Raw genomic sequence first — 57,671 nt, forward strand, 5'->3', positions numbered from 1 at the left:
CCCCGGCGCCAGGGCGGGCGTCGGGGCTCTTGCAAGGAGGATATGCTGCGTAACGGGATTGAGGCGGTCCCGTGCAGAAGGGGTGGCGAGATTCTACGGCGCGATGGCCATGGCCAGGCCGATGCCGATGAGGAGGAGGCCCGGTCCGGGAAGGATGAGCAGCGGCACGCCGATGGCGGCGACGACGAGCCCGGCCAGCCTGCGGCCGATATGAAGTTTCGGCGCAGGTGCCGCGTTCACCGCAGAGCCCGCATATTGACGTGTGCCCTCCGCGCCTTCGGTCCGCACGTATGCGAATCCCGGGAAGGGCGTGCCCACCTCGAAGCCGCGCGGCGCGGAAGCGGATGATGACGGCGCGTCGGCATAGGAGACCGTGGTCTCCGTCGTGGTGCCGTCAGGATTTATGACGTAGGCCTCATAGCCTGTGCTCTGCGATGTCTGAGCCATGTCGTCCGCCTTTCTTGTGCGAGACACACTATCGCACGTCTCAACCGTTATTATTTTCTGGCGCGCAATGCGAAAGCCTCGCGTTTGCGCGATGTAAACGGGATGTCAGAATCTTCATGCGAAGGGGGGCTCGGGACGCGCATGGTCATTCTGGGAGCGCTGGTCAACGGTATTGCGACCGTCGCCGGAGGAACGATAGGGCTTGCGTTCAAGAGCCGCGTGTCGACACGGCTCGGCGATTTCCTCATGCAGGGCATGGGGCTCGTCGTGCTCTTGGTCGCCATCTCGGGGATGGCGAAGGGCGGCGATATCATCGTCGTCGTGCTCTCGATGATCGCAGGGGGCATTCTCGGCTATCTCGTCGGAATCGACGGCTGGATTCGCCGCCTGGGCGATTGGGCTCAGGATCGGCTGACGCGCGCCGCATCCGGAACCTCGTCGCTCGGGAGCTTTTCCGAGGGCTTCGTCACGTCCTCGCTGTTCATCTGCGTGGGCGCGATGGCGATCGTCGGATCCCTGCAAAGCGGCCTGCAGCTCGATCACACGACGCTGTTCGCGAAGGCTCTGATCGATGCCGTAGTCGTGATGGTCATGGCCACCACGCTCGGTATCGGCGTGCCGTTTTCGGGACTATCGGTCTTCGTCTATGAGGCGCTGCTGAGCCTCGGCGCCAGCTTCATCGCCCCTTTGCTGTCCGACGCCGTCATCGCGCAGATGGTGTGCGTCGGGTCGTTGCTTCTGCTCGCCGTCGGGTTCAACATGCTCAAGATCACCGAGATCAACGCCGCGAACTTCCTTCCTGCCGCCTTCGTGCCCATCGCTCTCGTCCCGGCCGTCTCTTTCGCGGCTGCATTGTTCGGGTAGCCCATGGGTCCGTTCGACATCATCCTTCTCGGCATCGCCCTTTCGATGGATGCCTTCGCCGTGGGCGTGAGCCTGCGCGCCGTCGGCGCCGACATCCTGTCGTCGTCTCTCATCATCGCCGCCGCCACGTTTCTCGTCTGCCTCGCGGCATTGCGCATCGGGCGGCGCTTCGGCATCGTGCTCGGCGACCGTGCCCAGATGGCGGGCGGTCTCGTTCTCGTAGCCATCGGCGTGAAGGCGCTGCTGTCCTAGCTGCATGGTACAATCCGCATACATATGTATGGCCATGATGGATGCGTGGCGACACGCGGGCGCGCGCAGGCGCGCTTGGGGAAATCGGGGTGGGATTCCCCGGCTATGCCAGTAACCGTGAATCCGACGGGAATGAGTCGATGCGTGCGCTGATCGGGCGCGCGCCGTTTCCGGATGACGACAAGTCGGAATGCCTGTCCATCGATATTCAGAGCCCTGGAAGAAAGGTGCCTCCCATGTCCGGAGCCTTCTCTCGTCGCGTTCGCCTCTCGGCGGCAGACGGCACCCCCGAGGTGATGCTTGCGAGCATTCCCGATCGCGTGATCGCGGTGCTCGCGTCCGTGGTTCTCGCCGTCTCCCTCTGCCCGATGCCGTCTTGGGCGGACGAGGTCGAAAAAGCCGCTGCCGAGCAGGACGGGCCGTCCTCCGCCATCGAAGATTCCGCTGAAGGGCCGTCATCCGCTGCGGCGCCCGAGCCTGCGGGAAGCGCATCGGATGCCGAGAGCCATGCGGCTGCGGTGGAACCTGAGGCAGAGGCGGACGCTTCGGCCGTCGACGAACCGTCTGCGAACCCCGTTTCCGACCCAGATCCCGAAGCGGCGCCTTCCGCGGACGCTCCGGACGCTTCCGAGCCTTCGGCTGTCGCCAAACCTGCAGGCTGGGGCGACGACGATGGCGATTGGGGAGGCGACGACGACGAACCCGGCGCCTCGACGGATGTCGATATTTCGAGCGTCGCGGTATACGACGCAGCCGGCGAGGGCGTCGCTCCCAAGGCCGAATTCGGCGCCACGCTCAAGGCGTATGCGTACGATTCCTCGAAGAAGCTCCTGACCGAAGGCGTCACCTTCCAATGGCAGTACTCCTCGCACGACACGTGGGGGTACAAGGACATTCCCGGCGCCACGGGCGCTACGTTCGCGATACCCGAGGCGGGGACGGCGGGCGGCATCGATCTTTCGGGCATGTACGTGCGCGTGCATGCTTCGGACGAATCGGCATGGGAAACCCAGGATGCATCGGGCGTCGGTCCGCTGGCGCCCCAGGGCGCGGCGTTCCTGAGCCGCGTCGAGATGCATCGCGGCGCGACCAAGATAAGCGGCGACGTCGACGCGATCATCAATCCGGGCGACACGATCGGTGCGGTCGCCTTCACGGGGGGCTCGAGCGCCGCGACGGCGTCGAACGGGACCGCGGTCGATGCCTCCAAGGCGACCTATGCGTGGATGCTCGTCGATTCGCCGACGGCGACGACGGGCGCATCGCTCGGGACGTCGCCATCCGTCGCCATCCCGGACGACGGCTCGGCGAACGGCAAGTTCCTGCGCATCGTCGCGTCGGCGGGCGCGAACGAGGTCTCGTTCACCATGGGCCCCATCATGCCCAAGGGCTCGCTGCGTCTCGCGCGGCTCGATATCGAGAAGCCGAACGGCAAGAGCGTCGTCGCCACGGGCGACACGCTGACGGCCCAGGCCCGTCTCTCGGGAGGCGCGCTGCCTGACGAAACGGCCATGAGCTACCGGTGGTACGTGAAACGCGCAGACTCGTCCGAATTCGAGGAGATCGCAGGGCAGACGGGAAAGACGCTCGTCGTCCGATCCGACTGGGAGGGCGCGACCCTCAAAGTCACGGCCACGGCGGGCGGCTATAACGAGAAGTCCGCATCGGCGGGGCCGGTCATCGCGGCCGATTCCGCGAAGGCCGCCGTCGCGGCGCTACGCGATGCGGGATACGTTCCCGCGCCCGTCTTCGGCACCGACGCGAACATGAACGCCATGGTCGTGTCGAAGCTCGCCGAACTCGGCTTCCCTGATGCAACGGTGCGCGTTGCGACCTGCGGTTCCGCCAAGGGAGGCGCATCCGTCTCGGCGGATGCCGGCGACTCGAACGGGGCCATCTCCTATTACTACGAGGATCCGTCCCGCACGCCTGCGGGATTCGGATCGCCGCGCGTCACGTTCGAGGTCTCCTCGGGCGCGACGACCGAGACCTGGACGTGCAGCCCGAAGATCCGTTGGGATATGGACAAGGTCGCGGCCGATCTCGAAGCCCTGGCCGCCAAGAAGCTCGTCGCGTCGAACCTGGTCGGGTATGAAGGCGGCGAAGCCGATGACGAGACGTCTTCCATCGATGCCCGCGGCGACCTCTTCCTGCGCCTGTCTCTTCCCTCATGGACGTCCGTGACATGGGAATCCACCGATGAGAGCGTCGTCGCATCCGACGGCGCGGTCACGCGCCTGGCCGACGAGGACCGCAGCGCGGACATCACCGCGCATCTGGCGTTCAAGCTCGCCGATGCATCGGAGTCGGCGCCGACCGTCGATCGAACCTTCCATGTGACCGCGAAGGCCACCGCATCCGATCCGACGGACCTCGACAAGGTCCGCGCGGCGCTCGGCCGCGTCAAGCTGACGTATTCGCAGAGCGGCGAGATCGTCGATCCGACCGCGGTCACGGCCGATATCCAGCTGCCGCGCAAGCGCGACCTGAAGGCCACGGGCTCGGGTTATTCCGTTTCCACGACGGTGAAGAAGGTGGATGCGAACGGCGCGCCTCTTGCCGACGAGGCGACCGACGCATCCGGCTCCGCTACGGTGAACGGCTACCGTCTCAAGGTCGTTCGACCCATACCGGGGGCCGGCGATGCGCACTACGTCCTGACGGTCGCCGTCGCGCTCAACGGCACGTCCGATTCGCTCGATATCCCCCTGACCGTCAAGGAGACCGATCCGGCCGAGCTCGACGCCGAGGTCGCGCTCATGATGCAGGTGCAGGGCGAATACGCTGCGCATCTGGCCGGAGGCGCGGATGCCGTCGATCATGTGACGGGCGATCTGAACGCCTTCAAGGAGGCGTCTCGTTGCGGCGCGACCGGGCTGTCCTGGTCGCGTTCCGACACGTCGGCCTCGGGCATCGTCGTCACCGACATCGATTCGACGCATCCCTCCGAGCAGTGGAACCTTTTCCGTTCCAGCAGGCCGGGCGTGATCGCGCACGAAACGCTGCGTCTCGTGCACACGCCCGAATACAATGCCAAGGTCACGGTGACCAGCTGCTTGACCAGCGAGAAGTTCGGCGGATACTACGAGCGCTACAAGGATGCGGGCATCGACGCCACGACGCTCGCGAAGTACCGGATGCTGTACCGCCAGCCCGTGAGCGCGACGTTCACGGTCGCGGGAACGACGGGTCAGGACGATCCGAGCGCCGGACATGCGGCCGACATTGCGGTCACGGTCACGGGGCCGTCCCGCGCGGGCGCCGACGGTTCGTTCGTCATGGAGCCGTGGGCGACGCCCACGCAGGTCTCCCTTTCGACCGACGGCGACAAGACCGCATGGGATGCGTTCAAGCCGGTGCTCGACGAGGCGGGCCTCACATACGACTACGCCGGCGGATTCCTCAACTCCATCACTTCGGCGGACGGCACGCGCACGCTCGGCACGAAACAGGAGCAGGGCGGCGGCTGGAGCTACTGGCAGTTCCTCGTCAACGGCAAGATGGCGCAGACGTCCATCGGGAACTTCCTGATCGACTCCTCGACGACGTCTCTCGAGCTGCGTTACGTCGATGCGTCGGGCAAGGAGAAGGCCCCCGACGTTCCCATCCATCCGCGCGACGATCTGCCTTCCTACGATGCCGACTGGCCGGCGTTCGCGAGCGGCAAGGTCGGCGGCGCGACCACGGACGCATCGACGCCGTCGCGCGCGGCGAAGCTCGCCTGGAGCTATGCTTGGCGTTCGGGCGCCGACTTCAGCGGCGCCTCCGATCCGCTGCTCGTCAACGGGAACGCGTACATCGCGACGAAGCATACGCTGCGCATCGTGAGCGGCGCCGACGGCACGGTGCTCAAGGAAGCTCCCATGACGGCTTCCGTCGGATATTTCTCCCGCCCGGTCTACGCGGGCGGCCGCATCATCGTGCCTGCCGACGGCGGTGCCCTGTCCGCCTATGCGGCCGATGATCTGACCTGCGTCTGGTCGCTTACGGGCCTCGCGCCCGACGCGCAGGCGCTTTCCTCGGTCTCGGTCATCGGCGATTACGTCGTGGCGGGGTATACGTCGCTCGACGCGAAATGGAACAGCGCGGCGGGCACGCTCGTCTGCGTGAACGCCCGTACGGGAGCCGTGGTCTGGAAGAAGGTCGATAAGGCGGATGAAACGCCCGAAGGCTACTACTGGGCCGGCGCCGCGGCCTCCGCTTCCGACGTCGTCGTCGGCGGCGAATCCGGCTCGGTGAAGCTGCTCGACGGCGCGACCGGCAAGGAGCTGTCCTCGGTTTCGGTGGGCGGTGCCGTGCGTGCCGGCATCACGAAGGTGCCCGCGGCCGATGCCGCAGGCCAGGATGCCTATCTTGCCGTGAGCCGCAACGACGGGACGCTCCATCGGATCGTGCGCGTCGGCGATTCCCTCGAAGAGAGCGGATCCGTGAGATTCGCCGCGACGTCGACCTCGACGCCCACGGTGTCGGGCGGCAAAGCCTTCGTCTGCGGCATGGATGCGACGGGCGCGGGCACGCTTTCGGTCATCGACCTTGCAACGATGCAGGTGGAACGCACCGTTGCCATCGGTGCGGGAGCAGCCCAGGCCACGCCTCTGGTTTCTTCCCGCGGCGGCGAGACCTACGTCTACTTCACCGTGAACTGCAATCCCGGCGGCGTGTATCGCTACCGCGTCGGCGACGATCGCGCGTATGCGCTCTACGTGCCCGATGCCGGCAAGCGGAATTACACGACGGCGTCGGTCGTCGCCGATGCGCAGGGATCTCTGTACTACACGAACGACTCGGGGCATCTGTTCAAGCTCGTGCCTGCCGATGGCTTCGCCGTCACGTTCGACTCGACCGGCGGCAGCGCCATCGAATCCCCGATCGTCGAAGCGGGAGGCACGGTCGAAAGGCCTGCGGACCCGACGCGCGAAGGATACGCCTTCGAAGGCTGGTTCTCCGATAAGGCATGCACGACGGCCTGGGATTTCTCTCAGCCGGTAGCCTCCGATACGCGTCTTTTCGCGAAATGGTCGAAGACCGCGGGCCCCGACGCGCCTACGCCCCGGATTCCCGATCCGGAGGGCGCCGGGACATCGGATGCGCCGCGATCTCAGGGCGAGACGCGGGCATCGTCTGATTCCGACGCCCTGCATGCGCGCGGCGGCAGGGTCGCGCCGTCCCATGCGCCTGTCTCCGGCGCGCTCGTCAAGAACAAGGCGAAAGGTTCCGAGAAAAAGGGCGACGGGTCGACCGACGGCGAGGCGCTCGACGCTTCCTCCGCACCGTCCGGCACCGCGGGGGCCAGGGGCATGGATGAGGGCGGAGCCGTCCTCAAGAGCGTCGCCGAGCCATCCGGTTCGTCGGCTTCCCCGCTTCCGCTCGTCGGGCTTGTCGTGGGCATGTGCGGACTCATCGGTTCGTTCTGGTGGTTCTTGGTCGCGCGTCGTCGCAGCGATGCGGCCGAGGGCTAGGAGAGGTCCATGGTCGATAAAGACGAACGCATAGCCCCCCTCGGCTCCGCCGGAGGCGCATTCGATCCTACGGAGAAACGACGTGCGTCCGAAAGGGGCCGCGCGTCGTACCGTGCGCCCTATCCTCTGATCGCCCTTCTCGCCCTCGCGTCGGCCGCCCTGATCGCGACGTCGTCGTGGGCGCTCGTCCACTCCGGCATCCCGGCCGACGACGGGCTCTTCGCCACCGTCCTGGGCGAGGGTTCCCTGTCGCAGGCCGATGGGGCCGAGGCCTCCGCCCTGGATCGGGACGATGCCGGCGCCTCGGCGTCCGATGAATCCGGCGCCGCCGCCGCAGATGCCTCATCGGGTTCTGCGGCCCCATCGGGCACGGATTCCGCATCCCGGGCGAAGGCATCGTCCGATGCGGGATCTTCGTCGAGCGCCGCCTCGCCGGACGAGGCGGGGGGATCGTCGTCCGCGGATGCGGGGTCGTCTCCGTCCGAACCGTCATCGTCCTCGTCGGAGGATGCGGCAGGGAAGCGCGACCGGACCATCACGGTGACGTGCAGCATCGATTCAAGCGCGGCGGACGGCAGCGTGGGCGGCTCGGCGACGCTCACCTTCGAGAAGGGCGCCACGGCCTATGATGCGCTTGTCGCCACGAACGGCAACGTCAATGCGGTGTCGACGTCCATGGGGCTGTACGTGAGCGCCATCGGGGGGCTTGCCGAGAAGGAATACGGCGCGACGAGCGGATGGACCTACTACGTCAACGGGTCGTTCCCCTCGTACAGCGCGGGGAACTACGTGCTTTCCGACGGGGATGCGGTCTCATGGGTGTACGTGACGGGGTAGGGGGCAATCCCTTCGACGCGTTTCATCCGTCGGTCACGTTCGCGTACCTGGCCTGCGCGATCGCATTGTGCATGGGGGCGTTTCATCCCGTGTGCGCAGGCATTTCGCTCGTCGGCGCGCTCGCGTGCTCGTTCGTGACCCGCGGCGCGCGGCCGACGGTGCGCTCGCTCGGCTGGTCCGTTCCCATGGCTTGCGTCATCGCGATCGCGAATCCGCTGTTCACTTCGTCCGGGTCGACGCTGCTCTTCCATATCGGCGCGCGCGCCGTCTATCTCGAGGCGCTCGCATACGGCGCGGTGGCAGGCTGCGTCTTCGCCGCCATGATCCTCTGGTTCTCGTGCTATGCGGCCTGCATGGACAGCGAGCGTTCGCTGTCGGTGGCAGGACGCGCGCTTCCCGTCGTGTCGCTCATGGTTTCGCAGGTCCTGCGGCTGGCTCCCCAGCTCGTGAAGCGCGGACGTTCGATCCTGTCCGTGCAGGAAGCCATGAGCGCCGGCGCTTCCTCGGGCATCCGCGCAGCGGGCAAGGCGCGCATGCGCGTCACGTCGGTGCTGATGGGATGGGCCATGGAAGACGGCCTCGTGCGCAGCGACGCGATGCGTGCCCGCGGCTTCGGCGCCACGGCGCGCCGCACGTCCTATCGGCGCTACCGCATGCGCGCGCGGGATGCGGCATTCCTTGCGATCGCGCTTGCGCTTGCAGCCGCATCGGCCGCGCTCGTCGCCGTCGCCTGCGCCCGATTCGCATTCTATCCCCGGCTCGACATGCCCGCCCTGTGGTGGGGGTATGCGCCGTACGCATCGTTCGTCCTGGCCCCTGCGGCCCTGTATGCAAGGGAGCGTCTGGCATGGCGATCGTAGATGTTCGCGGCCTTTCGTTCTCCTATGCCGGCTTTGCCGCCTGCGCCCTGCCGCCGACCACGCTTCGCGTCGAGGAAGGCGCGTTCTGCGTCGTCGTCGGATCGACGGGTTCGGGCAAGACGACGCTGCTGCGCTCGCTGAAACCCGAGCTCATGCCTCAGGGCGTCTACGGCGGGTCGGCGTCGGCGGACGGGATCGCCGTCGTGTGCGACGGAATGCCCGTCGAAGGCATCGACGTGCGTGAATCCGCCGCGCGCATCGGGTTCGTGGGGCAGGATCCCGATGCCCAGATCGTCTGCGACACCGTCTGGCACGAGCTCGCCTTCGCATTCGAGAATCTCGGGGAAGACCCTGACGCCATGCGCCGCCGCATCGCGGAGGTCGCGCATTTCTTCGGTATCGAATCCTGGATGAACGCGTCGACCGAGAGCCTTTCGGGCGGCAGCAAGCAGCTGGTAAACCTGGCGGCCGTGCTCGCGCTGCGCCCGCGCGTCATCCTGCTCGACGAGCCTATGGCCCAGCTCGATCCGAACGCCCGCCGGCGATTCGCGTCTTTGCTCGCGCGCGTGAACCGCGAGCTCGGCGTGACGGTCGTCATGACGACGCACGCTCCGGAGGAGATGGAGGGGATCGCCACGCAGACGGTCTCGCTCTCGCCGCTGGAACCTTGCGCGCCGCGCTCCGCGATAGCGGACCTGATGGCATCCCAGAAGCGCCGTTTCGAGGAACGCTTCGATGCTGCGCGGGCGCTTTCCTTCGACGATGTCTACACGCGTTACGACAGGCAGGACCCTTGGGTGCTGCGAGGCGCCGATCTCGAGGTCGCGCGCGGATCGGTGCATGCGGTCGTAGGCGGCAACGGTTCGGGCAAGACGACGCTCGTGCGCATCGCGGCCGGCGTGCCGCCTAAGGTCGCGCGCGGCCGCGTGCGCAACGCCTTCCGCGGGTCCCAGGCGCTGCTTCCTCAGGATCCTCGGGCCCTCTTCGTGTGCGACGACGTGTTCGAGGAGCTTATGGAATGGTCGGGGCGCTGCGCGTACGGCGAAGACGAGGTGCGCGCCGCCATCGAACGGTACGGGCTTGCGAGGTGCGAAGGCCGGCATCCGTACGACCTTTCGGGCGGGCAGCAGCAGATGCTCGCCTTGGCGAAGCTTCTGCTCTGCAAGCCCGATCTGCTGATGCTCGACGAACCGACCAAGGGGCTCGACCCTGCATTCTGCGCGCAGGTTCACGATGTTTTGCGGGCGGCCGCCGATAGGGGCGTCACGGTCGTGCTCGTGACGCACGACCTCGATTTCGCCTATGCGACGGCCGATGTGGTCTCGATGGTCTTCGACGGGCAGGTCGTCTGCACGGAGGCCGTGGCCGACTTCTTCGAGAACAACCTCATCTATCGGGCGAACGATTCCTCGCGCCTGTTCGGAGCCCTTTCATGACGGTCGCTTCCGCACTCGAGGCCGTCGCCGTCGCGATCGTCCCGCTGGGACTTGCCGTCTGCGCGGCTGCGGGCATAGACCAAGCGGGGCTGCTGAGCTTCGTCGTCGTGACGGTCTCCCTCGCGGCGTTCTTCGCCTCCTTCGAGCATCGCCGCCCGCGCCTGCGCGACACCATGCCCATTGTCGTGCTGGCAAGCCTGGCCGCTGCCGGGCGCATCCTGTTCGCACCTATTCCCGACTTCAAGCCCGTATCGGCCATCGCCATCGTCGCCGGCGCCTCCTTCGGCCGCCAAGCGGGGTTTCTCGTCGGCGCGCTTGCGGCTTTGGTCTCGAACTTCTTCTTCGGGCAAGGCGCATGGACCCCGTGGCAGATGTATGCGTGGGGCATGGTCGGTTACGGTGCGGCGTTCGTGGCGAAGGCGTGCGGGGACGGGGCCGGCGGCGAAGCGGACGGAGGCGGGCGGACGTGGCCTCTGTACGCGTACGGATTCGTATCGGGATTCGGCTACGGGTTCGTCCTTAATCTCTGGAGCGTCGTCGGGTTCTTCCATCCGCATACGTTCGCCGAGCTCATCGCCGTATATGCCGCCGCCGTTCCATTCGATGCCGTCCATGCGGCGTCCACGGCGTTCTTTCTGGTGGTTCTCTATGCGCCGTGGCGTCGCAAGATCGCACGCGTGAAGCGGCGGTACGGTATCGGCGACGGGTGTGCCCGATCATGACGATAGGCAATGGATTCTTCGAGGTCAGGAGCGTTTCCATGGATATGGGGGAAGCGGTTGCGCAGGCCGCGCGCGCGGCGCGGGAAGGCAAGGCCGTGGTCTTTCCGACGGATACCGTCTACGGCATCGGCGTCTCGGTGGCGCATGCGCGGACCCCGGATCTCATCTACGGCATCAAGCGACGCGATGCGGGCAAGGCGATTCCGTGGCTGGTCGGGTCGATGGATGATCTGATGCGATACGGGCGCGACGTCCCGTCGTACGCGTCGGCGCTCGCGCACGCGTTCTGGCCGGGCGCGCTGACCCTCATCGTGCGCGCCTCCGCGGCGGTGCCTCCGGCTTTCGTCGGAACGGGCGGGACGATCGCCCTGCGCATGCCCGATGACGAATGGGCGCTCGCGGTCATCCGCGCGGTCGGTTGCCCCATGGCGACCTCGAGCGCGAACATCCAAGCCCATACGCCTCCCCATCTGCGCTCCGAAGTCAGCGCCGAGGTTCGATCGGGCGTCGCTGCATGCATCGGGGATGAACGCGCGCGCAGCGGGCGATCGTCGACGATCGCCGATTGCACGGGTGCGGCATTCCGGATCCTGCGCGCAGGCGGCGTTTCGGAAGAGGCGATGCGCGATGCCGTCCGCGCCGCCGGCATCGATGCATAAGAGCTGCGTGCCGCCTTGGCCGGATGCAGGACGGAATCGTGCCGGATTCCTGCTTCGATCCTGACGGGATAGGGAAGGTTTCGACGGATGCGGGCGGGATTCCGGTCGGAATCGGCCGGGGCGTTCGTAAGGCTCGGACCAGGATGCCGCCTTCTGCGGCCAAGGTCTGCGCAGGGCCTGCATGCGAGCCTGTCCGTATGGCAACCGTTCTGACATACGAATCGGCATGCATCGCGCTGGAGACGGCGGGATGCAGCATGCTTGCCTGCGCCCTTGTCCTCATTGTCTGGCATGACATGCGTTCAAGGGTCGTTCCGAACGCTCTCGTCGGCGCCATCGCCTGCGCCTGGATCCTTCATGCGGGCGCGTGCGCGCTGCGTTCGGGGTCGGATGCGGCCGGTATCGACGCGCGGTTCGCGGCCGGTCTGCTCGTCTTCGCGCTGACGGGCTTCCTGCTTCTGGGAGGCCTGCCTCTTCTCTGCGCGATTCTGCTGGAGCGCGTCTTCGACCGCACGGAGGTTCTCGGCGGGGGCGACGTCAAGCTCCTTGCGGCGCTCGGCCTTTGGCTCGGTCCCTCGTCGGGGCTGGTCATGCTTCTGTCGGCATGCATGCTCGCGTGCACGGTCCAGCTCGTCCGCCGCCTCGTGCGCGGATGCGCGCCGCCGTTTCCCTTCGCTCCGTACCTCGCATGCGCGTCGGCCCTGGTTCTCATAGGCGGTATAATCTAACACCTCTGCGAAAAAAGGAGGAATTCGTATGAGGACATCGACCGTCGGTTACATGAGCAGCGACGGCGTATCGCGCATCCATGCACGTACGTGGGAACCCGACTCGTCCGGCCCCGTGGTCGCCGGCATCGTGCAGATCGCCCACGGCATGGCCGAGCATATCGAACGCTATGCGCCCTTTGCCGAGCAGCTGGTATCCCAAGGGTATGTGGTCTGCGCGGAAGACCACATCGGACACGGCGGAAGCGTGTCGAGCACGTCCCAGCTGGGCCATATTCCCCACGCCGCCGGGGCGGACGCCCTCATCGAAGACATGCATGAGCTTCGGCGCATCGTCGCGGGCCGCTATTCGTCGGTCGTTCCGTACGTCATGTTCGGGCACTCCATGGGCAGCTACATGGTGCGCGCGTACCTGACGCGCCATGCCGACGGGCTCGCCGGGGCGATCATGTGCGGAACGGGCCAGGTGCCGGCGGCCCTTTCGACGGCGGGGCTCCTGGTCGCGCACGCCCTCAGGACGATCAAGGGCGAGGAGCACCGATCCCCGCTTCTGGACTCCATGGGCGTCGGGGCGTATGCGAAGGCGATACGCGATGCGCGCACGCCCCTCGACTGGCTTTCGCGCGACGAGAAGAACGTCGACGACTACATCGCCGACCCCCTGTGCGGCTTCATGTTCTCCGTCGGCGGCTACGAAGCGGTGCTGTCCCTCACGAAGGAGGCCGCGAACGCCGCGCAGGCATCCCGCATCCCTGCCGACCTGCCGATGCTCTTCATATCCGGCGCGGACGATCCCGTGGGCGCGCAGGGAAGGGGCGTGCGCGAAGCCGTCGAAGAATACCGACGCGCCGGAATGCGCGATGTCGATCTCGTTCTCTACGAGGGCCTGCGTCACGAGATCCTGAACGAAGCCGAAGCGGGCACGGTCGTCGCGGATGTGACCTCCTGGCTCGAGAAGCATCTGCGATAGGAAGGGCAGGGCAATGGCACGTACGTACATCATGGCGCTCGACCAGGGAACAACCTCGTCCCGAGCCATCCTCTTCGATCATAGCGGCGCGATCCAGGGAGTCGCCCAGCATTCGTTTCCGCAGATCTATCCTCAGCCGGGCTGGGTCGAGCACGATCCGAACGATATCCTGTCGAGCCAGCTGGGCGTTATGACCGAGGTCATGGTTTCGGCAGGCGTCGACCCTGCGGACATCGAAGCCATCGGCATCACGAACCAGCGCGAGACGACGATCGTCTGGAACCGTCGGACGGGCCTTCCGGTCGCGAACGCCATCGTATGGCAATGCCGTCGCACGGCTCCTATCATCGAAGAGCTCTGTTCCGATCCCGACGTCCGCGCGCGCATCACGGCCAAGACGGGGCTTGTGCCCGACGCCTATTTCTCGGCGAGCAAGATCAAATGGATCCTCGACCGCACGCCCGGCGCGCGGGAGGCCGCGGAGGCCGGCGATCTGGCGTTCGGCACGGTCGATTCCTGGCTCATCTGGAATCTGACCGGCGGTGCGGTCCACGCGACCGATCGAACGAACGCGTCCCGCACGATGCTCTACGACATTCACGAGGGACGGTGGGACGAATCGCTGCTCGAGCTGTTCGGCATTCCCGCGTCCATGCTGCCCGACGTCCGTCCGTCGGCCGGCGACTTCGGCCGCACCGCGTTCGGCAGCATCCCCTCGGGCATCCCTATCCGCGGCGTCGCGGGCGATCAGCAGGCGGCCCTCTTCGGGCAATGCTGCTTCACGCCGGGCAGCGCGAAGAACACGTACGGCACCGGCTGCTTCTTGCTCATGAACACCGGTTCGGACGCCGTATTCTCTCCTCATGGCCTGGTCACGACGATCGCCGCCAGCGCTCCAGACGTCCGCGGCATCGAATACGCGCTCGAGGGCAGCGTGTTCGTCGCCGGCGCGCTCGTGCAGTGGATGCGCGACGAGCTCGGCATCATCGCCACGGCATCGGAAAGCGAAGACCTCGCGCGGACGGTCGAAAGCTCGGACGGCGTCTACGTGGTGCCCGCCTTCACAGGCCTTGGCGCTCCGTACTGGGATTCCGATGCGCGCGGGGCGATCCTCGGCCTGACGCGCGGAACCTCGCGCGGGCACATCGCCCGCGCCGGCCTGGAATCCCTCGCGTTCCAGGTCGCCGACGTCGCTTCGACGATGGCGGCGGACGCCGGCATCCCCATCGCCGAGCTCCATGTCGACGGCGGGGCATCGGTCAACAACCTCATGCTCCAGTTCCAGGCCGATATCTTGGACGCGACGCTCCTGCGGCCCGCCGTGACCGAAAGCACGGCCTGGGGTGCGGCGATGCTCGCAGGCCTATCCACCGGTTTCTGGGAAAGCACCGACGAGCTTGCGCTGCTGTGCTCTTCGGGCGACCGTTTCGTCTCGAAGATGGGCGAACGCGAACGCGCGGCGCGGCTTGCGGGATGGCACGAGGCCGTCGGGCGCATCATGACGCGGTAGGATGCCGCAGGAGCGCAAGGGGTGCGGCGCGCTCGTGCCAAGCTCCCCTCGAGCGTCGGAGGCGCCGCGCGGCGGCGATCGTCCAAGGCCGGCAAGCGCTTCGGCGCCGTCGCCTCGCCCGTGCGCCCTTCACGGAGCCATGCGGGCATCTCGTCGTGCGCCGCGGCCTTGTTGCGCGGCCGGCATGCGGGCGACGGTATCATGGTCGAGTTTCGATTCAGCATGCGCGGACGGATGCTCCGTTCGGGCGAACGAAGGGGTGCGAGGATGAAGGTTTCGATCGCAAGCGACCATGCGGGGTTCGAGCAGAAGGAAGCCCTTGCGGCCTATCTGGTCGAACGTGGCTTCGACGTGGTCGACCGCGGTCCTGCCACCGATGATCGGGTCGATTATCCCGACTTCGCGCTTCCCGTCGCGCTCGATGTCGCGCGCGGGCTCTCCGAAAGGGGCGTCCTCGTGTGCGGCACCGGCATCGGCATGGCGCTCGCGGCCGACAAGGTCGCCGGCGTTCGAGCCGCGAACATCGTGTCCGTGAAGTTCGCGGAGCTCTGCCGCGAACACAACGATGCGAATGTCATCGCGCTGTCGGGACGTTTCGTTGACCTTGAGACGAACGAGCGCATCCTGGACGCGTTCTTCTCGACCGATTTCGCCGGCGGACGCCATGCCGGCCGCGTCGAGAAGATCATGAAGCTCGAGGGGACCGTCGTCGAAGAGGCCTGATGCCGCAGGTGCGGCATAGTCGCGCCGGATGACCAGAAAGGAAGGCGAGCAATGCCATTTTCGTATGTTTCTGCCGATCAGGAAGTAGCCGCAGCCATTTCCGCGGAACTGTCCCGTCAGCGCGATTCCGTCGAGCTCATCGCATCCGAGAATTTCACGAGCCCTGCGGTCATGGAGGCCATGGGGTCCGTCATGACGAACAAGTACGCCGAGGGCTATCCGGGCAAGCGCTACTACGGCGGCTGCGAGAAGGTCGATATCGTCGAGAATCTCGCACGCGACCGCGCCGAAGAGCTCTTCGGCGCCGGTTTCGCCAACGTGCAGCCCCATAGCGGCGCCAACGCGAACCTCGCCGCGTATTTCGCGCTCATCGAGCCCGGCGATACGGTGCTCGGCATGAGCCTCGACAACGGCGGGCATCTCACGCACGGCTCCCCGGTCAACTTCTCGGGCAAGCTGTACGACTTCCACGGCTACGGCCTGGGAGAAGACGAGACCATCGACTACGATGCGATCGACCGCATGGCCGACGAGCTCCATCCCAGCCTCATCGTCGGCGGCGCCTCGGCCTATCCGCGCGTGATCGACTTCGAGCGCATGGCCGACATCGCGCATCGTCACGGCGCGCGCTTCATGGTGGACATGGCCCACATCGCAGGCCTCGTCGCCACCGGCGCGCATCCGAGCCCCTTGCCCTTCGCCGACGTCGTCACCACCACGACGCACAAGACCCTGCGCGGCCCGCGCGGAGGCCTGATCCTCACCAACGACGAGGAGCTCGCGAAGAAGATCGACAAGGCGGTCTTCCCCGGCAGCCAGGGCGGTCCCCTCATGCATGTCATCGCCGGCAAGGCGGTCGCGTTCGGGGAAGCTTTGAAGCCTGAGTTCAAGACCTATATCGATGGCGTCGTCGCCAACTGCGCCGCGCTTGCGGACGGCCTGGTCGAGGGCGGCCTGCGCCTCGTATCCGGCGGCACCGACAATCATCTGTGCCTGGTCGACCTCACGCCCGCCGACGTGAGCGGCCGCGACGCCGAGCGCGCGCTCGATCGCGTGGGCATCACCGTCAATAAGAACACGATCCCCCATGAGCAGCGTTCCCCGTTCGTGACGAGCGGCATCCGCGTCGGGTCGGCCGCCGCCACGACGCGCGGCCTGACCGCGGACGACTTCCGTGCGGTGGGGCTCCTTATCGCCAAGACGGTCTTCTCGATCGAGGACGCGGCCGCCCTCGCCGAGGTTTCGGAAGAGGTCAAGCGCATCCTCGCCGCGCATCCCCTGTACCCCGAATACGATTTTTAGGGCATAATCTGAACGGCTTCGCGCGGGATCGACGCCGCGCGCGGCCGGTTCTTCAGAGCGAGGATGCGCCTCGCAGCATCGATAGGAGCTTTCAGCATGGATTACACCGAAACGGACAGGGTCGTGCTCGTCGACCATCCCCTCGTGAAGCACAAGATCGGCGTCCTGCGCGCCGAAGACACGCCTTCGTCGCTCTTCCGCCAGCTCGTACGCGAGCTTGCGCAGCTCGAGGCGTACGAGGCGACGCGCGACCTGCCCACGACCGCGACGGACGTCACGACGCCCATCGCGGTCGCGCGGTGCGAATCCGTACGCGGTCGCGACGTCGTCATCGTTCCGATCATCCGTGCCGGCCTCGGGATGACCGAGGGCATGCTCGATCTCATCCCGACCGCCCGCGTCGGCCACCTGGGCATGTATCGCGACCCCGAGACCCATCGTCCGCATGAGTATTACGCGAACGTCCCGGAGGACGCGGCCGAGGCCGAGGTCTTCGTCGTCGATCCGATGCTCGCGACCGGCGGAAGCGCCATCGCGGCCATCGAATACCTGCGCAAGGCGGGCGTGAAGAACCTCAAGCTTCTCGTGCTCGTCGCCGTGCCCGAGGGCATCGATGCCGTGCTCGCCGCCGATCCGGACGTGGCCGTCTATACGTGCGCGATCGACGACAGGCTCAATGAAAACGCCTACATCGTGCCCGGCCTGGGCGATGCGGGCGACCGTATCTTCGGCACCTGCTAGCCGTCGCACGAAGGCATCGTCGCCGCATGCGTCATCCCGGCACGTGTCCGGGGCGCGCATGCGGCTTCGCGTAGGGGGGCGTCGTGAAATCGCATATCGAACGTCCGAGCTGGGACGAATACTTCATGCACCTCGCATTCGAGGTGTCCGGGCGCGCCACCTGCCTGCGTCGCGCGGTGGGTGCGCTTCTCGTCAAGGACCGCCGCATCCTGGCGACCGGCTACAACGGCGTTCCTACGGGCCTGCGCCACTGCGAAGAGGTCGGATGCCTGCGTGAGCGCCTCGGCGTCCCCTCCGGTCAGCGCCATGAGATCTGCCGAGGCCTGCATGCGGAGCAGAATGCCATCATCCAGGCCGCCCGCCACGGGATCAACATCCAGGGTTCGTCGATCTACATCACCACGCAGCCCTGCTCGGTCTGCACGAAGATGATCATCAACGCGGGCATCGGGGAGATCGTCTATGCCGAAGGGTATCCCGACCGGCTTTCGCTCGACCTCCTCGCCGATACCGACATCGTCGTGCGCAAGGTCGAAAGAGATTGAGCCGCTTTTCGTGCCCGAGCGTTTCGCCTGCAGTCGTTTCCGCCGTTCGAAGGACGTTTCCCTCTTTTTGCGCTTTTAGTTGCGCGGTTCCTTTCGGCTTGCTGAATATCTGATAGCATTCCGCAATGCGGCTGTAACCGAATGGTTGAGAAAAGGGGGTTGAACGCACGTCATGCCTATCGTCCTCGGGGCATTGGCCGGAGCTTTCGGCTTCGCGCCCATCTTCCTGTCGATGAGGCTTTCGCGCCGCTCGGCATCTCAAGCTGCTCTCACCATCGGCCTCTATGGGCTCGTCGGCGTCTTCGCGTCCCTCGTCGTCCTGATCGCCGGCCTGCTGGCATGCGCGTTCAACGCACGAGGCGCGCTCGTCCCCTTCGTCGTCGCGGAGGGAATCGTGTTTCTAGGCGCGACCATAGCCTATGTCGTGTATAAGAACGTCCTCGCGAAGCGCAGAACCCGTCGCGGGGAATAGGGTCGTTTTCAAGGAAGGGTCAAAGCATGGGCGAAGCTCTTGATTTGTTCGTCTCCCAGGCACAGCACGTCTCGGAAGACTTCAATCCCACCACGGTGCTCAGCATCGGCGGATGGCACGTCACCCAGTACGTCGTCTGGCTCTTCATCGCCTTGGCCGTCACCTTCCTCGTGGTCCTTCTGGCCGCGAAGAAGATCAGGATCGTTCCGTCAAGCAAGTTCGTGAACATGGTCGAGTACGGCTACGAATTCGTGAATCGCAACATCGCCGAAGACGTCATCGGCGAAGGCTTCAAGAAGCACGTGCCGTTTCTGGCATCGCTGTTCTTCTTCATCCTGATCTGCAACATCTTGGGGCTCGTTCCGGGCTTCAAGACATCGACGGGCGCGATCTCCTGCACGTGGGCGCTGTCCATCATCTCGTTTCTGTATTTCAACATCTACGGCATCAAGACCTTCGGCCCCGTCCGCTATCTCGGCAATCTTTGCCCGAGCGGCGTTCCCGCCCCCATGGCGCCGATCATCTGGTTCCTCGAGCTTTTCTCCATGGTCATCCGCGTGCTCACGCTGGCCGTCCGACTCTACGGCAACATGCTCTCGGGCCATATGATCCTGGCCGTCTTCGGCATCGCCACCACGTCGTTCATCTACTGCGGCCTGCTCGATGCCTCCATGTCCATCGCGGCGGCGGGCACCTCGATCGTCTGGTTCGCGCTGCTCGTCCTCATGTATGCGCTCGAATGCCTGGTCGCGTTCCTTCAGGCGTTCGTGTTCGCGATCCTATCCTCGTCCTACATCGGCATGGCGATCCATCGCCACTAGGACGCGCGCCGGCAACGGCGCACCGCTTCGGTGACACGGCTGTCTTCCTTGCAGCTTGGCACATAGTTTAGGTAGAAGGTCCCAAGAAGGCTGGGACCCGTCGAAGGAGGAAATTGTGACAGAGATCACCCTTACGCTTGCCGCACTGAAGGTCGTCGGCTACGGCCTGGCCGCCATCGGCCCCGGCATCGGCATCGGCATCGCCACCTACGGCCTGTGCGTCGCCGCCGCCCGCCAGCCTGAGATGAAGGGTCAGCTCATGGGCTACTTCTTCATCGGCGCCGCCATGTCCGAGGCCCTGGCCCTGCTCGGCCTGGTTCTGTTCTTCATCGGCTAAGACGGATCTTCCGTATGGCATATACGAGAGAAGGACAGGAGGGAAGCGAATTGAAGGCATCTATCGCACAGGCGAAGGCGTTCATCGGCACCGCAGGCGCATCCGCCGCGGCCGTGGCCCTTTCGACCCCGGCGTATGCGTTCGCTGAGGAGAGCGGCGGCATCAGCGCCATCCTCCCCAAGATGAACGAGTTCATCCCGATGCTCGTCGCCTTCGTCATCCTCTGGGTCATCCTTGCCAAGTTCGGCTGGCCGGTGTTCGACCGCATGCTCGAAAAGCGCGCGACCACCATCCGCGAAGACCTGAAGAGCGCCGAAGCCGCCCGTCAGGAAAGCGAGAGGCTTCTTGCCGAATACAAGCAGCAGCTCGCCGACGCGAAGGCCGAGGCATCGAGCATCGTCGCCGAGGCGAAGAAGACCGGCGAGGCCGTGAAGGCCGATATCCAGAAGAAGGCGGCCGACGAAGCCGCCGGCATGATCGAGAAGGCCCAGGCGGCCATCGAGGCCGAGCGCAAGCAGGCCGTTTCCGACCTGCAGAAGTCCGTGGCGGACATCTCGGTGTCCGTGGCGTCCAAGCTCATCGGCACCGACCTTTCCGATGACGAGCATCGCGCGATCATCAAGCGCTACGTCGAAGAGGCAGGTAGCTTCAATGCCTCATAATCGACTGCTCGTCAAAGAAGAGATCGCGACGTATGCCGAGACGCTCTTCTCGGCCGCTTCGGCCGAGGGGCAGGAGCGCGTGCTGACCGTGCGCGACCAGCTCGAGCAGGTCGTGTTCCTGTATCGCGGGAACGCCGATCTGCGCGACGCCTTCGATGAGATCGCCTATACGGCAGAACAACGCCGCACCATTGCCCAGGGCGTGTTCGAAGGCTTCGATCCTCTGCTCGCAAGCGTCCTCTCGGTCATGGCCGAGCGTCAGGACTTTTCGGAACTTTCCCAGATCAACAATGCATTCGCTGCATTGATCGACGAAAGGCTGGGCCTCGCCGTCGTCGACGTGACGACCGTCGTCGAGCTCGACGACGAGCTGCGGACCCTCATTTCCGAAAAGGTCGCCGCCGACCTTGGCAAGAGCGTCGTGCTGCGCGAGCATGTCGATCCGTCCATCCTGGGCGGGATCATCATGAGCACTCAAGGTAAACGCATCGACGCGAGCGTCGTCTCCAAGCTGGAGCAGGCTCGCACCGTGCTTTCGGAATCTAACGATGGAGGTGAATGCTAGTGACAGAAATCACCGCAAAGTCTATCGACGAAGCATTGCGCAAGCAGCTTGAAGACCTCGAGACGAGCGTCGATGCACGTGAGGTGGGCATGGTCGTCCAGGTGGGCGACGGTATCGCCCGCATCGATGGATTGAAGGGTGCCATGGCGGGCGAACTCCTGGAGTTCATCGGCGCCGATGGCAAAACCGTCTACGGTCTTGCGCAGAACCTCGAAGAGGAAGAGGTCGGCGCCGTCCTGATGGGCGATGTCACCGCTATTCGAGAGAACGACCAGGTCCGTACGACCGGCCGCATCATGGAGGTGCCTTCGGGCAAGAGCCTCCTCGGGCGCGTCGTGAATCCGTTGGGCATGCCGATCGACGGCAAGGGCCCCATCAAGGCCGAGGGCATGCGCCCCGTCGAGTTCAAGGCTCCCGGCGTCATCCACCGCAAGCCCGTGCATGAGCCCATGCAGACGGGCATCGTCGCCGTCGACACGATGATCCCCATCGGCCGCGGCCAGCGCGAGCTCATCATCGGCGACCGCCAGACGGGCAAGACCGCCATCGCCATCGACGCGATCATCAACCAAAAGGGCAAGGACATGATCTGCATCTACGTCGCCGTGGGCCAGAAGGCCTCCACGGTGGCCAACGTGATGGAGACCCTCGAGAAGCACGGCGCCATGGAATACACGATCATCGTGTCCGCCACCGCGTCCGATTCCGCCCCGCTGCAGTACATCGCGCCTATGGCCGGCGCCGCGATGGGCGAGCACTTCGTCTACACCGGCGAGGACGGCAAGCCTGCGGGCCCCGAGAACCTGGGTCGCCACGTGCTCATCATCTACGACGACCTGTCCAAGCAGGCCGTCGCCTACCGCCAGATGTCCCTGACGCTGCACCGCCCGCCGGGACGCGAGGCGTATCCCGGCGACATCTTCTACCTGCACAGCCGCCTGCTCGAGCGCGCGGTGAAGATGAACGAGGCCAACGGCTGCGGCTCCATGACGGCTCTGCCGATCATCGAGACCCAGGCCGGCGACGTCTCCGCCTACATCCCGACCAACGTGATCTCCATCACCGACGGTCAGATCTTCCTGTCCACGGACCTGTTCTTCCAGGGCCAGCGTCCTGCCATCAACGTCGGCATCTCCGTGTCGCGCGTCGGCGGTTCCGCCCAGACGAAGGCCGTCAAGTCCCAGTCCGGCACGCTGCGCCTCGACCTCGCGTCCTATCGCGAGCTTCAGGCGTTCACGCAGTTCGGCTCCGACCTCGACAAGTCCACCCAGGACCAGCTGAACCGCGGCGCCCGCATGACCGAGCTTCTCAAGCAGGGTCGCTACATGCCGCTTGAGTTCGAGGAAGAGGCCTGCGCGGTCTACGCCGGCGGCCATGGCTACCTCGATGACGTGGCGGTCAAGGACGTCGTCCGTTTCCGCACCGAGCTTCTCGAGTACCTGCGCGCCAAGCACGCCGACGTGCTCGCCCAGATCCATGCGGATGCGAAGTTCACCGACACGACCGAAGGTGCTCTGAAAGAGGCGATCGCCTCTTTCAAGAAGCAGTTCGCGGCGTCGTAGGAAGGCGTGAGACATGCCTAACCTGCACGACATCGATAAGCGCATCAAGTCGGTTTCATCGACTAAGCAGATCACGCGCACCATGGAGATGGTGGCCGGCGCGAAGGTCAAGCATGCGACCGAACGCATCGCCGCCGCCGCGCCGTACTCCGATTCCATGGTCGAGATGCTGCAAGGTGTCGCGGAGCGCGTGCAGCCCAGCGAGAACCCGTTGCTGGAGAAGCATGAGAGCGTGAAACGCATCCTTGCGGTGGCCGTGGTTTCCGACCGCGGCCTCGCCGGGGGCTTCAACTCGAATGTTCTGCGCGCCGTCGAGAAGACCGTTCGCGCGAAGAAGTCCGAAGGAGTCGAGGTCGACATCATCGCATGCGGCAAGAAGGCCGGCGGGTTCTTCCGGTTCCGCAAGATGACGCCCGTCCTCGAGTTCAAGGACCAGTCTGCCGATCCTACGATCGAGCAGGCCGGCGAAATCGCCGACTACGCCATCAAGGCGTATGAGGAAGGCAGCATCGACGAGGTCGTCCTGATCTACAACCACAGTAAGAACGCTGCGACGCAGGTTCTCACCGAGCAGATCATCCTTCCCGTCGATACGACGGCCGCACCTCAGGCGCACGTCCGCACGGCATCCGCCGTCGAGGAACCCGCCGAAACCGAGACCGTCCCCGCGAGCATCGAGTTCGAGCCTGAACCCGCCGACGTGCTGGCACGTCTGCTGCCCGCGTACCTGCGCACGTCGATCTACCGCGCGCTGATCGACTCCGCGGCCGGGGAGCAGGCGGCTCGCCGCAGTGCCATGCACTCGGCGACCGATAACGCCACCGAGATGGTGGAGACGTTGTCGAGGTTGTATAACCGTGTACGTCAAGGTGCCATCACCACTGAGATCAACGAGATCGTTGGTGGCGCAGCAGCTTTGGAGGAATAAATGGCTGACGAAAGAATGCTTACCAGAGAGGAGCTTGACGCCAGCAAGGGCGCTACCGGTCGCATCGTGCGCATCGTGGGTCCTGTCGTCGACGTCGAGTTCCCGGCTGATCAGCTGCCGGCGATCTATAACGCGCTGACGGTTGACGCCATCACCCCCGCCGGCGAGATGCGCGTCGTCCTGGAAGTCGAATCGATGCTTCCCGGCAACCTCGTGCGTTCCGTCGCGATGAGCTCGACCGACGGCCTGGTGCGCGGCGCCGAGGCCGTCGACACGGGCCATCCCATCATGATGCCCGTGGGTCCCGAGACCCTCGGCCGCATCTGGAACGTCATGGGCCAGCCCGTGGATGAGAAGCCGATGCCCGAGGTGTCCGGCTACATGCCCATCCACCGTCCTGCCCCCGACTACGAGTCCCTGTCGACGACGACCGAGATCTTCGAGACCGGCATCAAGGCGATCGACCTGATCGAGCCGTTCATTCGCGGCGGCAAGACGGGCCTGTTCGGCGGCGCCGGCGTCGGCAAGACCGTCATCATCCAGGAGCTCATCAACAACCTCGCGCAGGAGCACAGCGGCACGTCCGTCTTCACGGGCGTCGGCGAGCGCACGCGCGAGGGCACCGACCTGTTCCTCGAGATGAGCGAATCGGGCGTCGTCGAGAAGACGTGCCTGGTCTACGGCCAGATGAACGAGCCGCCGGGAGCGCGTCTGCGCGTCGGTCTGGCCGGTCTGACCGAAGCGGAGTACTTCCGCGACCAAGGCCAGGACGTCCTGCTGTTCATCGACAACATCTTCCGCTTCACCCAGGCGGGTTCCGAAGTGTCCGCGCTGCTCGGCCGCATGCCTTCCGCAGTAGGCTACCAGCCTACGCTGGCGACCGAGATGGGCGACCTTCAGGAGCGCATCACGTCGACGACCACGGGTTCCATCACGTCCGTGCAGGCCGTCTACGTGCCCGCCGACGACCTGACCGACCCCGCGCCGGCCACGACCTTCACCCACCTGGACGCCAAGACGGTTCTGTCCCGTTCGATCGCCGAACTGGGCATCTACCCGGCCGTCGATCCCCTGGAGTCCACCTCCCGCGCGCTCGAGCCGGCCATCGTCGGCGAAGAACACTACCGCGTGGCGACGGGCATCCAGGAGCTGCTCCAGAACTACAAGGACCTTCAGGACATCATCGCCATCCTCGGCATGGACGAGCTGACCGAAGAGCAGAAGCTCACGGTCTCCCGCGCCCGTAAGGCCCAGCAGTTCTTCGGCCAGTGCTTCCACGTCGCGACGCAGTTCACCGGTCTGCCCGGCAAGTACGTCAAGATGGAGGACACCGTCCGTTCCTTCGCCGCCATCCTCGACGGCGAGTGCGACGAGATTCCCGAGCAGTGCTTCCGCCTGAAGGGCTCCATCGACGACGTGTACGCCGAGTACGAGGCCATGCAGAAGAGCGAGGACTAACATGCCGAAGCTAACCTGCGACATCGTGACCCCTGAAGCGAAGTGCTTCACCGACGAGGCCTTCATGGTCGTGGTACCGGGGACCGAAGGTCAGATGGGCTTCCTGTACGACCACGTGCCTCTGGTGTCGGCGCTCGCCGACGGCGTCGTCCGCGTCCAGCTCGATGAGGCCGGCTCCGTGAAGGAGTTCGACGTCGAAGGCGGCTACGTGCAGGTCACCGGCACGAAGGTCATCATCCTGGCCGACAAGGCCCAGGAGCGTACGGCCTGAGGTTTCGAAGAGGATTCCTCACGATTTCCGAAAGGGCGTCCCATCAGGGGCGCCCTTTCTCATGAACCGACCTATCAGGCGCTATGGAGCTTCCGGAACGAGAGGGCCGCTCCCGTTTCGGAAGCGTCGGGCTGGTATCATAGGCGCGTCGAAGAATCCAAGCATATGGCACGCGTCCAGGCCGGCGAGGACGGCGGGGAAGCGTGCGCGCACGCGCATGAAGGGACTGCCATGTCGTTCGTCCACCTGCATAATCACACCGAGTATTCGATGCTCGACGGCGCCACGCACGTGAAGGACATGGTGCGTCGCGCGGCCGACCTCGATATGCCCGCCGTCGCCATCACCGACCACGGCGTGATGTGCGGCGTGCCCGAGCTGTGCGACGCCTGCGCGGCAGTCGAGAGGGAAACGGGCAAGAAGGTCAAGCCCATCTACGGCTGCGAGATCTATTTCACCGAAGATCCCGAGGTAGGCACGAAGAAGCGCTCTCCGCTCTATCACATGATCATGCTCGCCAAGAACTCCGAGGGCTATCACAATCTGCTGCATCTCGTGTCCGAGTCGCATATGGACAATTACTATTACAAGCCCCGCACGACGCTCGATATGATCAAGAAGCATGCGAAGGGCATCGTCGCGACGAGCGCCTGCATCGCCGGCATCATACCCCGGCGTCTGCGCGAGCGCGATGTCGCGGGGGCACGGGAGTGGGCCCAGACGTTCAAGGACATCTTCGAGCCGGGGGATTTCTATATCGAGCTTCAGGATCAGGGCATCTCCACGGAAGAGGGCTTCTCCCAGCACGAGCTGAACGTGCAGCTTTCGAACCTTGCCCATGATCTGGGGCTCGAAACCATCGCCACGAACGACTTCCATTACCTGACGCGCGAAGACGCCAAGGCGCAGGACATCATGCTGTGCATCGGCACGGGGTCGAACTACGACGACGAGAACCGCATGAGGTTCGCGAACGACGAGTTCTACATGAAGACCGAGGAAGAGATGCGCGAGGCCCTGCGCGATTTCCCCGAGGCCTGCGACAACACGGTCAAGGTCGCCGAGAAATGCTCCGTGGAGCTCGAGCGCGATTCCATCCTTCCGCGTTTCCCGTTGCCCGAAGGCTACACCGAGGAGATGCTCTTCCGCGAGGAATGCGAGAAGGGGCTCATCCACCGCTACGGCAACAACGGTGAGATCACGACGATGGACGAGCTGCGCGCCGCGCGCCCCGACGTGGTCGAGCGATACGAATACGAAGCCGGCGTCATCATCCAGCAGGGATTTCCCGCCTACTTCCTCATCGTGCAGGAATACATCCGCTGGGCGAAGGACAACGGCATCGGCGTCGGTCCGGGGCGCGGGTCGGCCGCAGGTGCCATCTGCACGTACGCGATGGGCATCACTGACCTGGAACCTCTGGACAACGGGCTGCTGTTCGAACGCTTCCTGTCGCCCGAACGCGTGGAGATGCCCGATATCGACGTCGACTTCGACGATCAGCACCGCCAGGACGTCATCGACCACGTGCGCGATTTCTATGGGGCCGACCATATCGCGGGTGTCATCACGTTCGGCAAGCTGCAGGCGAAAAACGCCGTGCGCGACGCCGCGCGCGTGCTCGGGCATCCGTATGGCGTGGGCGATAAGATCTGCAAGACCATCGGCGACGAGCTCGGCATCACGCTCGACGACGCTCTGGAGAACAACGTCGACCTCAAGAAGATGTACGACGACGATGCCGACACGCGCGACATCATCGATGCGGCACGTTCCATCGAGGGCAACATCCGCGGCGAGGGCGTGCATGCCTGCGCGACGATCATCTGCCGCGACCCCTTGGTCGACCACGTGCCCGTGAAGCGCGACACCAAGGGCGGCGGCATGATCACCCAGTACGACGGCCACTACACGCCTGAACTGGGCCTGCTCAAAATGGACTTCCTGGGCCTGCGCACGCTGGGCGTGCTGTCGCGCGCCTGCAAGAACGTGAAGGCGCGCCACGGTCTCGAAATCCGTCCCGACGAGATACCCATCGAAGACGCCGAGGCGTTCCGTCTCATGCGCGGCGAGATGCGCTGGGGCATGGACGGCCTGTTCCAGGTCGAAGGCGCGCTCTATGTGAGCCTGTTCAGCAGGCTTCCGCCGCGTCGGTTCTCCGATATCGTCGCCTCCATCGCGCTCAACCGTCCGGGCCCGCTCGAATCGGGCATGGTCGACGACTACGTCAAGGTGGCGAACGGCACGACCGAGATCCATTACTACGACGATCGTCTGCGCCCCATCCTGGAAGAGACCTACGGCACGATGGTCTACCAGGAGCAGATCATGCAGATCTCGATGGCTATGAGCGGGTTCTCGGCCGGCAAGGCCGACCGCCTGCGCAAGGCCATGGGCAAGAAGAAGCTGGATATCATGCGCCAGCTTCAGGCCGATTGGAACGAAGGGGCCGTCGAGAACGGCTATTCGCTCGAAATCGCGAAGCAGATCTGGGAAGACGCCGAGAAGTTCGCGAAGTACGCGTTCAACAAGTCGCATTCCGCGGCCTACGCCTTGCTCGTCATGCGCACGGCGTATCTGAAGGCGCACTATCCGTATGAATTCATGGCGGCCGTGCTTTCCAGCTACATGGGCAACGCCGATCGTCTCATCAAGTACATCTCCAGCTGCACGCATTCGGGCATTCCCGTGCTGCCGCCCGACGTGAACACGTCGAATCTCGAATTCACGCCGCTTGAGGAGGGCATCCGCTTCGGACTTGCCGGCGTGCGCGGCATCGGCGAGGCGGTGGCGCAGTCCATCATCGACGAACGCGAGGCCAACGGCCCGTACTCGAGCCTGCACGACTTCGTGAACCGCCTGGATGCGAAATGCTATAACCGTAAAACGCTCGAAGCGCTGGTGAAGTCGGGTGCGTTCGACTCGACGGGGTACACGCGCAAGCAGCTCATGCACTTCATCGACGACACGCCGCTGCTCGAATCCGCCGCGAAGCGCCAGAAGGATCGCGATGCCGGCCAGGTGAGCATGTTCGACCTGTTCGCCGATGTGCCCGACAGCGGGTTCGACGACGACGTGCCGGCGCCGGACGGCATCGAGTGGGACAAGCGCATGCTGCTCGCCTATGAGAAGGAGATCCTCAAGATCTATGTCTCCGACCATCCCCTGCGTCCGTACGAACGGTCGCTCGAGTCGGTCACGAAGTACCACCTGGGCGACCTTGCGGAGCACAAGGGCGATATCAAGAACGCCGTGTTCGCGGGGCTCGTGGCAAGCGTCACCGTCAAGATGACGCGCAAGGGCACCAAGATGGCGAACTTCGATCTCGAAGACACGACGGGCCATATGGAGTGCGTCTGCTTCAAGTACAGCGACTTCGAAGAAGCCATCCAGGAAGACGCCATCGTCAAGATCAAGGGCCGGTTCGAGCATTCCGAGCGCGGAGACCAGATCCTCGCCTTCGAGGTGGAACGTCTGGATGTGGACAGCATGCGCGAGACGCCGAGCAACCTGCAGATCTCGCTCGCCGCTGCCGACTTCGACCAGTCCGTCGCCACACGGCTCTACGGCATACTCGGGGACTATCCGGGCAACGATCCCGTCGTCCTGTACGTGGAGCAGTCCGACGGGCGCAAGTTCCGCGCCGAGCTTCCGATCAAGGTCGATGCGGCCGATAACCTGCTTTATTCGGGCATCATGACGCTCTTCGGGCGCCCGGTGTGGAAGAGCCTGCAGGAGCAGAGGAGATAGGCGTCGTGGAGCAGGTGTCGGTCCATCGTGCGGACGAAGGGCATACGTATGGCGCACGCGACGGATTCGTCGCGTGCGCCGGCATCGCGCATGCCGTCGGTGCGACGGACGTCGCACGCGATGGTTGTGCCGCCGGTGCGGTGTTCTCTGCCGCAGAAGCCTTGGAAGCATCGCGGTCGTCGCGCTGCGTGGCGCTCGGCGTCGCCTATGACGGAGCGCCCTTCGCAGGGTTCGCGCGCCAGGCCGAAAGCCATGTGACGACGGTGCAGGGAGAACTCGAACGGGCGCTGTCCGTGCTCTACCGTCGCGCCGTCGACACGGTGTGCGCCGGACGCACCGATGCCGGCGTGCATGCGCTCGGTCAGGTCGTGAGCTTCGACCTGACCGAGGAGGAATTCGCGAGCCGTCCTTTGCGGACGCTCATGAAATCCATGAATGCGCTGGTGGACGAACGCATCACCGTCACATGCGCCGAAGAGCGTCCCGCAGGGTTCTCCGCGCGCTTCGACGCGACGTCGCGCGAGTACCGCTATTTCATCGCCACGGGCAACGCGCGTCCCGTGCTCATCGCGCGCAGCGTCTGGCATCTGCGCGGCGCTCCGCTCGATGTCGACGCCATGAACGCTGCGGCGCGGCTCCTGGTGGGCGAGCATGATTTCAAGAGCTTCTGCGTCGCTTCGTCCGCCTTGCATCTGGAAGGGGAGGGGCGGTCGACCTGCCGACGCGTCATCGAGGCGGACGTGCGCTCGACGCACGTGATGGGCACGCCCGTCGTCGAAGTCCGCATCGTCGGCAATGCCTTCCTGCATTCGATGATCCGCATCATCGTCGGAACGCTCGTCGCCGTGGGACAGGGAAGGCGTGATGCGTCCTGGGTCGCCGACGTGCTCGCGGCCCGCGACCGCACGGCCGCGGGCGAGACGGCCCCGGCATGCGGCCTGACGTTCTGGAGCGTCAGGTACTAGATGCCGAACGCCAGGGAATCGACGTGTCTCGATGGGACGCTCGAACCCCGGCGCATAGAGGGGCATTGGATGCCGAACGCTAGGGAATCGGCGCGTTTTCGAGATGCGCGGCATGGGTAACGGGTCTCGCCGGCATCTCGCATGCCGGCATTCCCTGCGTTCGCGCTAGGGATACGGCCGCACGCCTTTCATCGCGTCATTTCCACGAAGGCTTCTCGATTCATCGGGGCGAACAGCCGCTTGCCATCATTTTGTTACTTTTTTCGAAAGAAAAAACTCCCGATGGAATCTCCTCGCTAGAATAACGCGTCATAGTTTCGGAAGGCGTCGCATCCGACTTGTTCGGAGGACGCGTGTTTCGCGAAGCCGCCTGCAAGGGCGGCGAGCAAGGAGAGAAAATGGCGGATTCGACTCAGACCCGATCCACGTGGTCGGGCAAATGGATGTTCATCCTGGCGGCTGCGGCATCGGCGGTCGGCCTGGGCAATATGTGGCGCTTCCCGTATCTTGCGGCCAAGTACGGCGGAGGCATGTTCCTTCTCACCTATGTCGTGCTCGTCTTCACGTTCGGCGTATCGATGCTGATTCTCGAAATCTCGCTCGGTCGCCGCACGAAGCTGTCGGCGATCGGCGCCTTCTCCCATTTCGGGCGTAAGTACCTGCCCATCGGCATCCTGGCGTCCCTCGTGCCCTTCATCATCACGCCGTACTACAGCATCATCGGCGGCTGGGTGACCAAATACGCGTTCGCCTATATCGCCGAGCCGTCCGCCGTCACCGGCGACGGATATTTCGCAGGGTTCATCACGAGCCCCGTGTCGAGCTTCGTGTTCATGGCGATCTTCATGGCGGCTACCTTCATCGTCGTCGCGCTCGGCGTCAAAGGCGGCATCGAGAAGGCCAATCTCGTCATGATGCCTGCGCTCATCGTCATGGCTATAGCACTGTCCGTCTACACGCTGACCCTTCCCGGCGCGATCGACGGACTGCTGTACTATGTCACCCCCGACTTCTCCAAGTTCTCTCCCGAGCTGCTCATCGGCGCGCTCGGCCAGATGTTCTACAGCCTGTCGCTTGCCATGGGCATCATGATCACCTACGGCAGCTACCTTGAGAAGAAGGAGGACATCGTCCAGTCCTCCGCGCGCATCGCGGGCTTCGACCTGCTCGTATCCTTCCTTGCAGGCCTCATGATCGTCCCGACCTCGTTCGTTGCCCTCGGCGGCGGCGATGCGGTTGCGGAAAAGGCCGGTCCGAGCCTGATGTTCGGCACGCTGCCCCAGCTGTTCGACAGCCTGGGCGCCGCCGGCCAGGTGGTCGGGTTCGTGTTCTTCCTGCTCGTGCTCTTCGCGGCGCTGACGAGCGCCATCTCGCTCGTCGAGGCGTGCACCTCCATCGTGCATGACGCCACGCATTGGACCCGCACGAAGTCGATGGTCGTGACGATGGTCGCCATCTTCCTCGGAGGCATCTTCATCAACCTCGGCTACAACCACCTGTCCTTCATCCAGCCGCTCGGCGAAGGCTCGTCCATCCTCGATCTGGCCGACTTCCTTTCCAACTCGGTCATCATGCCGATCGTCGCGCTGTTCACATGCCTGCTGGTCGGTTGGTTCGTGAAGCCCCAGCAGTTCATCGAGGAGATCAAGGACGGCAGCGCGTTCAAGGCTGCCGGCGCTTGGACCGTCATGATCAAGTACATCGCGCCGGTGCTGGTGGCCATCATCCTCGTTGCGTACGTCGGTATGCAGTTCGGCCTCTTCAGCGTCTAGGCACCTGCGGGGTGCACTGCGCGCGATACGGGCGTTCGGACGATCTTCTTTCGGCGTCTAGACGTGTGTAGGGCTCATTGCGCGCGATGCTCGGATTGCTGCGCGCCGCCTCGAAGGGCTGTGTCGGATCGGTTCCGACGCAGCCCTTTTTGCATGAAGATCAGGATTCTCAGGAAGAACCCGTGGTACCCATCGCGCCGGATCGGTTCCGATGCAGCCCTTTTGCATGCGGGAGGAAGGGACCGACAAACGGCAACGGCAAGCTTGTACGACCTGCGTCTGAAGCGCGATGCGGTGAACGCTGCGAACATGGACGTGCCGCTGGCTTTCGGAACGGCAAGGGAATCGGTGTGCGGAATGCGGCGTTCAGGGCACCCCAAAGCCTTGGATCATCCAAAACTTCAGGTCATTCAATGTTTCGGACCGTCCAAGGCTTCGGGACGCCCAATGTTTCGGGTCGTTCAAGATTTTAGGTCGCCCAAGGCTTCTGACCACCCAAGGCTTCGGCCCACCCAAAGATCCAGGTCATTCAATGCTTCGGACCACCCAGAGCTTCAAGTCACCTAATGCTTCGGGACGCCCAAGGATTCGGGTCGCCCAATGTTTCGGGTCGCCTAAATCTCCGGACTCCGAGCTTCGTCCATGAAAAATAGAGAGAGAAAAAAAAGGGGGGTATAGCCCCTTTTCGACCATCGAATTCGATGCCGATGACAAAAAATCGCTGCTTAGAGAATCCCAAGCATTATTTCTGTTGTATTCACAACGAAACTGCCCTTAATTAAGCATTGATTCGTTGTGGTAACAACTTATGTGCTGAAAATATACCCCTATAGGGTATACTAAGCTTTAATATTTTGGCATTAAGGAAGGGTTTGACTTACGGCCTTCGGCGGCATTCGCTTGCATGTCCGGCCGACATGTCAGGCTCCTGGGCACGCGCCCGCGATTCCGAGTGTGCTCGCCCGTATGCGCGGACGGAGTTATATCTGATTGTCTTCTCGGTCGATTCGCGGGTTTTCCGGGAAGCCCGGGTGCGTCGAGGCCTCTGGCAGGACGGCGATGGTTTTCGCATGCGATAAGGACGGGAAACTCGGGTTCGTCGCGGCTCCAGAGCCGAATGTGATGAAATCTTAAATAAGAATCATTCTCACTTGAAGAATTCGAAGAATGCTCTATAAACAATATCAGTAACTGTTACTGATAAGGATTGATTGAATTGAGGTACAGCAGACAGAGAGAGGCCATTCGCGCATGCATCATGGACCGGTCGGACCACCCCACCGCCCAGGACGTATACCGGGAAGTGCTCGAAGCATTTCCCCGCATCAGCGTCGGCACGGTGTATCGCAACCTCATGCAGCTTGCGGATGCGGGAGAAATCAGGCTCGTGGACGTAGGGGACGGAACCTCGCGATTCGATTGCAATGCCGACGACCATCAGCACTTCAAATGCACGGAGTGCGGTCGGATCTTCGATGTCTCCTCGATCGAGCCGCAGGCTCTTGAGGATGCGCTCGGAGCTTCGGTTCCCGGCATGCCTTCGTCCTTCGCGCTCACGGTCTACGGGGTGTGCGACGAATGCCTCAAGGAAAGCCAGGATTAGATGCGGGGATGCCTGCGCATGAGATGCAGGGGAGCTCGCATATGAGACGCGGGGCATCGTCCCGCAGGAAAGGAATCATCATGTTGAACGAAAAGCTGAACGTCCTGCTCGCCGACTGGGCCGTCGCCCATCGTAAGCTTCAGAACCTTCACTGGTACGTCAAGGGCCACGCGTTCTTCCAGGCCCATGCCAAGCTCGAGGAATTCTACGACGAGGCCAACGAAGCGGTCGATTCCGTGGCCGAGCTCATCCTCATGAACGGCGGCAAGCCGCTCGCCTCGATGAAGGAATACCTCGATGCCTCCAACGTCGCGGAACGCGAATCCGACTTCATTTCCGTCAACGATGCCATGACGCAGGCCAAGGCAGATTACGAACTCATCCTTGCAGATGTCAAGGCCGTTAAGGACGCTGCTGACGAAGAGGGCAACGCGCTCGTCTCCGCCGCCATGGACGATCATATCGCCCAGCTTTCCAAGCATCTGTGGATGCTCGGCCAGTCCGAGCGATAGGAAGCCTCCTTTACGCTTCGCGCTTTCTGTCCGTAAACAGCATATAGCCAGGACAAGACATACATTGGCTTACGCAGGAGATCCGGGATGACCGTTCGTTCTGGATCTCCTGCTGTGCGACGAAAGAGCGAGACGTTCGCAAAGCGTTCGGGGCAGCCTTCGGCATTGCGACGATGTTGCCGTATCCGACGCCGCATCCGTCACCGACGACGGCGCTCCGATGGCGGCATGCGCGGTCCGGGGTCGTTCGTATATGGGCGGGGCCGTCGAGCTGCTGCATCCCGACAAGCACCCCGGTAAAGGGTCGTCCGCATATGGGGCGGAGCCGTCCCAAGGATGCATCCGACATGTCGCATCCGACATACCGCATCCGACGACGGCGGCATGCGCCCTATCGACTGCGCTTCGCGCCCGATGCGTCGAAGCCGGCATCGTGGCCGGCTTCGCAGACGAATGCGTCGGCATCGCGGCCGGTATCGCTGATGAACGCGCGATGCCGATCACGCCCACTTCAAAAATGCGCGATAGCCCTTGAGCGCCTCGTACAGGTCGGCCTTGTCGACCACTTCCCACGGCGCGTGCATGTTCAGCACGGGCACGCCGCAGTCGATGACTTCCATGCCGTACTGAGCCAGGATGTAGGCGATGGTCCCGCCGCCGCCCACATCGACCTTTCCCAGCTCGGCGGTTTGGAATGCCGCGCCGCCCTTCTCCATGACCGCACGGATGCGCGCCATGTACTCGGCGTTCGCGTCATTCGAGCCCGCCTTGCCGCGGCTGCCGGTGAATTTGTTGAAGACGACGCCGCGCCCAAGGAAGGCGGCGTTCTTCTCTTCGAAGGCCGAGGCGTACGTCGGGTCGAATCCGGCGGACACGTCGGAGGACAGCATGCTCGAGCGCGCAAGGCAGCGACGCAGCGCCAGATCGCCCGGTTCGCCTGCGAGCGCGAGGATCTCGGCCATCGTGTTCTCGAAGAACAGCGACGTCATGCCCGTGGCCCCTACGCTGCCGATCTCTTCCTTATCCACGAGCAGGCAGACGCCGGTGCGCTCCAGGTCTTCCGCCTCGAGCTGCGCGACGAGCGAAGGGAACGAACAGGAACGGTCATCGTGCCCGTAGCCGAGGATCATCGACCGGTCGAACCCGAGATCGCGCGCCGCGCCGGCAGGGACCACTTCAAGCTCGGAGGAGAGGAAGTCCTCCTCTTCCATGCTGTACTTCTGCGCGAGCAGATCGAGCAGGAACGCCTTCACCGGCTCTTTCTCGGCGAGCTTCGCGAGCGTCTCGTCTTCCTCGTCCTCGCCGGCTGCGTCGGCTTTCGATGCCGGCACATCTTCGATCTCGCCCTTCTTCGCCGGTCGTCCGCCGACGAGCACGTCGAGCGCCTCGCCGTCGATCACCTTCGCCGCGTTCTTCTGCAGCTGCTCCTGCGAGAGGTGGATGAGCAGGTCGGTTACGCAGAAGACGGGATCGCCCGCGTCCTCGCCCACGTCGACGCGCTCGACCGAGCCGTCCTTCTTCGCAATGACGCCATGGATGGCCAGCGGAATCGTGACCCACTGGTACTTCTTGATGCCGCCGTAGTAGTGCGTGTCGAGCAAGGCGAGCTCGCTCGCTTCGTACAGCGGGTTCTGCTTGACGTCGAGGCGCGGGCTGTCGATGTGCGCGCCCAGGATGTTGAGGCCTTCGGATAAGGGGCGCGCTCCGATGTGCGCGAGAAGGACGCTCTTGCCGTAATTGGCGGCGTACACCTTGTCGCCCGGCTTGAGGCTGCCGCGCTCAAGCGCCTCGTCGAGCGAGATGTATCCTGCGGCGCGCGCCATGTCGATCGCGGTCGCGGCGCATTCGCGCTCGGTCTTGTTCTCGCTGATGAACATACGGTACCGTTCGGCGAAATCGAATGCTTCGCCGCGCGCGGCCTCGTCGTATGCCAGCCATGCGTTCGTGCGTTTCATAGAACCTTCCTTCTTACGGCGTACGTGGCGAAATGCCGTTGATTGCTGACATTATGGCGCAACGGGGAACCCCTTGCGTATAATGGTCGGCCACATACCGTGAACCACCAGAAAAGGAGTTGCGACATGGCGTTCTACTTCGATGAGCCGGCTCGGACGTTCAACGAATACCTGCTCGTCCCTGGGTACTCTTCCTCGGAATGCATCCCTGAGAAGGTTTCCCTGAAGACTCCGCTCGTCAAGCACAAGAAGGGCGAAGAGCCCGCCATTTCGCTCAACATCCCCATGGTGTCCGCCATCATGCAGGCCGTTTCCGATGACAAGATGGCCATCGCGCTGGCGACCCAGGGCGGCCTCTCGTTCATCTACGGCTCTCAGACCGTCGAAGACGAGGCGGCCATGGTCGCGCGCGTCAAGTCGCACAAGGCCGGCTTCGTCGTCTCCGATGCCAACCTTTCTCCCGAAACGACGCTCGGCGAGGTGCTCGAGCTTCGCGAGGCGACCGGCCACTCCACGATGCCCGTCACCGAAGACGGCACCGCCGCCGGCAAGCTGCTCGGCATCGTCACCGAACGCGACTATCGCCTGAGCCGCATGGGCCTCGAAGAGAAGGTCGCCACGTTCATGACCCCGCGCGAGAAGCTCATCGTCGCGCCGGCCGACACGTCCCTGCGGGAAGCCAACGACATCATCTGGGATCACAAGCTCAACAGCCTGCCGCTCGTCAATGCCGACGATTCGCTGGCCTATCTGGTCTTCCGCAAGGACTACGATTCCCACAAGGAAAACCCGCTCGAAATGCTCGACGCCGAGAAGCGCTACATGGTCGGCGCGGGCATCAATACGCGCGACTACGCCGAACGCGTTCCCGCCCTGGTGGAAGCGGGTGCCGATGTCCTGTGCATCGACTCTTCCGAGGGTTATTCCGACTGGCAGCGCTTCACGCTCGAGTGGATCCGCGAGCATTACGGCAACACCGTCAAGGTGGGCGCCGGCAATGTCGTCGATCGCGAAGGCTTCCGCTTCCTCGCCAAGCATGGCGCCGATTTCATCAAGATCGGCATCGGCGGCGGGTCGATCTGCATCACGCGCGAGCAGAAGGGTATCGGCCGCGGCCAGGCCACAGCCGTCATCGATGTGGCGCGCGCCCGTGACGAATGGTTCGAAGAGACCGGCGAATACATCCCCATCGTCTCCGACGGCGGCATCGTGTACGACCACCACATCACGCTCGCTCTCGCCATGGGTTCCGACTACGTCATGCTGGGCCGCTACTTCGCCCGATTCGACGAGTCCCCGTCGAATCGCGTCACGGTGAACGGCTCCTATATGAAGGAGTATTGGGGCGAAGGATCCTCGCGCGCCCGCAACTGGCAGCGGTACGATCTGGGCGGCACGAAGAAGAAGATGGCCTTCGAGGAAGGCGTCGATTCCTACGTGCCCTATGCCGGCTCGCTCAAGGACAACGTCGACACCACGCTTTCGAAGGTGAAGTCCACGATGTGCAACTGCGGGGCGCTCTCCATTTCTGAACTGCAGGACAAGGCGAAGCTCACCGTCGTCTCCTCCACGTCCATCACCGAGGGCGGCGCGCATGACGTCATGCTCAAGGACAAGTCGCCCTATGTGGGCAACACGATCGGGTAAAGCCCGGTCGCTTCCCTGTTCCCGATAGAAAGAGAATATCTCATAGACGCTCATTCCAACATACGAAAGCCGATCCTGAAGGCGATCCTGGCCGTGGGGGTGGCGACGAGCATCGCGGTCGTCCCTGCGGCTCCTGCGTTCGCGACCAGCAGCGTCGCGGATGCTTGGACAAGCCTCGATCAGGCTGAATCACGTCTCGCCGATATCACGAAGGAATACGATGACCTGCAGGCCCAGGTCGACGATCTCCAAACCCAGATCGACGATGCGACCGCAGGCGTCCTCGACGCCCAGGACGCGGCCCAGAAGGGCCGCGAGAAGCTGGGCGAATCGGCCCAGTTCGCATATAAGACCGGCGGCATCTCGCTGCTCGATGTCGTGCTCGCTTCGCAAAGCCTCGATGAATTCATCGACAACGCCCAGTACGTCCTGGCCGTTCAGGACGCCCAGGCCGACATCATCTCCCGGCAGCGCTCTCTCGAGGCCGAATACCAGGCTGCGCTCGAGGATCTGGGCGCCAAGAAGGATCTGCAGATCAAGAAGCTGAACCAGGCGGCCGACAAGTCCGCCGAGGCCCAGCAGGTCGTGGATTCCGCGCAGGCCCAGCTCAAGGATGCCCAGGATGCCGAGGCCGAATCCGAGCGCCTCGCCAAGCTCCAGGAGGAGGCGAAGGCCCTCGCCGCCGCGCAGGCGGCCTCCGCGTCATCCAAGGATGCCGTCGTGACCTCGAATGATTCGACCGGCTCTTCGTCAAGCTCGTCCAGCTCGACCGCGTCGTCGACCTCGAGCAGCTCTTCGTCGAGCTCGCCTTCGACCTCGAGTTCGTCTTCGAACGCCGGCTCGTCGTCCTCGAATACGCCCTCGTCGTCGGACGGCTGGCATAGCGGCGAGGCGTCGGCGTACGGATCGACGAGCGACGGCACCTTGGGAGAGGCCACGGCGACCGGCGCTATCGTCACGCAGAGCTCCATGGGCGTGGCGGTTTCCATGTCCATGCCGAACTACCGTGATTACCTGGGACGTTCCGTCGAAATATCCTACGGCGGGCGCACGGTGGTCGCCACCGTCAACGACTGCGGCGGTTTCGGCGGCAGCCGCGTGCTCGACCTGCAGCCCGGCGTCTGGAGCGCGCTCGGAGCCAGCTCCTGCGAGGATTGGGGAGTGCGCACCGTCTCGTATCGTTTCCTCTAAGCGTTTTTGCAGGTATCGCATCTAGGCCGCATCCTCGTCGAGGGTGCGGCCTTATACTGGGCAGCATCCGTTTGCGGGTCCGCGCACGCGCGGCCCTTCGTACGTTCAGGAGACCGGTAGGCATGAAAGAGTACAATCCGCAGGATATCGAGCCTCGCTGGCAGGCTTCGTGGGAAGCATCCGGCGCCCATAAGGCGGCGGAGGGCGATGGACGCCCCAAGAAGTACGTGCTCGAGATGTTCCCGTATCCTTCGGGCGACATCCACATGGGTCACGTGCGCAATTACACGATCGGCGACGTCATCGCGCGCTACAGCCGCATGCAGGGCTTCGATGTGCTGCATCCGATGGGTTGGGATGCCTTCGGCCTGCCTGCCGAAAACGCCGCCATCAAGCGCCATAGCCATCCTGCGAAGTGGACCTATTCCAACATCGAGACCCAGAAGGCCAGCTTCAAGCGGATGGGTTTCTCGTACGACTGGAACCGCTCGGTCGTGGCCTGCGACCCTGAATACTACCGCTGGGGCCAGTGGATCTTCGAGCAGTTCTGGAAGCGCGGCTTGGTGGAACGTCGCAACTCTCCGGTGAACTGGTGTCCGAGCTGCGCCACCGTGCTCGCGAACGAGCAGGTCATCGACGGCCGTTGCTGGCGGTGCGATTCCGAAGTCGAGAAGCGCGACCTGACGCAGTGGTACTTCAAGATCACCGACTACGCCCAGGAACTGCTGGACGACCTCGATCAGCTGGAAGGCTGGCCCGAGCGCGTCAAGCAGCAGCAGTCCAATTGGATCGGCCGCTCCGAGGGCGCGCAGGTCGACTTCGTCCTGTGCGACGCCGACGGCACCGAACCCGCGAACCCGTCCGACGACGATATCATCACGGTCTTCACCACGCGCGCCGACACGCTTTTCGGCTGCAGCTTCTTCGTGCTCGCACCCGAATATGCGCGCCTGCCCGAACTCGTCGCCGGCAGCGCGTACGAGCAGGGCGTCCTCGATCTGATCGAAGCGTCCAAGAAGATCACCGCCGTCCAGCGCGCCCAGGGAACCCACGAAAAGCATGGGGCTTTCACCGGCCGCTATGTCGTGAATCCCATCAACGGCGAGAAGGTGCCTGTCTGGGTTGCCGACTACGTGGTGGCGGATTACGGCACGGGCGCCGTCATGGCCGTCCCGTGCGGCGACCAGCGCGACTTCGATTTCGCGCGTGCCTACGACCTGCCCATCATCCCCATCATCCTGGCCGAGGACGACCCTCTTTACGATCGTCTCAAGGACGAGCGCGGACGCGCGGTCACGAAGGTCGATTGGGAAGAGGCCTACGCCGCCGAGGGCGTGCTCGTCCAATCCGGCGCATACACCGGCATGGCGGGAGGCAAGCATTCCGAAGGCGAGGCCGCCGTGGTCTCCAAACTCGAGGAGATGGGCCGCGGCCGCCGTACGGTCGAATTCCGCCTGCGCGACTGGCTCATCAGCCGTCAGCGTTATTGGGGCAATCCGATTCCGGCCATCCACTGCCCGGAATGCGGCGTCGTGCCCGTTCCCGAAGAGGATCTGCCGGTCATGCTTCCCGAGGACATCGACCTTGCGGCAGGGGAGACGCTCGCGACGCACGAGGGTTTCGTGAACTGCGCCTGTCCCGTGTGCGGGCGCCCCGCCCGGCGCGAGACGGACACGATGGATACGTTCACGTGTTCGAGCTGGTACTACATGCGTTATACCGATCCTCATAACCAAAGCGCGCCCTTCGATCCCGCGACGGCGAACGCCTGGATGCCGGTCGATCAGTACATCGGCGGCATCGAGCACGCCATCCTGCATCTGCTCTACAGCCGCTTCTTCACGAAGGTCCTGCGCGACATGGGCATGCTCGATTTCGACGAGCCGTTCTCGAACCTGCTGTGCCAGGGCATGGTGCTCGACGAGCATGGCGACGTCATGTCGAAGTCCAAAGGCAACGTCATCGCGCCGGAAGACATGATCGCCTCATACGGCGCCGATGCGGTACGCGCCTACATCCTGTTCATGGCGCCGCCCGACAAGGAGCTGCTCTGGAACGAGGATGGCCTCGCCGGCCTGTCGAAGTTCCTGAACCGCGCTTGGCGCATCGTCTTCGACCTGAAGCGCGAGGGCGGGGACGATTCGCTGTTCCAGGCCGATTCCGGCAAGGGGGCGCCTCGACCCGATGCCGCCCGTGCGAAGCTTCTGCGCGAACGTCATCGCGTGGCCGCCAAGGTTGCGGACGACTTCGGCCGCAACGCCTTCAACACGGCCATCGCCGCCATCATGGAGCTCGTGAACGCCGCAAGCGACTATCTGCGCGTGACCGGCGCGGACGATCGCGTTTCCGACGAGGCCGCATCGTTCGATGCCGACATAGCCGAAACCATCGTCAAGCTGCTCGCGCCCATCGCGCCTCATTGGGCCGAGGAGCTGTGGACCACGGTTCTGGGCCATAAGGAAACGTCCGTCCATGCCCAGGCATGGCCCGCGTTCGACCTCGAGCTTGCCAAGGAAGACGAGATCGAGCTTGCCGTCCAGGTCAACGGCAAGGTGAAGGCGCGCATCACCGTTGCCGCCGATCTCGATCAGGATTCGATCGCCGCTGCAGGCTGCGATGCCGCTGCAGCTGCGCTTGCGGGGAAACGCGTCGTCAAGACGATCGTCATTCCCGGCCGCCTGGTCAATATCGTCGCCAAATAGCTCGTCCGTATGCATTCGGTTCCTGCGGGTGCGCATTGCCTGCGGGGACCGTTCTTTCGAAGGAGGCCTCTCGCGTGCTCCGCACGTTCGTCAAAGCGTTCATCAAGCTCGTGTTCACGCTTGCGCTCTTCGGTGCGCTCGTCGTCGCGGGCTTGAACGGCATCGTGCTCCTTCAGGCGCATGATCGGGTGAGCACGCTCGCGGAAGCCGAATCGGAAGGCCTCAAGGCGGACTGCATCGTGGTGCTCGGGGCGAGCGTGCTATCCGACGGGTCTCTGTCCCCGATTCTCGCTCATCGCGTGGACGCGGCGGTCGAACTCTACGAATCGGGCGCCGCTCCCGTCATCGTCATGTCCGGGGACGGCCGTGCGTCGAACTACGACGAGCCTCTGCATATGAAGGAATACGCCATGAGCAAGGGCGTTCCCGAGTCCGCCATCGTATGCGATGAGGGCGGGTACCACACGTTCGACAGCATGTGGCGCTGCGCGCATGTCTACGGGGCGTCGAGCGCGATCGCCGTGACCCAGGAATACCATCTTTCCCGCGCCGTCTTCGACGGGGTGGGCACGGGAATGGACACATACGGGGTCATAAGCGACTCGGGTTCGTATGACGACCAACTCTGGTACGATGTGCGGGAATGCGCGAGTCGCTGCTCCGACTTCATCAGCGTGGCGTCGGGCGACACGGCGGAGAACGCTGCATCCGCCATCGCCTGATTCCGATCGGCTCTGATTGCCGGTCGAAGCGGCGCCAGGCGCGCCAGGCGCATCGGGCGCCTCGTCCAGGCACTCGCGCGTGCATTCCAGGGGGAAAGGACATCGTTGTGGCACTCGCCGACGATCTGGCGATTTACGCCCTCGGCTATTACATGCACGAGAGCCATCCCGTGCGCCTCGACCATCTGTGCCTGAACACGGTGCAGCGGCGCAACCCCTGCGACATCTGCGGGACGGTCTGCCCCAAGGGGCTGCCTATCTACGAATCGAAGCCCGATTGGCATGGCTGCATCAATTGCAACCTCTGCGTCTCCGCCTGTCCGACCGAAGCGATCCACGAATCCTCGTCGAGCTTCGCGGCCCTTACCGCGGCGCTCGATTCGGCGACGGACGCCATCGTGTTCGGATGCCCGAAAGCCCAAGGCCATGTGGACGTGACGGTGCCGTGCCTGGCGGCTCTGCCGTGGGAGGTGTTGGCCACGGCGGCCCTCACGCGCACGGCGGTCGTCAAGACGCATCCCTGTAAGGAATGCGACGACCAGGTTTCCTTCGACGGGGTGAAGGATCTGCTGCGCACGCTTCGCCGCTTCTTCGGCAAGGAAGAGTTCGCGCGGCGCGTGCTTTCCGCAGAGCCCAAAGACTGTCGGGCAGCCCGCGGGGCTCTGCGCCGTCAGGCGTTCGGGTCCGCCGTCGGTGCCTTGGCCGCAGGTGCGGAGGCGGCCGTGAATCCTGGATCCGTGACCATGTCGCACTATCGCGCCATGCTCGTCGAGGCGCTCGAATCGTTGCCGGACGACGAACGGCCGCAGGTCACCTGGCCGACGCTCGAAGAGGACGGGAACTGCCAGGGATGCGAGATCTGCGTGCGCATCTGCCCTCATCATGCGATCGAGCTGCGCATTCCCGGGCAGGCGGAGTACCAGGAGCTGCGCGAGGCCGAGAAGCGTGCGAAGCGCGCGCCTCGCAGGCTTGCGGAAGGCGAGGCGCCGCCGATGAGCGTCGAGGAGGCTCGGGCCGCCTATGATGCGGCCGTCGGGCATGCGCGCGAAGAGGGGATCGGACAGGCGCTCATCCATGACGCGAGTCTCTGCACGCAGTGCGGGCTATGCTATATGACCTGCCCGAACGAAAACCTCGGCGGATGGGATGCGATCACGACCGCGAATGTCCCGGCGCTGGTCGAACATCCGGTCTCGCTGCGTCTGTGCGAGAAATGCGGTCGCGCCTTCAAGCCCGAAGGCGACGAAGTCGCATGCAAGGCCTGCTCCCGCGTCAACTTCTTCTAAGACGACCACCTCCACAAGGCCGTTTGATGCGCTTTCGAAACTACATCTCCTGCAGCATGGCGCCGAGTTCTTGACGGGAATGGATATCGAGCTTCGCGTAGATATGCCGGCTGTGGGTGCGCACGGTGTTTTCCGAGATGAAGAGTCTTTCAGCAATCGTCGCCATCGACAGGCCGCGCGCGATGGCCTCGCAGACCTCGGTTTCGCGCGTCGACAGCCCGTATTCCTGCTGGAGCACGAGGCATTGCTTCGAGATGCGGTCCGTGATCACGCGATCGCCCCAATCATCGTCGCGCCGCCATTTCTCGCTTGTTCCAGGCCTGCTATCCGCGACGCTCTCTTCCAGGGGTCCATCGCCCCTCGAAACCGCGCGAGGCATCCCGGATCCCGAAGCCTCGTCGGTCGTTTCCATCTTCCATTCCGTTCGCCGCGCCGCGCGCTTGAAGGAGTCGGTATTGATGAACTCCACCTGTCCGACCGGGCTCGGACGTCTGAGGCCCGTGGCGGCGAACAGCACCATGCCGAGCACGAACATGGCGAGAAGCGATAGGAATCCTACCTGTTTCATGCTGTGCACAGGCAGATCGCGTGCGAACCATCCGAGCAAGAATCCGACGCTTTGCACGCCGTAGGCGACGCTTCCGAAAAACCCGTAGATGAAGACCGGGTTGATGCCGCGGTCGCGGGAAATCTGCGCGCACTGCATCATCATCACCATGACGGCCAGCGTGAATGCGGTATGCGTAAGGCCGGCGAACAGCGTGAGCCCTGCATCGTTCTGCATGAAGGGGAAGACGAGCAGGCATGCGGCGATGAAGGGATAGGCCGTCACGTATGCCGAGTTGATGCTGAAGCGCAGCGATCTCAGGCGCCATGCCGCGACGAGCGCAAGCGCCGCGACGAGCGCTCCGATCATCGATGCGACGTTCACCGTGGATGCGAGGCTTCCCTCGAGCACGGCGATTCCCCGTGCAAGTCCTGCGGCGAACGCCAACGCGCCGATGGCGGCCGCGCTCGTCCATGAGTCCTTGAGCAGATGGGCATAGACCTGCGCGTGTTCGCGCGGCACATCTTCGAACATCGCCTGGTCGAATTCCATCTCCCGTACGCTGAGCGTCAACGCGAGCGAGCAGAGCGGCAGCATCACGATGGGAAGCAGAAACGCCGTGAGCGCGATGGGCACGGCATGCAAGGACAGATAGATGACCGACGCCGCCGCGGTGCCCAGCGCGAGACGCATGTTTCCCTCGTCCGCGGACATGGATGCGAAGCAGCGCTGCCAAAGCATGTACATACCCGCGCATCCGACGCCGAGGAAGACGGCTCCGGCGACGACGAGCTCGAGCGTGAGCGACGGCACGTACATGGCCGCGATGACGGACGAGGATCCTATGAAGACGAGCGCGGTCACCAGTCCGACGAGCATGCGCCGCGTCGCCTGGGGGATGAAGTACGCCCCTATGGCGCTTACGACGTAGGCCGCGAAGTATGCGAGAGACTGCGCAAGGTAGAAGAGGATCGTGACATCGTCGGTTTGGAAGCTCTGAGGCAGGAAGGGGAAGACGCCGCCCCATATCTGGGTCGCGTTGATGGCGACGAATATCGCGAATCCGATGCTTGAAACATGCGGGCGCATGGCGTTTGGCTGCACGGAAGACTCCTTTTTCGATATATCCATTTAACCAGACGTGCCTGCGTACGTCATGCGGCATTCCAGGGCCTTTCCCGGGATGTTCTGTTCCAGAATTAATCTGAACAGGCATTTCATAAAAATCACACCTCGTATGCGATGCGCCATGACGCCCTTCTTGGTACCTTTCTGTGCAGTGGAAGCGTTTCCGTCCATTGCACGCGCGGCATGCGCGTCGGGATTCGGAGACGCTTCAGGGGGACAATTGAGATATACGAGGGGGAAAGCATGGGCAAGAGTGCCGACACGCATGAGTTCACGCGCCGCAATTTCGTGAAAGGCTCCTTTGCGGGCGCGGTCGCGGCAGCGGGCGTCCTTGGATCCGCGTCGATGTACGGATGCTCGTCCGGATGCTCGTCGACGGCGGCGACCGATGCGTCCGAAGCTGCGGGAGAGGAAACCATCGCCTGGTCGCAATGCAACGTCAACTGCGGAGGCAACTGCATCTTCCAGTGGCATTCGATCGACGGCAAGGTCGCCTACATGGAGACCGATAACATCGGCGACGCCGAGTTCCAGTCGCGCGCCTGCCTGCGCGGCCGTTCCATGCGCCGCTGGCTCAACAGCCCCGAGCGCATCCTGTATCCGATGAAGCGCACGGGCAAGCGCGGCTCCGGCGAATTCGAGCAGATCTCCTGGGACGAGGCCATCCAGACCATCGCCGACAAGCTCAAGTACACGATCGACGCCTACGGCAACGACGCCATCCATGTGATCTATGCCACAGGCATGTATTCGGCGACAGGCAACCCGTCCGCCCGGCTGCTCAACAGCATCGGCGGCTTCCTCGCCCGCCACTACGATTACTCGACCAACCAGCTTTCCGCCGCCATGCCTTACATGTTCGGCACGCAGTTCTCTCCGTACGACAACGTGCACGCGTCTTCGTTCTCCGAAGCGGAGGCGAATTCCGATCTGGTCGTGCTCTGGGGCAATTCGCCCGCCGAAACGCGTATGGGCGGCGCGAACGCCTGCTGGGACTTCGCCCGCGTGCGCGAGGCCGTCGTCGGTCGCGGCGGCAAGATCGTCAATATCGACTACCGCCTCAACGAGACGAGCTCGGGCCATCCCGATGAGTGGCTGCCTATCTGCAACGGCACCGATGCCGCTCTGGCCAGCGCGCTTGCCCATGAGTTCATCAAGGACGGCGCGGTGGACGAGGACTTCCTGCACGCTTACTGCGTCGGCTACGACGAGGAGACCATGCCTGAATCCGCGCAGGGTCAGAACAGGTCCTACAAGGATTACATCATGGGCACCGGATACGACATGGTGGAGAAGACCCCTGAATGGGCCGCGCCCATCACGCAGATTCCCGCCGACACGATCCGCGCCCTCGCCGCCGATCTCGAAGCCGCCGAAGCGCCGTTCGTCGCCCAGGGCTGGGGCCCTCAGCGCCACTCTAACGGCGAGGACACCACACGCGCCATCTGCATGGTTCCGATCCTGCTCGGCAAGATCGGCCTTCCCGGCACAAACACCGGCCAGCGCGAGGCCGAGCCTCCTGTCTATCTGGTTAAAGGCTTTCCCGCCGCCGACGTGGACGCATCGGGCGCTCCCATCGAAGGCGGCGTCGCGCCCAATGCCGTGAAATGGACCATCCCGTGCTACGAATGGCTCAATGCGGTCGACCACGGCCATGAGATGTCCACCGTCAACGCCGGCGTCAAGGATCCGACCGGCGCCCTTCCCGACGGCATGCTCAAAAACGACGTCCATTTCATCTGGAACTACGCGGGCAACTGCATCACCAACCAGCATGGCGGCATCAATGCCGTGCACGAGACGCTCACCGACGAATCCAAGGATCTCTTCATCCTGACGTGGGACACGGTCATGACCGACTCCGCCAAATACGCCGATATCCTGCTTCCCGATGCGATGCGCTCCGAGCAGCTCAATATGCAGACGCAGGGGTATTCCGAGTACTATACCGGCGTCGTCGTGGGCGGGCCTGCGCAGCAGGCGCCCGGCGAATGCCGCAGCTCCTACGACGTCATGACCGACATCGCCGACAAGATGGGCACCAAGGACGTCTTCACCAAGGGCGGCATGACGCATGACGACTGGGTCAAAAGCCTGTATGAAGCCGGCCGCGAGGCGCATCCTGAGATGCCGACCTGGGACGAGATCCGCGAGCAGGGCGTCTACAAGGTGAAATGCGATCCTTCCATCGGCCTGAAGGCCTTCCGCGACGATCCGTCCGCCAATCCGCTCGGCACGCCGTCGGGCAAGATCGAGATCTATTCCGAACAGCTGGCGGACCTGAACGAGACCTGGGAGCTCAAGGAAGGCGAATCCATCAATCCGATCCCGGTCTTCTATCCCGGCTACGAGGGCTACGGCAGCGTGACCGACGAATACCCGCTGTACTGCACCGGCTTCCACCATAAGAGCCGCACCCATTCATCGTTCGGCTTCATCCGCGAGCTCGAGCAGGTCGCACGCCAGCAGCTGTGGATCAATCCGGCCGACGCCAAGGCCCGCGGCATCGCCCATGGAGACATGGTCCAGGTCAAATCGCCCTCGGGCGTCATCAGGATAGAAGCGAAGGTGACCAGCCGCATCATTCCCGGCACCATCGCCGTGCCGCAGGGTTCCTGGCATAAGGCGAATATGGAAGGGGACAAGGTCGACGAGGGCGGATGCGTGAACACGCTGACCGCGTACCGTCCGACGCCGCTTGCCCACGGCAACGGCCAGTCCGACTCCATCATCGCCGAAGTGACCAAGGTCAAGGCGTAGGCATCCGGAAACGAAAGGGGGATCAGCAATGACTCAGTACGGCTTCTACTTCGACAACGCCCGCTGCACCGGCTGCCGCACCTGCGAGATGGCATGCAAGGACTTCAAGGATCTGTCCGAGACTATGGCGTTCCGCCGCATCTTCGACTACGAGGGCGGCGATTGGAAGGACAACGGCGACGGCACTTTGAGCACGACGTCGTATGCCTATCACGTATCGGCGGCGTGCAACCACTGCGCCAATCCTGCGTGCATGGAAGCCTGCCCGGCCGGGGCCATCGAGAAGGACTCCGATACCCGTCTGGTCTTCGTGAACCAGGACGCATGCAAGGGCTTCGGAGCCTGCGTGGACGCCTGTCCCTACGGCGTCCCCATCCTGTCCAAGGAAGACAACAAGGCCTACAAGTGCGACGGCTGCATCGATCGCGTGAAGGAGGGGAAGAATCCGATCTGCGTGGACGCCTGCCCTTTGCGCGCGCTCGAGTTCGGCCCGATCGACGATCTGCGCGCCGCGCATCCCGATGCGCTCGACGGCATCGCGCCCTTGCCCGATCCATCTCAGACCACGCCGAGCCTTGCGATCAACGCGAGCGCCGCGGCCAAGCCGGTCGGCGACGCAACCGGCTCCGTGACGAACGAGCCGGAGGTCACCTACGTGGAGGCGCGCGAGATCACGATGGCGATGAAGTAGCGCCATCCTGCCAGGATGCGAAACGGCCGAGACGTTTTCTCCTCGGGTGCATTTCGGTCGGTGCAGGGGCCGTCGTCATGGCGGCCCCTGCACGCGCATGGGGCGAACTGGCGGTGACGTGGGCGCTCCTTCTCGCGTAGCTGGGCGGTCCGCACGTGCATAGGGCGGATCGATCGCTCGATCGCGTGCGAGGCATGCACATTCCTTCCCGATGTTGAGGCGTCCCGTGCGGGACGGGTACAATGGAAGGCGCCGTCGCGTCGCGGTTCCCGCAGACGATCGCACCGCGCGAGGCGGCGTTCGCGCATCGCGCGACAGAACGGGGGAGATGTGGGGCTTGGCTTCTATTTCGATAACGCGCGCTGCACCGGGTGCCGCACCTGCGTGATGGCCTGCATGGATTTCCATGCGCTTGAGGCCGGGCATCTGTATCGGCGCGTCATCGACTGCGAAGGCGGCGAAACCGCATGCGGCGCCGACGGCACGTGCACGACCGATGCGTTCGCCTACCACGTGTCGCTCGCCTGCAACCATTGCGACCAGCCGGCCTGCATGGAGGTGTGTCCGACGGGCGCCATGCATAAGGATGGGCTCGGCTTGGTCCAGGTCGACCATATGCGTTGCATCGGTTGCGGCTACTGCACGATCGCCTGCCCATACCATGCCCCTTCGATAGATCCCGCCTTGCATCAGAGTTCCAAGTGCGACGGATGCACGTCGCGCGTGGAGGCGGGGAAGAATCCGATCTGCGTGGATGCCTGTCCTTTGCGCGCGCTTGGATGGGGCGAACGCACGGATCTCGCCGCCGCGCATGCGGGCGAAGACCTGACCTATGCCGTCCTGCCTCTGCCGCCCTCCTCCTATACGTATCCCAATCTGACGATTCATGCATCGGCGGCGGCGCGCCGCGCCCAAGAAGGCGATCTTGCCATCGCGAATGTCGATGAACTGGGATTCTAAGACCTGCGCCCGCAATGCGGCGGTCTGCTGATAGAAGAAAGGAATCGGAATGCCGAAGAATTCCCATGGATGCATCGAAGACTATCGGTTCGAAGATCGGGACGCATCCGATGATTTGCTTTCCGATCGGGGATTTCTCGAAGCATTCGGTTCGGCGTGCACGCTTCTGGGGGTCTGCCTGTCGCAGCGCCCGATCGAGAAGGAGGCATCGCGTGCGCGGTCGGCCATCCGATCCGTGGACGTGGCGCGGGATTGGCCCTTGGGCGGTTCCGATGCCCTCGCGCTCGCCGCCGACCTCATCGCGTGCGGCGCCGAAGAAGACGAGCGGACGCTCGACCTGGAATTCCAAAGGCTCTTCCGCGGGACGGGCATGCGCGCCGCCGCGCCGTTCGGATCGGTTTACACCGATCGCGACCAGGTTATGTACGGCTGGACCTGGATGGAGCTTCGCGCATGGATGCGCATGCACGGCATCGAATGCGCCTCTCGTGAAAACGAGCCGGAAGACCAGATCGGGCGCATGCTGCTGCTGTGCGCCGCGCTTGCGTCCCGCGATTCCGCCCTCATCCCCGAATTTCTGGGGCGTCATCTCATGCCTTGGGCGCCGCGCTTCTTCGAGCTCTTTCTCGGTGACATGCGCACCTCGACGTTCAAGGGTTTGGGCGTGCTTGCCCAGGCCACGCTCGACGATGCATGCGCGCTTCTCGGCATCGTGCCGGCCCGCTTCCGGCTGTATCGATAGGACATCCAGGTGAACGGTGGTTTCAACGGACAGACGCTCGCCGTGTTCACGGCTCTCGCGCCCGCAGGCGCCGTCGCGTTCCTGTGCCTCGCGACGTTTCTGCTCGTGCGACGTCCTGCGCTCGACGGAGGGCAGTTCGATCGGCTGGGGAAGTGGCTTTTCGTGCCCATCGCCGTCGTGTGGGCGGGGTTCATAGCTTCCGCGACGCATCTCGGCATGCCGTCGAACGCCTTGTATGTCGTCTTCGGCATCGGGCGCTCGCCGCTTTCGAACGAGGTCGCGGCCGTTATCGCATTCCTTTTCTTCTCAGGCGTCTTCTGGCTGTACATGTACCGTATCGGGCATGCCCATGCGCTTTCGCTCGTCCTGCTTGCCGCCGCGATGGCATCTGCGGTGCTCATGCTTGCGTGCATGGCGCTTGCGTACGGCGTGGATACGGTCGTGTCGTGGCATACCTGGCATACGCCGGCGAACCTGCTGGCGACGGCCGCGTTCTCGGGACCCGCCCTTGCATCTGCGGTCCTGCTCGTCGCCGAGGTCGATTCGAGGATGTGGCCGCGTGTGCTGATCGCGATCTCGGCCGTCGCACTCGTCGCGGGGACGGCGTTGCTGCTTTCGTACCTGACGTTTCTTTCCGAAGCCCGCAACAACGTGATCGGCGCGCTTTCCCTTGTAGGCGACCTTCCCCTGATCATCGCCGTGCACGCCGTCGTCGGAGGGGTGGGGCTCTGCCTTCAGACGGCAGGGCTGAGCCTCAAGGTCTCGCGAGCGCGCGCCATCGTATTCTCTCTTGTCGGATGGCTGCTCGTCATCGCCGCATCGCTCATCGTCCGATTCCCCTTCTACGATGCGTACCTTTCGGTCGGATTCTGACGTGCGTGCGCGATGGGCGTCTTGCACTGCCGCGGACATATGGTATACTTGCCGCACTTTAGCACGCTAGAGCATTGAAGAAGGCAAGCTCACGCGTGGTGCAGGGACCACTATCGCATGGAGGATGCAATGAAGAGGATCACTTGGATCGTCGCGTGCGCCACGACGCTCGCGCTCGCGCTTTTCGCGCTGTCAGGATGCGGCTCGAAGGCGGAAAACGCTTCGGTCGCCGTCGGGCCGACCGAAGGCATGGACTTCATCGTCGGGTTCGACCAGGAATACCCGCCCTACGGGTTCGTCGGCGACGACGGCCAGTACACGGGCTTCGATCTCGAGCTCGCCAAAGAGGTCTGCGCGCGCAACGGCTGGAACTTCAAGGCCCAGCCGGTTAACTGGGATGCGAAGGACGCCGAGCTCAACGGCGGCGCTGTCACGTGCCTATGGAACGGGTTCACGAAGGAAGGCCGTGAGAAGAGCTATACGTTTTCCGAGCCATATATGCTGAATGGCCAGGTCGTAGTCGTGAAAGCCGATAAGGCCTCCGAATACGGCACGCTTGACGCGCTTGCGGGCAAGACGGTCGTGACCCAGGTCGATTCCTCCGCCCTCGAGGTTCTGCAGGGCGCCAAGGCCGATCTGAACGCCTCCTTCGCCGGCGGCGCCGTGAACCAGGTCAGCGACTACAATGCCGCGTTCATGGATCTTCAGAGCGGCGCGTGCGACGCTGTGGCCTGCGACCTCTCCATCGCCGAGTATCAGATGTCCGCGAATCCCGGCGCATACGCGGTGCTCAAGGATACGCTGTCCGACGAGCACTACGCGGTCGGTTTCGCCAAGGGCAACACGGAGCTCGCCGACGCCGTCACCGAAACGCTGCGCGAAATGAACGCCGACGGCACGGTCAAGGCGCTCTGCGACAAATATGCCGAATATGGCATTTCCTATGAGAACTGGACGCTGAAGTAGGCACGGCACCGATACGGTAGAATCGCGGGCGGCGATGCGTCGCCCGCGATTCGTGCGTTCGGGCGCGGACGCGGCGCGCGCATTGCAGCGCGACTTGGAATTCGAGGGAAAGGGGCGTCCATGGCGATTTCGACCATGCTGTCCATACTTGGGCAGGGCTTCGTCATAACGCTTGAGATATTCTTCCTGACGCTGATCGGATCGCTGCCGCTCGGCATCGTGGTCGCGCTTGCGCGCATGAGCAGGATCAAGCCGATTTCCTGGATCACGAAGTTCTACATCTCCATCATGCGCGGCACCCCGCTGATGCTGCAGATGTTCGCCATCTACTTCGCGCCGTACTACGTCTTCGGCATCGAGCTTTCCCCAGGTTCGAAGTTCACGGCCACCATCGTCGCGTTTGTCGTCAACTACGCGGCGTATTTCGCGGAAATCTATCGCAGCGGCATCCAGTCCGTTCCGCGCGGCCAGTACGAGGCGGCCGCGGTCTTGGGCTATTCGCGCGTCCAAACGTTCATGATGATCGTGCTTCCCCAGGTCATCAAGCGTATCCTTCCCGCAATGGGCAACGAGGTCGTCACGCTGGTGAAAGACACGTCGCTCGCGTTCTCCATAGGCGTCATGGAGATGTTCTCCTCGGCGAAGGCTATCGCGGCCTCTCAGGTCAACATGCTCCCGTTCGCGTTCGCCGCGGCGTTCTACTGGGCCTTCTGCCTGATCATCGAATTCGTCATGGGACGCATCGAAAAGAAGCTCGACTACTACCACGACTAGCCCGCGCGATCGGCGTGCCGGCCTGACGGCTACGGATCGCCGATGCGTCGCGTCGGCGCGGCGGATGCGGTTCGTCGCCCGTGCCGGCCGCGCATGGGGCTTGTCGGATAAGGACGGCGAGCCCGTCTTTCGTCTTGAAGCGTAAAGGAGCACCGTAATGCCTGAGAATCGCCCGGTCCTGCATCTTGGACATGTCAAGAAGAGCTTCGGCGGCGTCGAGGTTCTGAAGGACATCTCGATCGACGTCGAAAACGGCGAGGTCGTTGCCATCATCGGCCCGTCGGGCGGCGGCAAGTCGACGCTTCTGCGTTGCGCGACGCTGCTCGAAACGTTCGATTCGGGCGAGCTTTCCTACGGCGACCTCGAGGTGGCCGTCACGCGCGACGGACGCGCCTCGTATGCGGGCAAGGACGTCTTGAAGCAGGCGAAGTCTCGTTTCGGTCTGGTCTTCCAGAATTACAACCTGTTTCCCCACTACACGGTCATGAAGAACATCTCCGACGCGCCGATTCACGTGCTCAAGCGCGATCGGGCGGAGGTCGAGGCGCATGCGCGCGAGCTCATCGCGAAGATGGGGCTTCAGGGCAGCGAATCCAAGGTTCCCTGCGAGCTTTCGGGAGGCCAGCAGCAGCGCGTCAGCATCGCGCGCGCCCTCTGCATGGATCCCGACATCGTGTTCTTCGACGAACCGACGAGCGCGCTCGATCCGGAGCTCACGGGCGAGGTGCTCAAGGTCATCAAGAACCTTGCGGCCGAGAAGATGACGATGGTCATCGTCACGCACGAGATGCAGTTCGCCCGCGATGTGGCCGATCGCATCGTGTTCATGGACGGCGGCGTCATCGTCGAAGAAGGCGCGTCCGAAGATCTGATCAACAATCCGAAACATGAACGCACCAAGGCGTTCCTCTCGCGTTTGAGCGAATAGGCGATCCGGCGTCGCCGGCCCCTGAAAGAAGAGGCCCGCATGGCGCGGGCCTCTTCGGTGGTGCAAGGTGCGGAAAACGCCGGTCTTGTCATTCCTTCGGCTTCAGCATGCCGTAGCCGCCGTTGCTGCGGCGATAGACCACCTGCACGTCGTTGCTGTCGCGGTCGGTGTAGACGAAGAAGTCGTGGCCCAGAAGATCGATCTGGATGAGCGCCTCCTCTTCGGTCATCGGCGAGTATTCGACTTCCTTCACGCGGACGATCTCGTCATCCGAAAGCTCTTCCATGAGCTTGTCGAAATCGGTCGGTTCGACGGGCGTGCCTTCGGCGCCCTTCAGCGTCTCGCGCATGCGGTGGTCGATCACGCGGGTCTTGTACTTGCGCAGCTGGCGCACGACCTTGGCGGCGGCGATATCGATGGCGGCGTACATGTCGGTGTCGCGCTCTTCGACGCGGATGACATGGCCCTTCGGGCGCAGGGTTACTTCGCAGATGCAGGGAACGACATGGGATTTCTCAATACGGAGTATGACTTCGGCTTCGATCGAATAATCGTCGAGGACCTTCATCGAGTTGCCGATTTTCTCGATCGCGTAGTCGCGCAGAGAATCGGTGACGGTGATGCGACGACCGGTGACCTTGATGTTCATAGGCTCCATCCTTTCTTTCGGATGTCTTACTGAAACCATGGTACCACTCCGTCGCCGCGGGGCGCGGGTTCAGTTGTCCGTCCGATATCTGCCCGAGAGCTTCCCGGCATCTCTCCAGCGTCAGTCAAGAGGCGTGCGTTCCTGAGGACGCGCTGCGTGAACGTGGTATGGTGCGGATAGCTCCTGATAAATGAGCCGACGCAAGTGTGGTACCATCTTATGTCGGTTATTTCCAGGCTCTATCTGCATGCATAGGAAGAGGCGAATATGTCAGGGCATTCCAAGTGGGCTACCACCAAGCATCGTAAGGCCGCGCAGGACGCGAAGCGCTCGGCCTTGTTCAGCAAGCTTTCCCGCAACATCACCGTTGCCGCGAAGGAAGGCGGCGACCCGAACCCTGAGAACAACGCGTCTCTCGCCGCCGCCATCGACAAGGCCAAGGGCTATTCGCTGCCCAAGGACAAGATCAAGACCGCCATCGACAAGGCGTTCGGCACCGGCAAGGATGCCGCGACCTACGAGACCCTGACCTACGAAGGCTACGGTCCGGCCGGCGTCGCCATTCTTTGCGAAGCCCTGACCGATAACCGCAATCGCACCGCTGCCGATGTGTCCGCCGCATTCCGCCATGCGGGCGGCAACCTGGGCACTCCCGGCTCCGTCGCGTTCCAGTTCGATCGCAAGGGCCAGATCATGGTCGACAAGATCATCAAGAGCGAAGAGAAGAAGGTCGCCGACAAGGAAAACGCCGTCGACGAAGACGAGTTCATGATGGCCGTCGCCGAAGCGGGCGGGCAGGACTACGAGGACGCGGGCGAGGAATGGATCGTCTATACCGCGCCGACCGAGCTCATGGCCGTCAAGAACGCCCTGAACGAAGCCGGCATCGAAACGAAGGGCGCCGAGCTCACGATGATTCCGCAGAACCCCGCCGAGGTCGGCGTCGCCGATGCCAAGAAGGTCATGCGCCTCATCGACAGGCTCGAAGAGCTCGAAGACCTTCAGAACGTCTATCACACGATGGACATCACCGATGAAGTCGCCGCAGCTCTTGACGAGGAGTAACGGCTGCGCAGATTCGATATGGCGCAAGGCGGCGGGCGAGCTATCGTCCGCCGCTTTTTCGTGCGCGCGCTCGCCGTCGGTATGGTAGTATAGCGAACAAATGTTTGATATTCGTTCGGAGAAAGGAGGCTTGTTCGTGACGGATTGCGCGTCCCGCGTGATTCTCGGGATAGATCCGGGCCTTGCGAACACGGGCTGGGGAATCGTTCGCCAGACGGGCGGGCATCTCGCCTGCCTCGCGTACGGTTGCATCTCGACGTCGCCGAATACCGACCTCTCCCAGCGCCTTCGCAAGATATACGACCAGATGGCCCTTATCGTGCAGCGCTACGAACCGAACTGCCTCGGTATCGAAACGGTCTGGTTCGGTGCCAACGTGCAGAGCGCGTTCGCCACGGGACAGGCGCGCGGCGCTGCGCTCGCGGCCGTCGCGCGGTTCGATGCGAAGGTGGGGGAGTTCTCTCCTTCGCAGATCAAGAAGGCCGTGACGGGCGAAGGCAGCGCGGAGAAAGACCAGGTGGAATATATGGTTCAACAGCTGCTCTCATTGCCCGAGCCTCCCCGCCCCGACCATGCGGCCGATGCGCTTGCTGCGGCCATTTGCTTCGTCACGCATGAGCTTCCCTACGTTGAGAAGGGTCGTTTCCGATGATCGCATTCCTGAACGGCGTCGTCGCCGGAAAGAACCAGAGCACCGCCTTCGTCGATGTGGGAGGCGTGGGGTTCGCGGTCGGCATGTCCGCGAACGATCTTTCCCGTCTGCCTCCGACGGGGGAGCGCGTGCTCATCCATACGTATTTCGCCGTGCGTGAAGACGCCATGACGCTCTACGGTTTCCTGTCCCTGGAATCCAAATCGCTCTTCGAAAAGCTCATCGGGGTCTCAAGCGTCGGCCCCAAGATCGCGCTGGCGGCTCTTTCCACGTTCAAGGCCTCGGAATTCATCGCTGCGGTGCTTTCCGGAGATGCGGCGGCCGTGTCCAAAGTTCCTGGAATCGGGAAGAAGATGGCCCAGCGCATCATTCTGGAGCTGAAAGGCTCCCTTGCCGATGCATCGGTGGACGACCTGTTCTCGACGAAGGCCGGGGAGCAGGCGGCTCGTTTGCAAGGTGCGAAAGAAGCCCTGCTCGCTATGGGGTTCACGTCCGCCGAGGCCGATGTCGCGCTCAAGGATGCCCCGGAAACGCTCGTCACGGACAGCGCCTTGCTACAATATGCGCTGCGTCGCCTGGGCGATTAGGCGATCGGCGCCCGAACGCAGAGGTTTTCGGCATCGGGGCCCTGGGCGCTTGGGTGCACCGAAGCGTGCGACGCGAGGCTCCGGTAGATCGGTTCTGCTTGGGCGATCGCATGAGGCGCTTGGGCGCGTCGACGCATGCGGCGCGGCGTTCGGAGAGCGTCGGGCGGCGGTTCGTTTCGATCGAATCGTGGTTTCGGGTCCGCGCGACGGCGACGCTCGCTCCATGCGGGGTACCGTGCGGATAGATGATGATGGACAAGGTGAGGAAGGGTTCGCGCTGTGGTTGCATCGGACGACAGGGGATTCGCCGAAGGCATAGAGGGCCTGCTGTTCGAGGCGTCTGGCCAAGGCGCTTCCTCGGCTTCACGCGCCGACGCGTCCGCCTCCGGTCCTCGCGTCGTCGCGCCTGAGCTGACCGAAGACGACCTTGCCCTCGACCGCTCCCTTCGCCCGAAGCGCCTGATCGACTATCTGGGGCAGACGCGCATCAAGGAAAGCCTTTCCATTCTGATTCAGGCTGCGCGCCAACGGGGCGAATGCATGGATCATGTCTTGTTCAGCGGACCTCCGGGCCTCGGCAAGACGACGCTTGCAACCGTGGTCGCCAATGAGCTGGATGCCAATATCCGCACGACAAGCGGCCCTGCCATCGCCCGTCCAGGGGATCTTGCGGCCATCCTCACCAACCTCGAAGACGGCGATGTGCTCTTCATCGACGAGATCCATCGACTGAATCGCCAGGTCGAAGAGGTGCTCTACCCCGCACTTGAAGATTACGTGCTCGATATCGTCGTGGGGAAGGGTCCTGCGGCCCGCAGCATCAGGCTGGATCTTCCGCGCTTCACGCTTGTCGGCGCCACGACGCGCACCGGGCTTCTGACGGGCCCGCTGCGCGATCGTTTCGGCATCGCGTTTCGCCTGAACTACTACACGCCCGAGGAGCTGAGCGATATCGTCGCGCGCTCCGCCGGCATTCTGGACGTCCCTATCGACGCCGACGGCGCCATTGAAATCGCCCGCCGCAGCCGAGGGACGCCGCGACTTGCGAACCGCCTGCTCAAACGAGTGCGCGATTGGGCGCAGGTACGGGGGACGGGCATCATCGACGAAGAC

Annotated in this window: 50 protein-coding genes (1 of these 50 running past the window's edge); 46 read left to right on the plus strand and 4 right to left on the minus strand. The window is 63.8% G+C overall.

Annotated elements, in window-relative coordinates:
• Window positions 1-93: 93 nt before the first annotated feature.
• Window positions 94-447, minus strand: coding sequence for a hypothetical protein (locus tag HMPREF1155_RS01945; protein ID WP_009076967.1), 354 nt, complete (start codon window positions 445-447; stop codon window positions 94-96).
• A gap of 141 nt (window positions 448-588) precedes the next feature.
• On the opposite strand from HMPREF1155_RS01945, the gene HMPREF1155_RS01950 reads away from it, so the two are divergent.
• The 29 genes from HMPREF1155_RS01950 to HMPREF1155_RS02090 all read left to right on the plus strand — a co-directional run bounded on the left by HMPREF1155_RS01950 (window position 589) and on the right by HMPREF1155_RS02090 (window position 33,733).
• On the plus strand, window positions 589-1,311 hold the full coding sequence (locus tag HMPREF1155_RS01950) for a DUF554 domain-containing protein (protein ID WP_009076970.1): 723 nt from the start codon (window positions 589-591) through the stop codon (window positions 1,309-1,311).
• 3 nt (window positions 1,312-1,314) lie between these two features.
• On the plus strand, window positions 1,315-1,563 hold the full coding sequence (locus tag HMPREF1155_RS01955) for a manganese efflux pump (RefSeq protein WP_009076905.1): 249 nt from the start codon (window positions 1,315-1,317) through the stop codon (window positions 1,561-1,563).
• 236 nt (window positions 1,564-1,799) lie between these two features.
• On the plus strand, window positions 1,800-7,022 hold the full coding sequence (locus tag HMPREF1155_RS01960) for an InlB B-repeat-containing protein (protein WP_238319057.1): 5,223 nt from the start codon (window positions 1,800-1,802) through the stop codon (window positions 7,020-7,022).
• A 9-nt stretch (window positions 7,023-7,031) separates the two neighbouring features.
• Window positions 7,032-7,859: a DUF4430 domain-containing protein gene (locus HMPREF1155_RS01965; RefSeq protein ID WP_009076972.1), complete on the plus strand. Its 828-nt coding sequence runs from the start codon at window positions 7,032-7,034 to the stop codon at window positions 7,857-7,859.
• Complete coding sequence (locus HMPREF1155_RS01970; protein ID WP_009077056.1) at window positions 7,838-8,719, plus strand: energy-coupling factor transporter transmembrane component T; 882 nt, start codon at window positions 7,838-7,840, stop codon at window positions 8,717-8,719. Before HMPREF1155_RS01965 ends, HMPREF1155_RS01970 begins: the two co-directional genes overlap by 22 nt.
• Complete coding sequence (locus HMPREF1155_RS01975; RefSeq protein ID WP_009076838.1) at window positions 8,707-10,155, plus strand: ABC transporter ATP-binding protein; 1,449 nt, start codon at window positions 8,707-8,709, stop codon at window positions 10,153-10,155. Before HMPREF1155_RS01970 ends, HMPREF1155_RS01975 begins: the two co-directional genes overlap by 13 nt.
• A complete protein-coding gene (locus tag HMPREF1155_RS01980) occupies window positions 10,152-10,877 on the plus strand; it encodes a DUF6580 family putative transport protein (protein ID WP_009076928.1) in 726 nt (241 codons plus the stop codon). Before HMPREF1155_RS01975 ends, HMPREF1155_RS01980 begins: the two co-directional genes overlap by 4 nt.
• Entirely contained in the window at window positions 10,874-11,536 is a 663-nt protein-coding gene (locus tag HMPREF1155_RS01985) for an L-threonylcarbamoyladenylate synthase (protein ID WP_006362121.1), read from the plus strand. The genes HMPREF1155_RS01980 and HMPREF1155_RS01985 overlap by 4 nt, the downstream gene beginning before the upstream one ends.
• A 257-nt stretch (window positions 11,537-11,793) precedes the next feature.
• Window positions 11,794-12,264 (plus strand): prepilin peptidase, encoded by a 471-nt coding sequence (locus tag HMPREF1155_RS09085; protein ID WP_255344606.1) that lies wholly within the window; start codon window positions 11,794-11,796, stop codon window positions 12,262-12,264.
• 28 nt (window positions 12,265-12,292) lie between these two features.
• Entirely contained in the window at window positions 12,293-13,234 is a 942-nt protein-coding gene (locus tag HMPREF1155_RS01995) for an alpha/beta fold hydrolase (protein ID WP_009076937.1), read from the plus strand.
• A gap of 13 nt (window positions 13,235-13,247) precedes the next feature.
• Complete coding sequence (gene glpK / locus HMPREF1155_RS02000) at window positions 13,248-14,744, plus strand: glycerol kinase GlpK (RefSeq protein ID WP_009076847.1); 1,497 nt, start codon at window positions 13,248-13,250, stop codon at window positions 14,742-14,744.
• A 267-nt stretch (window positions 14,745-15,011) separates the two neighbouring features.
• A complete protein-coding gene (gene rpiB, locus HMPREF1155_RS02005) occupies window positions 15,012-15,467 on the plus strand; it encodes a ribose 5-phosphate isomerase B (RefSeq protein ID WP_039993207.1) in 456 nt (151 codons plus the stop codon).
• Window positions 15,468-15,518: 51 nt separating this feature from the next.
• Complete coding sequence (gene glyA, locus HMPREF1155_RS02010) at window positions 15,519-16,769, plus strand: serine hydroxymethyltransferase (RefSeq protein WP_009076959.1); 1,251 nt, start codon at window positions 15,519-15,521, stop codon at window positions 16,767-16,769.
• A gap of 96 nt (window positions 16,770-16,865) precedes the next feature.
• The gene (gene upp / locus HMPREF1155_RS02015; RefSeq protein ID WP_009077030.1) at window positions 16,866-17,510 is read left to right on the plus strand and encodes a uracil phosphoribosyltransferase; all 645 of its coding nucleotides are present in this window, start codon (window positions 16,866-16,868) and stop codon (window positions 17,508-17,510) included.
• An 83-nt stretch (window positions 17,511-17,593) separates the two neighbouring features.
• Complete coding sequence (locus HMPREF1155_RS02020) at window positions 17,594-18,055, plus strand: cytidine/deoxycytidylate deaminase family protein (protein WP_009076873.1); 462 nt, start codon at window positions 17,594-17,596, stop codon at window positions 18,053-18,055.
• Window positions 18,056-18,227: 172 nt separating this feature from the next.
• Window positions 18,228-18,527 (plus strand): hypothetical protein, encoded by a 300-nt coding sequence (locus tag HMPREF1155_RS02025; RefSeq protein WP_006362112.1) that lies wholly within the window; start codon window positions 18,228-18,230, stop codon window positions 18,525-18,527.
• A 26-nt stretch (window positions 18,528-18,553) separates the two neighbouring features.
• Complete coding sequence (gene atpB, locus HMPREF1155_RS02030) at window positions 18,554-19,348, plus strand: F0F1 ATP synthase subunit A (protein ID WP_009076782.1); 795 nt, start codon at window positions 18,554-18,556, stop codon at window positions 19,346-19,348.
• A gap of 115 nt (window positions 19,349-19,463) precedes the next feature.
• Entirely contained in the window at window positions 19,464-19,685 is a 222-nt protein-coding gene (atpE, locus tag HMPREF1155_RS02035) for an ATP synthase F0 subunit C (RefSeq protein ID WP_006362110.1), read from the plus strand.
• Between the two features lie 14 nt (window positions 19,686-19,699).
• A complete protein-coding gene (gene atpF, locus HMPREF1155_RS02040) occupies window positions 19,700-20,347 on the plus strand; it encodes a F0F1 ATP synthase subunit B (RefSeq protein WP_009077000.1) in 648 nt (215 codons plus the stop codon).
• Complete coding sequence (gene atpH, locus HMPREF1155_RS02045) at window positions 20,337-20,912, plus strand: ATP synthase F1 subunit delta (protein WP_009076857.1); 576 nt, start codon at window positions 20,337-20,339, stop codon at window positions 20,910-20,912. The genes atpF and atpH overlap by 11 nt, the downstream gene beginning before the upstream one ends.
• Window positions 20,906-22,474: a F0F1 ATP synthase subunit alpha gene (gene atpA, locus HMPREF1155_RS02050; RefSeq protein ID WP_202898191.1), complete on the plus strand. Its 1,569-nt coding sequence runs from the start codon at window positions 20,906-20,908 to the stop codon at window positions 22,472-22,474. Before atpH ends, atpA begins: the two co-directional genes overlap by 7 nt.
• 13 nt (window positions 22,475-22,487) lie before the next feature.
• Window positions 22,488-23,402 (plus strand): ATP synthase F1 subunit gamma, encoded by a 915-nt coding sequence (gene atpG / locus HMPREF1155_RS02055; protein ID WP_009077048.1) that lies wholly within the window; start codon window positions 22,488-22,490, stop codon window positions 23,400-23,402.
• Window positions 23,403-23,417: 15 nt separating this feature from the next.
• Complete coding sequence (gene atpD, locus HMPREF1155_RS02060; RefSeq protein ID WP_345791491.1) at window positions 23,418-24,860, plus strand: F0F1 ATP synthase subunit beta; 1,443 nt, start codon at window positions 23,418-23,420, stop codon at window positions 24,858-24,860.
• Between the two features lies 1 nt (window position 24,861).
• A complete protein-coding gene (gene atpC, locus HMPREF1155_RS02065; protein WP_006362104.1) occupies window positions 24,862-25,131 on the plus strand; it encodes an ATP synthase F1 subunit epsilon in 270 nt (89 codons plus the stop codon).
• A gap of 231 nt (window positions 25,132-25,362) precedes the next feature.
• Window positions 25,363-28,881 carry a DNA polymerase III subunit alpha gene (dnaE, locus tag HMPREF1155_RS02070; RefSeq protein WP_009076935.1) on the plus strand — a complete coding sequence of 1,173 codons (3,519 nt, stop codon included), beginning with the start codon at window positions 25,363-25,365 and terminating at the stop codon, window positions 28,879-28,881.
• A gap of 5 nt (window positions 28,882-28,886) precedes the next feature.
• Window positions 28,887-29,846, plus strand: coding sequence for a tRNA pseudouridine(38-40) synthase TruA (gene truA, locus HMPREF1155_RS02075; RefSeq protein WP_009076924.1), 960 nt, complete (start codon window positions 28,887-28,889; stop codon window positions 29,844-29,846).
• Window positions 29,847-30,244: 398 nt separating this feature from the next.
• On the plus strand, window positions 30,245-31,618 hold the full coding sequence (locus tag HMPREF1155_RS02080) for a sodium-dependent transporter (protein ID WP_039993212.1): 1,374 nt from the start codon (window positions 30,245-30,247) through the stop codon (window positions 31,616-31,618).
• 1,216 nt (window positions 31,619-32,834) lie between these two features.
• A complete protein-coding gene (locus HMPREF1155_RS02085; RefSeq protein ID WP_081501512.1) occupies window positions 32,835-33,221 on the plus strand; it encodes a transcriptional repressor in 387 nt (128 codons plus the stop codon).
• Between the two features lie 80 nt (window positions 33,222-33,301).
• Window positions 33,302-33,733 (plus strand): DNA starvation/stationary phase protection protein, encoded by a 432-nt coding sequence (locus tag HMPREF1155_RS02090; protein ID WP_009076798.1) that lies wholly within the window; start codon window positions 33,302-33,304, stop codon window positions 33,731-33,733.
• Window positions 33,734-34,233: 500 nt separating this feature from the next.
• Here the strand turns inward: HMPREF1155_RS02090 and HMPREF1155_RS02100 are convergent, their stop codons facing one another.
• Window positions 34,234-35,688: an aminopeptidase gene (locus HMPREF1155_RS02100; protein WP_009076997.1), complete on the minus strand. Its 1,455-nt coding sequence runs from the start codon at window positions 35,686-35,688 to the stop codon at window positions 34,234-34,236.
• Window positions 35,689-35,814: 126 nt separating this feature from the next.
• On the opposite strand from HMPREF1155_RS02100, the gene HMPREF1155_RS02105 reads away from it, so the two are divergent.
• The 5 genes from HMPREF1155_RS02105 (at window position 35,815) to HMPREF1155_RS02125 (ending at window position 43,236) form a co-directional block, all read left to right on the plus strand.
• The gene (locus HMPREF1155_RS02105; protein ID WP_009076815.1) at window positions 35,815-37,335 is read left to right on the plus strand and encodes an IMP dehydrogenase; all 1,521 of its coding nucleotides are present in this window, start codon (window positions 35,815-35,817) and stop codon (window positions 37,333-37,335) included.
• A 93-nt stretch (window positions 37,336-37,428) separates the two neighbouring features.
• On the plus strand, window positions 37,429-38,526 hold the full coding sequence (locus tag HMPREF1155_RS02110) for a peptidoglycan DL-endopeptidase CwlO (RefSeq protein WP_009077010.1): 1,098 nt from the start codon (window positions 37,429-37,431) through the stop codon (window positions 38,524-38,526).
• Between the two features lie 122 nt (window positions 38,527-38,648).
• Complete coding sequence (gene leuS / locus HMPREF1155_RS02115) at window positions 38,649-41,228, plus strand: leucine--tRNA ligase (RefSeq protein WP_009076913.1); 2,580 nt, start codon at window positions 38,649-38,651, stop codon at window positions 41,226-41,228.
• A gap of 74 nt (window positions 41,229-41,302) precedes the next feature.
• Window positions 41,303-41,950, plus strand: coding sequence for a vancomycin high temperature exclusion protein (locus HMPREF1155_RS02120; protein ID WP_009076897.1), 648 nt, complete (start codon window positions 41,303-41,305; stop codon window positions 41,948-41,950).
• Window positions 41,951-42,057: 107 nt separating this feature from the next.
• Complete coding sequence (locus tag HMPREF1155_RS02125; RefSeq protein WP_009077003.1) at window positions 42,058-43,236, plus strand: 4Fe-4S binding protein; 1,179 nt, start codon at window positions 42,058-42,060, stop codon at window positions 43,234-43,236.
• A 40-nt stretch (window positions 43,237-43,276) separates the two neighbouring features.
• On the opposite strand, the gene HMPREF1155_RS02130 is transcribed toward HMPREF1155_RS02125, so the two are convergent.
• Window positions 43,277-44,914 carry a helix-turn-helix transcriptional regulator gene (locus HMPREF1155_RS02130; RefSeq protein ID WP_009076842.1) on the minus strand — a complete coding sequence of 546 codons (1,638 nt, stop codon included), beginning with the start codon at window positions 44,912-44,914 and terminating at the stop codon, window positions 43,277-43,279.
• A gap of 240 nt (window positions 44,915-45,154) precedes the next feature.
• On the opposite strand from HMPREF1155_RS02130, the gene HMPREF1155_RS02135 reads away from it, so the two are divergent.
• The 8 genes from HMPREF1155_RS02135 (at window position 45,155) to HMPREF1155_RS02170 (ending at window position 53,605) form a co-directional block, all read left to right on the plus strand.
• Window positions 45,155-47,671, plus strand: a complete 2,517-nt coding sequence (locus tag HMPREF1155_RS02135; RefSeq protein ID WP_009076990.1) for a DMSO/selenate family reductase complex A subunit — start codon at window positions 45,155-45,157, stop codon at window positions 47,669-47,671.
• Between the two features lie 28 nt (window positions 47,672-47,699).
• Window positions 47,700-48,362, plus strand: coding sequence for a 4Fe-4S dicluster domain-containing protein (locus HMPREF1155_RS02140; RefSeq protein ID WP_006362079.1), 663 nt, complete (start codon window positions 47,700-47,702; stop codon window positions 48,360-48,362).
• A gap of 330 nt (window positions 48,363-48,692) precedes the next feature.
• The gene (locus tag HMPREF1155_RS02145; protein WP_009076880.1) at window positions 48,693-49,322 is read left to right on the plus strand and encodes a 4Fe-4S dicluster domain-containing protein; all 630 of its coding nucleotides are present in this window, start codon (window positions 48,693-48,695) and stop codon (window positions 49,320-49,322) included.
• A gap of 49 nt (window positions 49,323-49,371) precedes the next feature.
• Complete coding sequence (locus HMPREF1155_RS02150; RefSeq protein ID WP_009076776.1) at window positions 49,372-50,064, plus strand: molecular chaperone TorD family protein; 693 nt, start codon at window positions 49,372-49,374, stop codon at window positions 50,062-50,064.
• A 9-nt stretch (window positions 50,065-50,073) separates the two neighbouring features.
• Window positions 50,074-50,937, plus strand: coding sequence for a DmsC/YnfH family molybdoenzyme membrane anchor subunit (locus HMPREF1155_RS02155; protein WP_009076903.1), 864 nt, complete (start codon window positions 50,074-50,076; stop codon window positions 50,935-50,937).
• 129 nt (window positions 50,938-51,066) lie between these two features.
• Window positions 51,067-51,903 carry a transporter substrate-binding domain-containing protein gene (locus tag HMPREF1155_RS02160; protein WP_009076809.1) on the plus strand — a complete coding sequence of 279 codons (837 nt, stop codon included), beginning with the start codon at window positions 51,067-51,069 and terminating at the stop codon, window positions 51,901-51,903.
• Between the two features lie 120 nt (window positions 51,904-52,023).
• A complete protein-coding gene (locus HMPREF1155_RS02165) occupies window positions 52,024-52,677 on the plus strand; it encodes an amino acid ABC transporter permease (protein WP_009076911.1) in 654 nt (217 codons plus the stop codon).
• A gap of 157 nt (window positions 52,678-52,834) precedes the next feature.
• On the plus strand, window positions 52,835-53,605 hold the full coding sequence (locus tag HMPREF1155_RS02170) for an amino acid ABC transporter ATP-binding protein (RefSeq protein WP_006362072.1): 771 nt from the start codon (window positions 52,835-52,837) through the stop codon (window positions 53,603-53,605).
• Between the two features lie 88 nt (window positions 53,606-53,693).
• On the opposite strand, the gene hpf is transcribed toward HMPREF1155_RS02170, so the two are convergent.
• Window positions 53,694-54,254, minus strand: coding sequence for a ribosome hibernation-promoting factor, HPF/YfiA family (gene hpf / locus HMPREF1155_RS02175; protein ID WP_009076884.1), 561 nt, complete (start codon window positions 54,252-54,254; stop codon window positions 53,694-53,696).
• Between the two features lie 267 nt (window positions 54,255-54,521).
• Here hpf and HMPREF1155_RS02180 point away from each other — a divergent pair, with 267 nt between their 5' ends.
• The 4 genes from HMPREF1155_RS02180 to ruvB form a co-directional block, all read left to right on the plus strand.
• A complete protein-coding gene (locus HMPREF1155_RS02180; RefSeq protein ID WP_009076863.1) occupies window positions 54,522-55,319 on the plus strand; it encodes a YebC/PmpR family DNA-binding transcriptional regulator in 798 nt (265 codons plus the stop codon).
• Window positions 55,320-55,419: 100 nt separating this feature from the next.
• Window positions 55,420-55,971 carry a crossover junction endodeoxyribonuclease RuvC gene (ruvC, locus tag HMPREF1155_RS02185; RefSeq protein ID WP_050999252.1) on the plus strand — a complete coding sequence of 184 codons (552 nt, stop codon included), beginning with the start codon at window positions 55,420-55,422 and terminating at the stop codon, window positions 55,969-55,971.
• Window positions 55,968-56,558, plus strand: coding sequence for a Holliday junction branch migration protein RuvA (gene ruvA / locus HMPREF1155_RS02190; RefSeq protein ID WP_006362068.1), 591 nt, complete (start codon window positions 55,968-55,970; stop codon window positions 56,556-56,558). The genes ruvC and ruvA overlap by 4 nt, the downstream gene beginning before the upstream one ends.
• A 279-nt stretch (window positions 56,559-56,837) precedes the next feature.
• A protein-coding gene (ruvB, locus tag HMPREF1155_RS02195; RefSeq protein ID WP_009076899.1) for a Holliday junction branch migration DNA helicase RuvB crosses the window boundary here: on the plus strand, window positions 56,838-57,671 show its 5' portion. It continues 267 nt past the right edge of the window; only the first 834 of its 1,101 coding nucleotides appear in the window; it begins with the start codon at window positions 56,838-56,840; its stop codon lies beyond the right edge, outside the window.

It is taken from the genome of Slackia sp. CM382 (assembly GCF_000293015.1).
Taxonomy (GTDB): domain Bacteria; phylum Actinomycetota; class Coriobacteriia; order Coriobacteriales; family Eggerthellaceae; genus Slackia; species Slackia exigua.

Excerpts from the sequence above, each read along its gene's own strand:
- HMPREF1155_RS01945 (WP_009076967.1), bottom strand. The coding sequence starts at position 447 with ATGGCTCAGACATCGCAGAGCACAGGCTATGAGGCCTACGTCATAAAT.
- HMPREF1155_RS01950 (WP_009076970.1), top strand. The coding sequence starts at position 589 with ATGGTCATTCTGGGAGCGCTGGTCAACGGTATTGCGACCGTCGCCGGA.
- HMPREF1155_RS01955 (WP_009076905.1), top strand. The coding sequence starts at position 1,315 with ATGGGTCCGTTCGACATCATCCTTCTCGGCATCGCCCTTTCGATGGAT.
- HMPREF1155_RS01960 (WP_238319057.1), top strand. The coding sequence starts at position 1,800 with ATGTCCGGAGCCTTCTCTCGTCGCGTTCGCCTCTCGGCGGCAGACGGC.
- HMPREF1155_RS01965 (WP_009076972.1), top strand. The coding sequence starts at position 7,032 with ATGGTCGATAAAGACGAACGCATAGCCCCCCTCGGCTCCGCCGGAGGC.
- HMPREF1155_RS01970 (WP_009077056.1), top strand. The coding sequence starts at position 7,838 with ATGGGTGTACGTGACGGGGTAGGGGGCAATCCCTTCGACGCGTTTCAT.
- HMPREF1155_RS01975 (WP_009076838.1), top strand. The coding sequence starts at position 8,707 with ATGGCGATCGTAGATGTTCGCGGCCTTTCGTTCTCCTATGCCGGCTTT.
- HMPREF1155_RS01980 (WP_009076928.1), top strand. The coding sequence starts at position 10,152 with ATGACGGTCGCTTCCGCACTCGAGGCCGTCGCCGTCGCGATCGTCCCG.
- HMPREF1155_RS01985 (WP_006362121.1), top strand. The coding sequence starts at position 10,874 with ATGACGATAGGCAATGGATTCTTCGAGGTCAGGAGCGTTTCCATGGAT.
- HMPREF1155_RS09085 (WP_255344606.1), top strand. The coding sequence starts at position 11,794 with ATGCTTGCCTGCGCCCTTGTCCTCATTGTCTGGCATGACATGCGTTCA.
- HMPREF1155_RS01995 (WP_009076937.1), top strand. The coding sequence starts at position 12,293 with ATGAGGACATCGACCGTCGGTTACATGAGCAGCGACGGCGTATCGCGC.
- glpK (WP_009076847.1), top strand. The coding sequence starts at position 13,248 with ATGGCACGTACGTACATCATGGCGCTCGACCAGGGAACAACCTCGTCC.
- rpiB (WP_039993207.1), top strand. The coding sequence starts at position 15,012 with ATGAAGGTTTCGATCGCAAGCGACCATGCGGGGTTCGAGCAGAAGGAA.
- glyA (WP_009076959.1), top strand. The coding sequence starts at position 15,519 with ATGCCATTTTCGTATGTTTCTGCCGATCAGGAAGTAGCCGCAGCCATT.
- upp (WP_009077030.1), top strand. The coding sequence starts at position 16,866 with ATGGATTACACCGAAACGGACAGGGTCGTGCTCGTCGACCATCCCCTC.
- HMPREF1155_RS02025 (WP_006362112.1), top strand. The coding sequence starts at position 18,228 with ATGCCTATCGTCCTCGGGGCATTGGCCGGAGCTTTCGGCTTCGCGCCC.
- atpB (WP_009076782.1), top strand. The coding sequence starts at position 18,554 with ATGGGCGAAGCTCTTGATTTGTTCGTCTCCCAGGCACAGCACGTCTCG.
- atpF (WP_009077000.1), top strand. The coding sequence starts at position 19,700 with ATGGCATATACGAGAGAAGGACAGGAGGGAAGCGAATTGAAGGCATCT.
- atpH (WP_009076857.1), top strand. The coding sequence starts at position 20,337 with ATGCCTCATAATCGACTGCTCGTCAAAGAAGAGATCGCGACGTATGCC.
- atpA (WP_202898191.1), top strand. The coding sequence starts at position 20,906 with ATGCTAGTGACAGAAATCACCGCAAAGTCTATCGACGAAGCATTGCGC.
- atpG (WP_009077048.1), top strand. The coding sequence starts at position 22,488 with ATGCCTAACCTGCACGACATCGATAAGCGCATCAAGTCGGTTTCATCG.
- atpD (WP_345791491.1), top strand. The coding sequence starts at position 23,418 with ATGCTTACCAGAGAGGAGCTTGACGCCAGCAAGGGCGCTACCGGTCGC.
- atpC (WP_006362104.1), top strand. The coding sequence starts at position 24,862 with ATGCCGAAGCTAACCTGCGACATCGTGACCCCTGAAGCGAAGTGCTTC.
- dnaE (WP_009076935.1), top strand. The coding sequence starts at position 25,363 with ATGTCGTTCGTCCACCTGCATAATCACACCGAGTATTCGATGCTCGAC.
- HMPREF1155_RS02080 (WP_039993212.1), top strand. The coding sequence starts at position 30,245 with ATGGCGGATTCGACTCAGACCCGATCCACGTGGTCGGGCAAATGGATG.
- HMPREF1155_RS02090 (WP_009076798.1), top strand. The coding sequence starts at position 33,302 with ATGTTGAACGAAAAGCTGAACGTCCTGCTCGCCGACTGGGCCGTCGCC.
- HMPREF1155_RS02100 (WP_009076997.1), bottom strand. The coding sequence starts at position 35,688 with ATGAAACGCACGAACGCATGGCTGGCATACGACGAGGCCGCGCGCGGC.
- HMPREF1155_RS02105 (WP_009076815.1), top strand. The coding sequence starts at position 35,815 with ATGGCGTTCTACTTCGATGAGCCGGCTCGGACGTTCAACGAATACCTG.
- leuS (WP_009076913.1), top strand. The coding sequence starts at position 38,649 with ATGAAAGAGTACAATCCGCAGGATATCGAGCCTCGCTGGCAGGCTTCG.
- HMPREF1155_RS02130 (WP_009076842.1), bottom strand. The coding sequence starts at position 44,914 with ATGGATATATCGAAAAAGGAGTCTTCCGTGCAGCCAAACGCCATGCGC.
- HMPREF1155_RS02135 (WP_009076990.1), top strand. The coding sequence starts at position 45,155 with ATGGGCAAGAGTGCCGACACGCATGAGTTCACGCGCCGCAATTTCGTG.
- HMPREF1155_RS02140 (WP_006362079.1), top strand. The coding sequence starts at position 47,700 with ATGACTCAGTACGGCTTCTACTTCGACAACGCCCGCTGCACCGGCTGC.
- HMPREF1155_RS02150 (WP_009076776.1), top strand. The coding sequence starts at position 49,372 with ATGCCGAAGAATTCCCATGGATGCATCGAAGACTATCGGTTCGAAGAT.
- HMPREF1155_RS02160 (WP_009076809.1), top strand. The coding sequence starts at position 51,067 with ATGAAGAGGATCACTTGGATCGTCGCGTGCGCCACGACGCTCGCGCTC.
- HMPREF1155_RS02165 (WP_009076911.1), top strand. The coding sequence starts at position 52,024 with ATGGCGATTTCGACCATGCTGTCCATACTTGGGCAGGGCTTCGTCATA.
- HMPREF1155_RS02170 (WP_006362072.1), top strand. The coding sequence starts at position 52,835 with ATGCCTGAGAATCGCCCGGTCCTGCATCTTGGACATGTCAAGAAGAGC.
- hpf (WP_009076884.1), bottom strand. The coding sequence starts at position 54,254 with ATGAACATCAAGGTCACCGGTCGTCGCATCACCGTCACCGATTCTCTG.
- HMPREF1155_RS02180 (WP_009076863.1), top strand. The coding sequence starts at position 54,522 with ATGTCAGGGCATTCCAAGTGGGCTACCACCAAGCATCGTAAGGCCGCG.
- ruvC (WP_050999252.1), top strand. The coding sequence starts at position 55,420 with ATGTTTGATATTCGTTCGGAGAAAGGAGGCTTGTTCGTGACGGATTGC.
- ruvA (WP_006362068.1), top strand. The coding sequence starts at position 55,968 with ATGATCGCATTCCTGAACGGCGTCGTCGCCGGAAAGAACCAGAGCACC.